42 protein-coding genes and 6 tRNA genes (2 of these 48 cut by a window edge) are annotated in these 57,671 nt (G+C 45.8%); 46 read left to right on the plus strand and 2 right to left on the minus strand.

From position 1 onward, the window contains the following. The 9 genes from K8S19_02315 to lpxI form a co-directional block, all read left to right on the plus strand. On the plus strand, nt 1-1,749 hold the 3' portion of the coding sequence (locus K8S19_02315; GenBank protein MCD4812519.1) for an ATP-dependent Clp protease ATP-binding subunit. Its footprint begins 684 nt before the window's first position; the window shows 1,749 of its 2,433 coding nt (coding positions 685-2,433); its start codon lies off the left edge, out of view; it ends in the stop codon at nt 1,747-1,749. A gap of 5 nt (nt 1,750-1,754) precedes the next feature. Continuing rightward, nucleotides 1,755-4,595 (plus strand): hypothetical protein, encoded by a 2,841-nt coding sequence (locus K8S19_02320; GenBank protein ID MCD4812520.1) that lies wholly within the window; start codon nt 1,755-1,757, stop codon nt 4,593-4,595. Then, a complete protein-coding gene (locus K8S19_02325; protein MCD4812521.1) occupies nt 4,478-7,162 on the plus strand; it encodes a translocation/assembly module TamB in 2,685 nt (894 codons plus the stop codon). The genes K8S19_02320 and K8S19_02325 overlap by 118 nt, the downstream gene beginning before the upstream one ends. A gap of 314 nt (nt 7,163-7,476) precedes the next feature. Continuing rightward, on the plus strand, nt 7,477-9,780 hold the full coding sequence (gene bamA, locus K8S19_02330) for an outer membrane protein assembly factor BamA (protein ID MCD4812522.1): 2,304 nt from the start codon (nt 7,477-7,479) through the stop codon (nt 9,778-9,780). A gap of 34 nt (nt 9,781-9,814) precedes the next feature. Continuing rightward, nucleotides 9,815-10,324 (plus strand): OmpH family outer membrane protein, encoded by a 510-nt coding sequence (locus K8S19_02335; GenBank protein MCD4812523.1) that lies wholly within the window; start codon nt 9,815-9,817, stop codon nt 10,322-10,324. Nucleotides 10,325-10,347: 23 nt separating this feature from the next. Next, nucleotides 10,348-11,382, plus strand: a complete 1,035-nt coding sequence (gene lpxD / locus K8S19_02340; protein ID MCD4812524.1) for a UDP-3-O-(3-hydroxymyristoyl)glucosamine N-acyltransferase — start codon at nt 10,348-10,350, stop codon at nt 11,380-11,382. Further along, entirely contained in the window at nt 11,379-12,689 is a 1,311-nt protein-coding gene (locus K8S19_02345) for a bifunctional UDP-3-O-[3-hydroxymyristoyl] N-acetylglucosamine deacetylase/3-hydroxyacyl-ACP dehydratase (protein ID MCD4812525.1), read from the plus strand. Before lpxD ends, K8S19_02345 begins: the two co-directional genes overlap by 4 nt. Before the next feature lie 41 nt (nt 12,690-12,730). Next, nucleotides 12,731-13,504, plus strand: coding sequence for an acyl-ACP--UDP-N-acetylglucosamine O-acyltransferase (gene lpxA / locus K8S19_02350; GenBank protein MCD4812526.1), 774 nt, complete (start codon nt 12,731-12,733; stop codon nt 13,502-13,504). Beyond that, nucleotides 13,488-14,315, plus strand: coding sequence for a UDP-2,3-diacylglucosamine diphosphatase LpxI (lpxI, locus tag K8S19_02355; GenBank protein MCD4812527.1), 828 nt, complete (start codon nt 13,488-13,490; stop codon nt 14,313-14,315). The genes lpxA and lpxI overlap by 17 nt, the downstream gene beginning before the upstream one ends. A gap of 176 nt (nt 14,316-14,491) precedes the next feature. On the opposite strand, the gene K8S19_02360 is transcribed toward lpxI, so the two are convergent. Next, complete coding sequence (locus K8S19_02360) at nt 14,492-15,085, minus strand: hypothetical protein (GenBank protein MCD4812528.1); 594 nt, start codon at nt 15,083-15,085, stop codon at nt 14,492-14,494. Nucleotides 15,086-15,344: 259 nt separating this feature from the next. Between K8S19_02360 and smc the strand changes: the two genes are divergently transcribed. The 21 genes from smc (at nt 15,345) to K8S19_02465 (ending at nt 43,160) form a co-directional block, all read left to right on the plus strand. Next, nucleotides 15,345-18,992, plus strand: coding sequence for a chromosome segregation protein SMC (gene smc / locus K8S19_02365; GenBank protein ID MCD4812529.1), 3,648 nt, complete (start codon nt 15,345-15,347; stop codon nt 18,990-18,992). A gap of 308 nt (nt 18,993-19,300) precedes the next feature. Beyond that, a complete protein-coding gene (locus K8S19_02370) occupies nt 19,301-20,698 on the plus strand; it encodes a PQQ-binding-like beta-propeller repeat protein (protein MCD4812530.1) in 1,398 nt (465 codons plus the stop codon). 15 nt (nt 20,699-20,713) lie between these two features. Next, nucleotides 20,714-21,358, plus strand: a complete 645-nt coding sequence (locus K8S19_02375; GenBank protein MCD4812531.1) for a hypothetical protein — start codon at nt 20,714-20,716, stop codon at nt 21,356-21,358. Further along, nucleotides 21,301-22,152, plus strand: coding sequence for an adenylate/guanylate cyclase domain-containing protein (locus K8S19_02380; protein ID MCD4812532.1), 852 nt, complete (start codon nt 21,301-21,303; stop codon nt 22,150-22,152). The genes K8S19_02375 and K8S19_02380 overlap by 58 nt, the downstream gene beginning before the upstream one ends. 22 nt (nt 22,153-22,174) lie before the next feature. After that, on the plus strand, nt 22,175-22,714 hold the full coding sequence (locus K8S19_02385) for a DnaJ domain-containing protein (GenBank protein MCD4812533.1): 540 nt from the start codon (nt 22,175-22,177) through the stop codon (nt 22,712-22,714). Nucleotides 22,715-22,735: 21 nt separating this feature from the next. After that, nucleotides 22,736-24,442 (plus strand): molecular chaperone DnaK, encoded by a 1,707-nt coding sequence (gene dnaK / locus K8S19_02390; protein ID MCD4812534.1) that lies wholly within the window; start codon nt 22,736-22,738, stop codon nt 24,440-24,442. Between the two features lie 134 nt (nt 24,443-24,576). Then, a complete protein-coding gene (gene tadA / locus K8S19_02395; GenBank protein ID MCD4812535.1) occupies nt 24,577-26,385 on the plus strand; it encodes a Flp pilus assembly complex ATPase component TadA in 1,809 nt (602 codons plus the stop codon). 203 nt (nt 26,386-26,588) lie between these two features. Continuing rightward, nucleotides 26,589-28,307: a single-stranded-DNA-specific exonuclease RecJ gene (recJ, locus tag K8S19_02400; protein ID MCD4812536.1), complete on the plus strand. Its 1,719-nt coding sequence runs from the start codon at nt 26,589-26,591 to the stop codon at nt 28,305-28,307. 23 nt (nt 28,308-28,330) lie between these two features. Continuing rightward, nucleotides 28,331-29,902 (plus strand): citramalate synthase, encoded by a 1,572-nt coding sequence (cimA, locus tag K8S19_02405; GenBank protein ID MCD4812537.1) that lies wholly within the window; start codon nt 28,331-28,333, stop codon nt 29,900-29,902. Then, nucleotides 29,893-30,720, plus strand: coding sequence for a glutamate racemase (gene murI, locus K8S19_02410; GenBank protein MCD4812538.1), 828 nt, complete (start codon nt 29,893-29,895; stop codon nt 30,718-30,720). Before cimA ends, murI begins: the two co-directional genes overlap by 10 nt. 6 nt (nt 30,721-30,726) lie before the next feature. Then, nucleotides 30,727-31,095 carry a 6-carboxytetrahydropterin synthase QueD gene (gene queD / locus K8S19_02415; GenBank protein MCD4812539.1) on the plus strand — a complete coding sequence of 123 codons (369 nt, stop codon included), beginning with the start codon at nt 30,727-30,729 and terminating at the stop codon, nt 31,093-31,095. Further along, complete coding sequence (locus K8S19_02420) at nt 31,088-31,846, plus strand: 7-carboxy-7-deazaguanine synthase QueE (protein MCD4812540.1); 759 nt, start codon at nt 31,088-31,090, stop codon at nt 31,844-31,846. Before queD ends, K8S19_02420 begins: the two co-directional genes overlap by 8 nt. A 13-nt stretch (nt 31,847-31,859) precedes the next feature. Then, entirely contained in the window at nt 31,860-32,882 is a 1,023-nt protein-coding gene (locus K8S19_02425) for a 2-hydroxyacyl-CoA dehydratase family protein (GenBank protein MCD4812541.1), read from the plus strand. Further along, on the plus strand, nt 32,863-33,627 hold the full coding sequence (locus tag K8S19_02430; GenBank protein MCD4812542.1) for an acyl-CoA dehydratase activase: 765 nt from the start codon (nt 32,863-32,865) through the stop codon (nt 33,625-33,627). Before K8S19_02425 ends, K8S19_02430 begins: the two co-directional genes overlap by 20 nt. Further along, a complete protein-coding gene (gene rph / locus K8S19_02435) occupies nt 33,627-34,340 on the plus strand; it encodes a ribonuclease PH (GenBank protein ID MCD4812543.1) in 714 nt (237 codons plus the stop codon). Before K8S19_02430 ends, rph begins: the two co-directional genes overlap by 1 nt. Next, nucleotides 34,337-34,948, plus strand: a complete 612-nt coding sequence (gene rdgB, locus K8S19_02440) for an RdgB/HAM1 family non-canonical purine NTP pyrophosphatase (GenBank protein ID MCD4812544.1) — start codon at nt 34,337-34,339, stop codon at nt 34,946-34,948. The genes rph and rdgB overlap by 4 nt, the downstream gene beginning before the upstream one ends. Before the next feature lie 145 nt (nt 34,949-35,093). Further along, nucleotides 35,094-35,169: transfer RNA gene (locus K8S19_02445), tRNA-Pro, on the plus strand. A gap of 407 nt (nt 35,170-35,576) precedes the next feature. After that, nucleotides 35,577-35,653 (plus strand) — tRNA-Arg (locus K8S19_02450). Between the two features lie 299 nt (nt 35,654-35,952). Beyond that, the gene (locus tag K8S19_02455; GenBank protein MCD4812545.1) at nt 35,953-36,231 is read left to right on the plus strand and encodes a DUF2442 domain-containing protein; all 279 of its coding nucleotides are present in this window, start codon (nt 35,953-35,955) and stop codon (nt 36,229-36,231) included. A 173-nt stretch (nt 36,232-36,404) separates the two neighbouring features. After that, nucleotides 36,405-38,363, plus strand: a complete 1,959-nt coding sequence (gene treS, locus K8S19_02460; protein MCD4812546.1) for a maltose alpha-D-glucosyltransferase — start codon at nt 36,405-36,407, stop codon at nt 38,361-38,363. Nucleotides 38,364-38,831: 468 nt separating this feature from the next. Further along, a complete protein-coding gene (locus K8S19_02465) occupies nt 38,832-43,160 on the plus strand; it encodes an acyl-CoA dehydratase activase (protein MCD4812547.1) in 4,329 nt (1,442 codons plus the stop codon). Between the two features lie 14 nt (nt 43,161-43,174). Here K8S19_02465 and K8S19_02470 read toward each other — a convergent pair whose 3' ends face one another. Continuing rightward, entirely contained in the window at nt 43,175-44,902 is a 1,728-nt protein-coding gene (locus K8S19_02470; GenBank protein ID MCD4812548.1) for a tetratricopeptide repeat protein, read from the minus strand. A gap of 201 nt (nt 44,903-45,103) precedes the next feature. Between K8S19_02470 and K8S19_02475 the strand changes: the two genes are divergently transcribed. From K8S19_02475 to clpX, 16 genes are all read left to right on the plus strand, one after another. Continuing rightward, on the plus strand, nt 45,104-46,207 hold the full coding sequence (locus K8S19_02475; GenBank protein MCD4812549.1) for an NAD(P)/FAD-dependent oxidoreductase: 1,104 nt from the start codon (nt 45,104-45,106) through the stop codon (nt 46,205-46,207). Between the two features lie 21 nt (nt 46,208-46,228). Next, nucleotides 46,229-47,269 carry an SDR family oxidoreductase gene (locus K8S19_02480; GenBank protein MCD4812550.1) on the plus strand — a complete coding sequence of 347 codons (1,041 nt, stop codon included), beginning with the start codon at nt 46,229-46,231 and terminating at the stop codon, nt 47,267-47,269. Further along, on the plus strand, nt 47,263-47,814 hold the full coding sequence (gene rfbC, locus K8S19_02485; protein MCD4812551.1) for a dTDP-4-dehydrorhamnose 3,5-epimerase: 552 nt from the start codon (nt 47,263-47,265) through the stop codon (nt 47,812-47,814). The genes K8S19_02480 and rfbC overlap by 7 nt, the downstream gene beginning before the upstream one ends. 6 nt (nt 47,815-47,820) lie before the next feature. Continuing rightward, the gene (locus K8S19_02490) at nt 47,821-48,720 is read left to right on the plus strand and encodes an NAD(P)-dependent oxidoreductase (GenBank protein MCD4812552.1); all 900 of its coding nucleotides are present in this window, start codon (nt 47,821-47,823) and stop codon (nt 48,718-48,720) included. Beyond that, nucleotides 48,717-50,057, plus strand: a complete 1,341-nt coding sequence (gene rfbH / locus K8S19_02495) for a lipopolysaccharide biosynthesis protein RfbH (protein MCD4812553.1) — start codon at nt 48,717-48,719, stop codon at nt 50,055-50,057. The genes K8S19_02490 and rfbH overlap by 4 nt, the downstream gene beginning before the upstream one ends. Next, nucleotides 50,042-50,899 carry an alpha/beta hydrolase gene (locus tag K8S19_02500; protein ID MCD4812554.1) on the plus strand — a complete coding sequence of 286 codons (858 nt, stop codon included), beginning with the start codon at nt 50,042-50,044 and terminating at the stop codon, nt 50,897-50,899. Before rfbH ends, K8S19_02500 begins: the two co-directional genes overlap by 16 nt. Before the next feature lie 15 nt (nt 50,900-50,914). Next, the gene (locus K8S19_02505) at nt 50,915-51,283 is read left to right on the plus strand and encodes a hypothetical protein (protein MCD4812555.1); all 369 of its coding nucleotides are present in this window, start codon (nt 50,915-50,917) and stop codon (nt 51,281-51,283) included. Between the two features lie 229 nt (nt 51,284-51,512). Then, nucleotides 51,513-52,100 (plus strand): signal peptidase I, encoded by a 588-nt coding sequence (gene lepB, locus K8S19_02510; GenBank protein MCD4812556.1) that lies wholly within the window; start codon nt 51,513-51,515, stop codon nt 52,098-52,100. Nucleotides 52,101-52,380: 280 nt separating this feature from the next. Beyond that, nucleotides 52,381-53,895, plus strand: coding sequence for a hypothetical protein (locus tag K8S19_02515; protein MCD4812557.1), 1,515 nt, complete (start codon nt 52,381-52,383; stop codon nt 53,893-53,895). 316 nt (nt 53,896-54,211) lie between these two features. Continuing rightward, nucleotides 54,212-54,288, plus strand: a tRNA-His gene (locus K8S19_02520). Nucleotides 54,289-54,547: 259 nt separating this feature from the next. Beyond that, nucleotides 54,548-54,623, plus strand: a tRNA-Arg gene (locus K8S19_02525). A 196-nt stretch (nt 54,624-54,819) separates the two neighbouring features. Continuing rightward, a tRNA-Lys gene (locus K8S19_02530) sits at nt 54,820-54,895 on the plus strand. Nucleotides 54,896-55,014: 119 nt separating this feature from the next. Further along, nucleotides 55,015-55,097 (plus strand) — tRNA-Leu (locus K8S19_02535). Nucleotides 55,098-55,102: 5 nt separating this feature from the next. Next, the gene (gene tig, locus K8S19_02540; GenBank protein ID MCD4812558.1) at nt 55,103-56,386 is read left to right on the plus strand and encodes a trigger factor; all 1,284 of its coding nucleotides are present in this window, start codon (nt 55,103-55,105) and stop codon (nt 56,384-56,386) included. Nucleotides 56,387-56,407: 21 nt separating this feature from the next. Continuing rightward, complete coding sequence (locus K8S19_02545; protein MCD4812559.1) at nt 56,408-56,992, plus strand: ATP-dependent Clp protease proteolytic subunit; 585 nt, start codon at nt 56,408-56,410, stop codon at nt 56,990-56,992. Between the two features lie 18 nt (nt 56,993-57,010). Continuing rightward, nucleotides 57,011-57,671: the 5' portion of an ATP-dependent Clp protease ATP-binding subunit ClpX gene (clpX, locus tag K8S19_02550; GenBank protein ID MCD4812560.1), read on the plus strand. It continues 602 nt past the right edge of the window; 661 of the gene's 1,263 nt are visible here — the first part of the coding sequence; the start codon lies at nt 57,011-57,013; its stop codon lies beyond the right edge, outside the window.

Genomic DNA, 57,671 nt, shown 5'->3' on the forward strand with positions numbered 1-57,671 from the left:
GTTCCGGAATTGTTGTTGGGCAAGCGGATCGTCACACTTGATCTGGCGGCTGTCGTTGCGGGCACGAAATATCGCGGGGAGTTTGAAGAACGGTTAAAAACCGTTATGCAGGAAATCAAAACCGCCGCATTCAGCATCGTTCTGTTCATTGATGAGCTGCACACGTTGGTTGGTGCCGGCGCGGCTGAAGGCGCGATTGATGCATCCAACATGCTCAAACCTGCGCTGGCCAGAGGTGAGGTCCAGTGTATTGGTGCGACAACCATGGATGAATACAGAAAATATATTGAGAAAGACGGCGCTTTGGAGCGGCGGTTTCAGTCAATTAAGGTAAATGCTCCCAGTGTGGATGAAGCGATTCAAATTTTAAAAGGTCTTCGTGATCGCTATGAAGCACATCACCGTGTGCATTATACGGATGATGCCCTGGTCGCGGCAGTGAGGCTTTCGGAACGGTATATCTCCGGACGTCTGTTGCCGGACAAAGCCATTGATGTGATGGATGAAGCGGGCGCGCGGGCGCGGTTGTCTGCTGCGATTCTGCCGCCGGACCTCAAACAGACCGAGGATGAGATTGAGGAGATTAATCAGGAAAAAGAGGCGGCCATCAAGACCCAGGAGTTTGAACGGGCAGCCAGCCTGCGCGATAAAATTAAGGCATTGCGTCAGAAAAAAGAAGAAAAAAAACGTATTTGGGAGCAGTCGCGTAATCAAAATGTTGTGAATGTGACTGAAGAGGATTTGGCAATTATTGTCAGTAAATGGACCGGTGTGCCGGTCTTTAAATTAGAGGAAAAGGAATCGGCCAAGCTGCTGCGCATGGAGGATGAAATTCATAAACGGATTATTGGACAGGAGGAAGCGATTAGCGCGATTTCCCGGTCCGTACGCCGCTCGCGAGCCGGGGTGGCGGATCCGCGGCGGCCGATTGGCTCGTTTATTTTTCTTGGTCCGACCGGTGTGGGTAAAACGGAAATGGCCCGGGCATTGGCGGAATTTCTTTTTGAAGATGAAAATACCCTGATTCGGATTGATATGTCGGAGTATATGGAAAAATTCGCAGTTTCACGCTTGGTGGGCGCGCCTCCCGGGTATATTGGACATGACGAAGGCGGTCAGTTGACGGAGAAGGTTAGACGGAATCCCTATTCAGTGATTTTATTTGATGAGGTGGAAAAAGCCCATCCGGATGTTTTTAATATTCTTTTACAGGTACTGGAAGACGGAAGGCTGACGGATAACAACGGCCGGATTATCGACTTTAAAAATACCGTGGTCATCATGACCAGTAATATTGGAGCGCGTTTAATTGATAAGGGCGGCGCGAGTCTGGGCTTCCAACCGGCATCTGAAGACGGCAATCATGTTGGCATGAAAGATAAGGTGATGGCAGAGGTGCGCAAGGTGTTTAATCCCGAATTTTTAAACCGGGTGGATGAAGTCATTGTGTTTCATAGCCTGGACAAGAAACATTTAGAGAAGATCATTGATTTGCTCATGGGGTATGTCAATAGCAGGCTCAAAGAAAAAAACGTCAGACTTGAGGTAACGCCGGAAATCAAAGATTTTTTGATTGAACGCGGCTATAATCCGCAAATGGGCGCCAGACCATTGAAACGCGCCATTCAACGGCTGGTAGAGGATCCGCTGGCGGAGTTGATTTTAAAGGGTTCTGTTCAGGATGGGTCCGTTGTTTATCCGACGCCGGTCAACGACACGATCAAGTTTGAGGTGAAAGTTGAGGCTTAATTCGATTGCGGTCAGTTGGGAAGAAAAAACAGATTAAGAAAAAACAACACCATGCGCACCTTCAGCTGCCGGCGGGGCGTGTTCAAAAAGCGCGTCATCCTTTATTGACCCTGGCGATCCTATTTGGCGGATTTTTTGTTTTGGTGAGTGGTTTATGGATTGTATCTTCCAGTGGTGTTGTGGCCAACCGCTTTAAACCTCAGTTGGAGACGGAACTTTCCAAAGCGCTGCAACGCCAAGTGACGATCGGCCGGATCGAAGGCGGTTTGTTTGACCGCGTGGTGTTGCGGGATATGCTGCTTTCCACCCGCAGGACTAATCCCGAGTCGCTGGATATCACCATCCGGCGCGTGGTCGTGCAATATTCTTTGTGGGACATCCTTATCCGTAAAAAATCATTGGCAGAGAGCTTACATCACATTCAGCTTATTCATCCCCTAATACGTATTGAAAAATCACCGGATGGCAAATGGCGCGGGCCGCAATTGTCCGGGAAAGCCTTCGGTCGAATGACGGCCGGGCCTGCCGCACCGGCTCAGATGCTGCCTAAAATTAAGCTGACACTGGTTTCGGGCGAAATCAAAATATCGGATGGGATTCATACCGCCAGTATCAAAAAACTTAAAGGCTTGTTGAATTTAAAGGACCCGGCGGCGGCGCGCCTTTTTCTTTCCGGCAGGACTGATCGTTGGCGCCGGCAGAATATCAGGATTTCCGGGATCATGGATTTGACAACCAACTCGGTTAAGATTAGATTGAATGCCGGCCGGGTGGAGCTTGCACCGCTTGACAGTGTTGTCAAACTCTCCGACTATTTCCACATTCAAAAAGGACAGGCGGACCTGGAATTGAAGATTCATTCACGGGAACCCACACCGGATGACCTCATCGCAGGGTTTGGCATTGCAGGCAAAATGGTGCTTTATGATGCGACCTTGCAATCTGAGTTAATTGATGATCCGGTGCAGAATATATTTGGTGTGGCGAATCTACAGGACAACAACATCACCTTAAAGAATATGCAGGCGATTTTAGCGGATATTGCCTGGCAGGCACGCGGGGTGGTGAAAAATATCAAGACACCTTATTTGAATATTCGTGTACAAAGTGATGCCTTGGAATTGTCGGAATTGGCTGCACGGCTTCCCAACCTTTCTTCATTAGGGCCGGTTGGTGCAGGCAAGGCTGCGATTCTTATCAAAGGTAAGGCGCCTGATTTGACGGTGACAGCCAATTTTAGTATGCTGAAAGGGAAAATTGGAAGACTGCAGATCCGGAAATTTGAGGTGATCACACGCTACCGTGATCGGGAATTGCGGCTGATGCTGGCACGCGGTATTTTTGCCCGGGGATGGGTTGAGGGACGAGGCCGGATATTATTTCCGAGAAACAAAGCGGGTGTGCCGCATTTGAGCTTTCGCGGTGATGCCAAAGATTTGAATTTAGCGGATATCGCGGATTTGTTTCACGTAGAGGCAATTGACGGGAAAGTCAGCGGCATGCTCACGGTCGAGGGTTCTTTGGAAAAGCCGACACTCTATGGAAAAATTACATCCCCCAAGGTGAGAGTTTCCGGGATGCAGTTTGATGCCATCCAAGGTCAATTGGAGTACAACCATGATGCCATCCGGCTTAATTTTAATACAGATTGGGGTGTTCTGCGGTCGGCGAAATTTGATATTGAAGCGAAACGCGAGAAAAAAGGCTGGTTACTCACCCGGTTTTTGGTGAGCCGGGGAAAGCGGGAACTGCTTCGGGCCGGCGGCACTTGGAATCGTTTGGGTCAGGATGTGCTGCATGGAAGCCTTTTCACGAAGAATTTACCCATTCAATTGATTCCTATGCTGCCGCCGGAGGCCAAGCATTTAAACGGGGTGCTTCATTTTTCAGGTAAAATCAGCGGAACAAGTGAATTGCCGCTTTTGCAGGGAACGTTTAATACCGATAAACTGATAACCTACCCCGGCGGGAAGGTAAGTGCCTGCGGGGATATTCATTTATCTTCAAAAAAAATGGAACTCAATAACGTCTGGCTGGACCAAAAGCGGATTGGCTTGAAAGGCAGGTTGGTGTATGGGGAAGAACCCTACCTGCAAAGCGAGATGAAAATGACCCGGCTGCCATTGAAGCATTTCATGATATTAAGTGGCGTGAAAAATGTCGCTTCAATCAGCGGATTGATTGAGGGTGTTGTTGAGGCTGTCGGTCCGGTGAGGGAATTAAAATGTAAAGGAGATCTCCGGTTTCATAAACCCCGCTGGGGGGATGTGAAAGGCAAGACCGGGGCGTTGAAATTTTCGACCAATGGGAAACGTATTTGGGTAAAAGAAATGGAATTGGTGCAAACGTCCGGGAAGTTTAAGGGTGTTTTGGAGACGGAGTTGAGCAAGACAGAAGGGTCTTTTCAAATACTCACGTGGATGGAATCTTTTGAAATCAATAAACGGAATTATACCGGGGACCTGAAGATAAAAGGGACCACCACCGGGTCGGTATCTGATTCCCGTTATGCTGCACAGTTGAATCTGGATAACATTGAGGTCGATCAGCATCGTTTTCCTCCGGCAACCGGTCAGATGGCATTTCAGGGGAATCGCTTGACACTGAAGGAATTGAAATGGGGGACGGATCTTTCTTTCTCCGGCGAGGCGGTTTTCGGAAAAAAACTTTTTGCCAAACTACAGCTGCAGACGCAGTCCGGGAATGGGTCGCACCTGGAACGGGGGCTTTGTCGGAAAAAATTTCCGGTGCACTCGCGATTCAGGTTGACCATAATAATATTGATGCCAATTTGCGCGTACATTCCGGGAAAGATGAGATGCAAGGGGAGTTTGAAGCGCGTCTGAATGGAAGGCGGTTGTCGCGATTTCTGGGGCGGCTGCAAATTCAGGATATCCATACACCCTTGTTGTTTGATTTGTTTATGCTGGCCAAACCGGATCATTCTCCGCAAGGAAGAGTTTCGGGGCGTGTTCTTTTTGATGGCGAGCAGGGACAATTGGATCGACTCGAGGGTGATTTGCAATTTTCTGATTTTAAATTTGGGGAGTGGCATTTTATTACACTTAAAACCGCCTGGGAGAAACGTGGTCCGCAATGGAAACTTAAACTGCTTGAAGGCACACAAGCCAGAGGCCGTCTGCAGGCTGAACAAGGCGGCATGCAGGCCAATCCGGATGGGTCCTTTGCAATTTCCCTTGATTTGCTGACGGATAATTTCAGTTTTTTTTCCAGGAAGTATCACGGGCATTTTGCGGTAGACGGAAGTTTGGATTTGCAACCTGCGCCTGATCTCCAGTTGGCGGTGGTGAGTTCTGATTTCCAACTCGATCGATACCCCTTTGGCGATTTTCACGCATCGGTCCGGTTTTGGGATGATAAAATCAGGATTCGTACGCCGCCGGATATTCCTGTCCAGATTGCCGGGGATCTTGGTTTGTCGCCGGACGGGGCAGTCATTTTTAACCGTCTCTCGATTTATGACCGGCACCAAGTATACATAGAATCATCCGGCCGGATTGACGGTACGCGGACTTCTGATCTTCGTATCAAGGTGAAGAACGTTAAGGCGGATTTGCTGACCCGCTGTTTGGGGTGGCCCCAACCCTGGACCGGTATTGCGAACGGGACCTTCCATTATACAGATGCTGAAGGAATTCCGAATTTTGATATACAGGTTAAAGTTGAGAACGGCAGTGTGCTTGATTTGCCGTTTGATGTTTTTCATGGAAACATTGTGATTGATCATCATTGGCTTTATTTCAGGGGACGCGAAGGCCATGCGGTTTTAAACCGGCACGGCTGTTACCAGCTGAATCTTAGTGGTAAGCTTCCGGTGCCGCAAAATGCCGAGGCAACGAAACGTCTTCAGGGCGCTGAAATGGATATACGGGTGCGGATGCCGGAAGGCGATTTGTCTTATATAACGTTTATTCCGTATTTTTCCAGGGCAACCGGTAAGAGCATGTTGGATTTGAATATCAAAGGGACGATGGACTATCCTGCCATCTTCGGCAGAGCTACAATTGACGGGGGCACTTTGTGTCCGCGGGTGTATACCCCTAAAATTGAAAAACTCAATGCAGATATTGTCTTTGAAGATAACCGGGTTTATATTAATCAACTTGAGGGCATGATCGGCGGTAGTAAACTGGAAATTACTGCAGGCCCCAAGGCGGATTGGGCGAGTGTTTTTCGGAGATTGCAGCCGCATGAACTGAATTTAAAACTGGATACCCGCGCTGGGGCAATCAAAACCGGAAATACCGATGATTATGAATTCATGGATGCCAAGGTGAAGATGGATGCGACCCTGGGGGGGACCTATGAAGCGCTGGTTTTAGGCGGTGTTTTTGAAGTGGCAGACGGACAATTTACTTTTCCGCCGCGGATGCTCACGGAGTTTGCCAAAAAAATGAAGACCGTCAATGTGAGTTACGATAATTTTAAAACCATCACGAAAAACAATTTATGGTTTTATAATGATGTGGTAAGGGCTTTGTTGAAACAAAATCAGACCGTTGTTTTCAACGGCGGCAAACATAATTTTTCCGCTGAAGGGCAAATTTCAGTGGTGCGTGGTTCTTTTACCTACCTGGACACGGATTTTAATCTTAATGCCAATGAAGAAACAGTTGTGGATTTTCAAAAACAGGCGAAACCGCAACTCAGGGGTCTGGCGGAAACAACCATTCGCAATGTGGGTATTAAAGATGAGGGACGGTCGCGTGATGCAACCATCTATCTCCAGGCGCGTGGAACGGTTGGAGAACTTAAAATAAGTTTGTATTCCGATCCTGAAATGACACAAGCGCAAATTGTATCCTTGCTGACATTGGGTGAGGACTATTCCAGCTGGTCGCAGGAAGAAATTGATCAGAAGGTCCAGAATGCCGGTGCACGTGTCTTGGGGAGACTGGCGGGAAATTTAATTGGAAGAGAAATTGAGAAAAGTATAAAAAAGATTACCCCGCTGGATGTTATTGATATACGGCTGGGCGGGGTGGAGAAACTCGCGGACTCAATTATGACAGGGAGCGGCAATTCCGGCAGTGCACAAGCCGGTGAACAGGATGATATTACGGGAACGAGTCTTTTAGACGAGACAGAGATTGGTATGGGAAAGTATTTGACCAACGATCTTTTTCTTAATTACCGGGGAACATTGAGGGATAGAGGAACTGAAGGCGGCGGGCTCTCGTGGGAATCATCCGTGGGTCTGGAATACAATCTCGATTCTTCCAAAAAAATAAAAATTTATAAGAACTTTGATGAAGATTCCAACCAAGAACTTTTTTGGGGTATTGAAGGCCGCTTGAAATTTGAGGGGTGGTCGCCGGACAAAGCAACAAAAGAAATAGAAGCGGCCGCTGAACTTGAATTGACCGTAACACCGGATTTGAAAAAAAAATGAACTAAATTTTTTCATCAGTGTCCTATTTGCATGCCAAGGGGAACGAATCACAGCACACGATCACGATACCTTGGCTACCTCACGTTTGGGATTGACACCGGGGCAGGGTTGTGATGCCTGCCCCCAATTCTTTCGCAATTTAAATATGGGTATATCGCGGGAATCGCTTGACGCAGCATGGCAGTTCTGATAGAATCGGTCAAATTTTTAGAGAAATGGAGGATTTTTAGCCTGTGTTTTCAAGGCTTTTTAAAGTAATTTCACTTTTAGCGGCTCTCTTTTATTGCCTATCTCATACCTCTTTTGCGGTCCAGTTGAAGAACAAAGTGATCAGCGACGTGCAGGTAACCGGCAGCACGACGATTGCAGGTGATGAGATTGTTTCCTGGTTGGCTGTTAAACCCGGTGAGGAATTTCAGGATGTGCGTTTGGTTTTGGACCGGGATTTAAAAAATATCTGGAAGACCGGAAAATTTGAGGATGTCAGTTTCGCCGTGGTTCCGCTGTCGGATGGAACCGTGCGTCTTTTGATTTCAGTCGAAGAAAAACCGGTGGTAAAAGAAATTCTTTTTACCGGGAACAAAGCGTTTGACAAAAAAAAACTATTGGAAAAAATGGAACTCAAAATCGGTGCCAGATATGATGCGTTCACCGCAGAAGCTGCTTCCGAAAAAATTGCTGATTTTTATAAAGAAAAAGAATATTATAAGGTGTCTGTTATACCGTCGGCGGAAGTTAAAACCGGCGATGCAGAGATAACGTTTGCAATTGTCGAAGGGATGAAGGTTAAGATCACCGAGATCGTGGTAACCGGCAACAAAGCCTTTGCCGAGGGTAAAATAAAGGGCTTTATGGAAACCAAAGAAGCGGGATGGTTTGTGGGCGGGATTTATAAAGAAGAAACTTTTATTGAAGATATGAAAAAAGTGCTTTTGCATTACGCCAAAGAAGGTTATTTAAAAGCCCGTGTTTTTGGGTTCGGTCTCAATGATATAGAATTAAATCGTAAAACCATTGTGAACAAAGCTTTGTTTGTGAATGAGACGGAAAAGGAAATGACGATCACGCTGGAAGTGGAAGAGGGGCTGCAGTATCAGGTGAAAAACATTACGGTGAAGGGCAATATTATTTATTCAAGTGAAGACCTTTTTGAACGTATGGCACTTAAACCCGATGCCATTCTTGATTTGATTACATTTGAACAGGATATGCATATGATTCGTATGGCATATTCGGAAAAAGGATATATCTTTGCGGATATTTCACCGGAAATGGAGTACAACGATGATGCCGGCACCGTAGAAATTGAAATTATTATCCGTGAAGGCACGATTGCCCGGGTTGAACGTGTTGATATTCGCGGCAATACCATGACCAAGGACAAAGTGATACGCCGTGAATTAACGGTGAAACCGGGGGAACCGTTCGATTCCAGGAAAATACAGCGGTCCCGGGAAAAAATTTCAAATCTTGGTTTTTTTCAGGACGTCAAGGTAACCACGGAACCGGGCAGCACCCCTGCCGAGCAGGTGTTGGTCTTCGATGTGGCAGAGCGGCATACAGGCACCATCAGTCTTGGCGCTGGGTATTCATCCGTAGATTACTTAATGGGATATTTACAGTTGACCCAGGCCAATTTATTTGGTAACGGTCAGTCGGTGAGTTTGCAGTGGGAATTGGGAAGCTTGCGCCAGAGTTGGCAAATGTCTTTTACAGAGCCATGGTTGTTTGATTCGCCGGTCTCTTTTGGCGTGGATGTCTGGAATATCAACAAGCAGAGGGGATATTCCGGCCAAGATTACAATCTACTTTCACAAGGTGGCGATATCCGGTTGGGACGCCGTTTTACTGAACATTGGAAGGGGTATTTAACGTATAAATTGGAGAGCAATGAATATACGGACCTTGACTCTTCGTTGGATGGAATTTATGAAGAAGGCCGCAGCGATACCAGCTCTGTGACACCCACGCTCGTTTATGATACCCGAGATAATATTTTTGATCCCACCCGCGGGACGTATCAGAAGTTTTCTATTGAATGTGCGGGTGGTTTTTTGGGCGGGGACAATAATTATTTTAAGTACAACTTGGATAGTACCCTTTATATCCCGCTTATTTGGCGGTTGGTGCTGGCCTTGCATGGTGAAGCAGGGTATGCCCGGGCGTTTGACTATGGCATCAGTGCTGTTTCCAATGTTCCGCCGGCAGAGCGTTACCGTGTCGGCGGTACGGATTCGGTGCGGGGTTATGGTGAGGGTGTTTTCGGGTCGAATTTGGAAGGCAACGGCGGCCGTTTTAAGCTTAATACCAATATTGAATTACATTATCCAATTATCGGTCCTTTAAAAGGTGTGGCCTTTTTTGATGCGGGGAATACATGGAGCGGCATTAGCGAAGCGTTTGATGAGGAGATTTTTCCTGATCGTGAAACAATCGGGGCGGTCACTTATTTTTCAAAGAATCCCTCATTATACAAAGGGGTGGGCGTGGGATTTAGGTTGACGGTTCCCGGGACGGTTATTTTAATCCGCTTTGATTTTGGGTATCCTCTGGACAACAATCCCAATGGTGGTCCGCCGTCTTTGCAGTATCACTTTAATATCGGAAATATTTTTTAGACAAGAGGCTTTAAAAAATAAGGGAGGCATGGCAATGAAAAGAAAGCAATTATTACAATGGATCGTGATTCTGGCAGGTGTTTTAACCCTCGGGTTTCATTCGACAGCTTGGGCCAAAGTTGCTGTTGTTGACACGGGAAAAGTGGTGAAAGAATATAAGAAGATGCAAGAAGCCCAGACCCGGCTGGAAAAAGATGTGGAAGATAAAAAAATGGAACTGAAGCGCATGAGCTCCGACTTGGAAAAAGATAAGAACAATCTTGATAAACAAAAAGGTATTGTCTCGGAATCCAAGTATAAAAAATTGCAAGGCAAATTTGAAAAGAAGCAGGATGTCCTGCGTGAAAAATATCGTGAAATGCAGAACTCTTTAATGAACCAACAGAAAACATTGCTGGAAGGTATTGTCAATGATGTGAAGGCAATTGTTGCCAAAATCGCCAAAAAAGAAAAATATGAATTGGTCCTGGATAAGGAAAGTGTTCTGTTCTACGATGGTGATGATATTACCTATAAAGTGTTGGATAAATTGAATTCGAAATAATTGAAATTACGGAGTATGCGTGAATGGCTTTTTCAAAAACGTTAAAAGAACTGGCTGAATTGACCGGTGCGACCTTGAGCGGGCCCGATGCTGAATCCGTGGTGATTTTAAGTGTCGGGCCGCTTGAACAGGCGGGTGCAAATACGCTGAGCTTTTTAGCCAATAAAAAATATCGCAATCAGTTGGAAACCAGCACGGCGGCGGCGGTTGTGATTCCGCCTATGATTGAGTATGACAAACCATGTCTCGTCAGCAAAAACCCCTATTTGGATTTTGTGAAAATTGTGTATCTTTTTGCGCCCCCGATTCCTGTTCCCGAACCGGGCGTGCATGCAATGGCAGTGGTGCATCCCGGGGCCAAGCTGGGGAAGGATGTGGCAATCGGACCTTTTTGTGTGGTAGGTGAAAACACCGAGATTGGTGATCGCACGGTTCTTGTAGCTCAGGTTTATGTCGGCGAACAAGTGAAGATTGGCAATGACTGCTGTCTTTATCCTCAGGTCGTCCTGCGGGAACGCTGTGTGCTGGGTAACCGGGTCATACTGCATCCAGGTGTGGTGATCGGTGCGGATGGTTTTGGATTTGCACCTGATGGCGAGACATATAAAAAGATTCCCCAGATCGGGAATGTTGTGATTGAGGATGACGTAGAAATTGGTGCCAATACCACAGTGGATCGTGCGGCTTTGGGTGAAACCCGGATCAACCATGGGAGCAAAATCGATAATCTTATTATGATCGCTCACAATGTGAAAATCGGGAGCAATACGGTTATTGCCGGACAGGCCGGTATCAGTGGCAGTACCAAGATTGGTAACAATGCCATGGTGGGAGGTCAAGTCGGCACGGCAGGGCACATTCATATTGGGAATAACACGATTTTAGGTGCTCAAGCAGGTATTTCGCGTGATGTTCCGGATGGGGCGTTTGTTTCCGGCTATATGGCCCGCCCCCACAAGGAAGCTATGCGTATTTTAGGGGAGACGGTACGTCTGCCTGGGCTGAGAAAAAAAGTTGAGGATTTAGAAGCGCGTTTGAAACAACTGGAAAAAGAATGAGCAAACCGGTTTTAGTTCAAACGACCTTAGCGAAGCCGGCGAGTCTGGAAGGTATTGGGCTGCATACCGGTGTCACGTCTCAGGTTGTGTTTGAACCGGCGCCTGCAGATACCGGTTATGTGATTGTTCGTACCGATCTTCCGGGAGAACCCCGGCTTTGCCCGGCAGTGGACCTGGTCTCGCAAACCACGCGGGGAACAACCCTAAAAGACGGTGATGTCGAAGTACATACCGTTGAGCATGTCCTGGCGGCACTGGTAGGCTTGGATATTGATAACTGTATTATTAAATTATCCGCCTTTGAACCGCCGGTCATGGATGGGTCTTCGCAGGAATTTTCCGAAGCGATGGTTGCAGCCGGTATTGTGGATATTCCGGAGAGTGAAAAGAAAATTTACCGGGTTACCGAACCACTCGTGATTCAAGACGGCAAGAAAAGTATTGCAGCCTGGCCTTATCCGGGCTTGCGTATCACCTATGAATTGTATTATGATCATCCTTGGCTGCAACCCCAGCGGGTTGATCTTGAAATCAATCCGGAGGTTTTTCGCGCACAATTGGCGCAATGCCGCACATTTTGTTTGGAACAGGAAATTGATTGGTTAAAATCCCAAGGATTGGCCAAAGGCGGGACACGGGAAAACGCCCTGGTGATTGGTGAACACGGACTGGTTAATCCGCCGTTTCGCTGTGAACATGAATTGGCATTTCATAAAGTGTTGGATTTTATTGGGGATCTGGCATTGGCGCGTTGTAGGGTGGAAGGACATTTTGTTGCCAATTTTACCGGCCATGAGATGAATGCCCGTCTGGTGAAAGCACTTTTGAATCAAGCAAAAAGAATAAAGCATTTGGAGAGGGGGAAGGGAACATTGGTTATTGAAGCGCAGGAAATTGAGCAGTTGTTGCCGCACCGTTATCCCATGTTACTGGTTGACCGTGTGATAGATCTTGAGGTCGGCAAACGGGTTGTGGGAATTAAAAATGTAACAATGAATGAACATTTTTTTCAAGGGCATTTTCCCGGGCATCCGATTATGCCGGGGGTACTGATTTTGGAAGCCATGGCACAATGCGGTGGTGTGCTGCTTATGAAAAGCTCCCCGGATTCAGTCGGGAAGGTTGTTTATTTTGTGGGCATTGATAAAGTCCGGTTTCGCAAACCTGTGGTGCCGGGTGATCAACTCCGTTTTGAACTTTCGGTTGACAAAATAAAAGCCAGAATTGCAAAAATGCTGGCAAAGGCTTATGTCGGGGATACGTTGGTTTGTGAGGCGGAATTTATGTCGACCTTAGTCGCCCGCTAGTTGGATTTTCAAAAAACGAAAATTCTTTAAGGAGAGAAAACGTGGCTGTTAAAATCCATTCTGCTGCAATTGTACATCCTGATGCGAAACTTGGGGTTGATGTTGAGATTGGTCCGGGCGCAATTGTGGGAGAAAATGTTGAAATAGGTGATCGTACTCAGATTGGCGCCTATGTGGTGATTGACGGAGGTACAACGGTGGGGATAGAAAATCGTGTCTTCACCGGTGCGATTCTCGGCAGTGAGTGCCAGGATCTGAAATTTAAAGGGGAACGCTCTTTTACCAAAATCGGCGATCGAAATACGATTCGTGAATATGTAACCATAAACCGGGCAACCGCGAAGGATCTTTATACCACCGTTGGAAATGATAATTTGATTATGGCCTATGCCCATGTGGCGCATGACTGTACGGTTGGGAATAACAATGTGCTCGCCAACGGACTGGCCATGGCAGGGCATGTCACCATTATGGATCATGCTAATATTGGCGGATTAAATGCATTGCATCAGTATGTGCGTATTGGTTCCTATTCCATGATTGGCGGTCTTTCCCGCGTTCCTAAAGATGTACCACCCTTCATCATGTGTGCAGACACACCCTTGCGGATTGTCGGAATCAATAAAATTGGTCTGGAAAGAAAAGGGTTTGGCAAAGAACAGGTCAAGGCAATCGAAAAAGCCTACCGGATTTTATATCGCTCCAAGCTGAATACGTCTCAGGCCTTGAAAAAACTGGCTGAAGAGCCCGGTACGCCGGAAGTGGATATGCTCATTCAATTTATAAAAGAATCCGAACGTGGCATCGCGAAATAAACCGGCTGTAATCCCTAAAATCGGGCTTATTGCCGGTTGGGGTGAATTTCCCTTTTTGGTCGCGCAGACCATGCAGCAAAAGGGGAAGCGCGTGGCGGCGGTTGCTTTTCCCGGCGAAACTTTTCCTGAAATAAAAACGTGTGTCGACGAACTGCATTGGATCAGTATTGGGCAATTGGGTGAGATGATTAAGATTTTTAAGACCGCAGGCATTACTCAAGTTGTCATGGCGGGAATGATTCGGCATAAACACCTGTTCGCAAATTTGAAGCTTGACTTAAAGGCGGTTAGTTTGCTGGCGACCATGAAAGATAAACGTGCTGATTCAATTTTGTGCGCAGTCGCAGGCGTCTTGGAAAAAGAAGGAATACGTCTTGTTTCGCCTTTACCGTATTTAAAAGTCAACCTGCCAGGAAAAGGATTGTTGACAAAGCGTAAACTAACTCAAAAAGAGCAGCGTGACATTACGTTTGGATATAAAATTGCCAAGCATGTCGCGCGGGCGGATATCGGTCAGACCGTTGTGGTCAAGGACCAAGCGGTGATTGCCGTGGAAGCCATGGAAGGTACGGACGCCTGTATTCTCAGAAGTGGTGAGTTTACCCGTGGCGGGGCAGTTGTCATCAAAGTGCTTAAACCAACCCAGGATTTGCGTTTTGATACACCGGTGATCGGACCCAATACAATTGAGTCGATGCTGAAGGTTAAAGCCGCTGTGCTGGCATTTGATGCGGATAAAACCCTTTTTCTTCAGAAAGAAAAAACCATTGTTATGGCAAATAAGAAAAAAATTACCCTGATTGGTGTCTAGGAGTTTAAGCAATTAGTTGCTTTTAGGTATTGTTCGTCACCCCGGTGAAAACCGGGGTCCAGAAAAAGTTTTAAAATTCAGATTCCTGGATACCGGCTTCCGCCGGTATGACGGCAAAATATAAATAATCCGACTAAATGCTCAGACTCCTAGGCCGCAATACTAACCGCAAAGTTTTAAAATGCAATTCCCAGATAGATGCCACCTCCAACAATATAAGCCAGCGCCAGTAATTCGGAAGCATCCGGCGCTTGAGCTGTGACATATCCGCCGTTCACAAATAGTCCCAAAACGACCCGCTGGGCAATGATAAATTTGTAGCCGGCCTCGAGATGGGCTGTGCCAATTAGAACATTGGTATCAACCGGAGCTTCATTATGAGCCCGGTCTTCATAAGTTCCGCTAAATCCTATAAAGTCAAAACGCGGGCCGAGATGAAATCCTTTAGGAGCTGCGCCGAAAGGATAAAACCGGCCTGAGATACCTGCACCATAGCCGCTGACCGAATAAATCCAGTCGTAATCATCATCTGAACTGCTTTTTCCCCCCTTGGCCTCCCAGATTGGGATAATGTTGGCACGGATACCCAGGCCGAAATGATTGCCTAAGGCGATTTCGTATTCTGGACCATAATTACCTGTGGCGACTCCTAAAAGATTGACCATTAAATTGTTTTTCAGTTGTGAGGCAGAGGCGGTATGACTGATGACTGAAAAGATGACAAATGCCAGGAAAAAACTTAAAAATAACGTTTTTCTTGAGAACAACATCTAGTATTTCCTCCTTTTTGTGATTTTTAAAGTTGCACACAGTATATGGTATGAGTATGGTTATGCAAATCTAAATTTTGTGTTTTTTGTCGGATAACTGCTTGACAGAACATTTTATCAGATGGTATAGTCACCACAATATATTGTGGTGGACACCTATTTTACTCAAAGTATCGGTACAGTATGGGGTTTACTTAATTTAATTAATTGAAAGACCGGTATTATTTTAGATGTGATTTTGAACGAGGGGGACTGGAACGTGTATTTTAAACGACTGGAGCTGCAGGGTTTTAAATCATTTGTGGATCCCACACGGCTTGATTTTGAATCTGGTATTTCAGCAATCGTTGGACCCAACGGATGTGGGAAATCAAATATTGTCGATTCCATTCGCTGGGTTTTAGGAGAACAAAGCGCCAAATCCCTGCGTGGTGCACGCATGGAGGATGTTATTTTTAATGGTACGGACCAGCGTAAGGCGGTTGGTATGGCCGAGGTTTCCCTCACCATGGACAACCAGGATCGTCAACTGGCGAGTGATCATGATGAAATTACCATTACACGTAGAGCTTTTCGCTCCGGTGAGAGTGAATATCTGATTAACAAAACCGCCTGTCGTTTACGGGACATTCATGACCTTTTTATGGATACAGGTATTGGCACCAACTCCTATTCGATTCTGGAACAGGGAAAAATTGATTTAATTGTATCCTCTAAACCTGCAGACCGGCGGTTTGTATTTGAAGAAGCTGCCGGTATTTCCAAATATAAGTCACGCAAAGATGAATCGTTGCGAAAACTGGAGGCTACTGAACAGAACTTTTTACGTGTTAATGATATTGCCGTGGAAGTAAAGCGGCAGATTAATTCTCTGGAACGGCAGGTGCAAAAAGCGCGGCGGTATCAAACTTTTAAACAGGAGTTGACAACGCTGGAGGTTGCTCAGGGGCGCAAGGAATTAAAAGTGCGGCGTAGGCAGCTTCGGAAGATTGAACAGCAGTGGGAGGAACGGCGGACACGTGCAGATGAATCCGCGCGGGGTAAGCAGACATTTGAAAACGAACTGTTTCATTTAAACAATGATCTCGCAGAAGCGGAAGCGCAGCTGTCACAGGCGCAGGGCTCAGTGCATCAGGTTGCCGAAGAAATTATTAAAACCGAGGATTTTGTTCATTCCTCCGAACTTCGGAAAAATGATCTTGAAATTGGTATTGCACGTTCGGAAGAGGAAGTCAAGGCATTGGATGGAAAAGAAAATCAGTTGCGGGAGCAGAATAAAGATACGCTGGATGCCCGGGAGAAAAAGGAGCAAGAGTTTAGGTCCGGACAAAGCGACTTGGTTACAGAGGAAGATCGCCTCAACACGCTGGAACAGGAACTCAAAGAACGGGCGGCCAAGGTTCAGGATCAGCAGAGCCGCTTGCTTCAACTCGTTGATCAAATGTCAACCCTGCGGAATGCTTTGAAAAATTTGGAACTTCGTATGGGCGAACAAAAACAACAGCTGGGGAAGTATGATTACCAGCTTGACCAGTTGGCGGAACAAAATCGTGAAATGCTTGAGGGGAAAAATACGTTGGAAAATGAGTTTGCCGGTGTTAACCAGTCACTGGAAGCACTGCGGACGGAACGCGACCGCTTAAGCATTGAAAAAGAACGGCTTGAGCAGGTGATGAAAACCTTAGCGGCCATGCTGGAAAATTTTAATAAAACCATTACTCAACTTACCTCACGCCTGACTTGGATCGAGGAATTGAAGAACGGACTTGATGGATATGAAATGGGGGCCAAGACCATTTTGCTTGAACATAATGCCGATCCGGATAAATTTCCCGGCATTATCGGACCTTTGGTCAATTTTATCCGAACGGAACAAAAATATGAGTTTGCCTTCGAAGCCTTGTTTGGGCATCAACTACAATATATTTTGGTGAAAACGGAGTTACAGGGGCGGGAGGCCATTGCTTTTCTGGCGGAGGACAATCGAGGCCGGGCGACATTTATTCCGCTGGAAGCGTATACGGCGGCATCAGAATCGGGGACCGGTGTTGAATCAGTAGTGTCTTGGATGCAGCTGCCCGGCATCTATGGTCCGGCAAAAGAGCTGGTAAGGGTTGATGAGCGGTTCCGCAGGGTTTTTGATTACCTTTTGAAAGATGTTGTGATTGTAGAATCTGCTGAGACAATTAAGCAGGCACGTGCCAATGGTGCAACCTGTACGTTGGTTTCGATAACCGGTGAACTTCAGACCAGCGAAGGCTGGTTAACGGGCGGGAGCCAGGATATCATGGAACGCGGATTGCTTGGCCGCGAACGTGAAATCGAGGAATTGAAAAATGAGCTGGAGCTTTTGGAATCCAATCTGGCCAAAACTCAGGCTGAATCAGACGAAACTGTTTTGAAACTTGAGGAAACTACCGGGAGCCTTGAAGGTGCCAACACTGAATTGCATGAATTGGAAATACGGTATGCCCAGATTGAGAAATCTTTGGAAAGTTTACAGCTGCAATTAGGCGAAGTGGAAAAACAGATGGAATCACTTCAACAGGAAAGAACAACGGTGCAAACGGCACTTGATCAGACCACGGAAGCGCATACGACAACCGCCCGGCAGCTGATGGATCTGGAATTAACGGATCAAAAAACCCAGGAAGAGCTTTCCCAGCATCAGGTGGAAATTGAGGAACGGCGCAAAGAATATGATGAACGTTCCATGCGGGCCGGCGAGTTGCGGGTTCGTGCGGCTTCACTGGAACAGCAAATGAACAGCATGAATGCGGAATTAAGCCGGGTAACAACGGAATTAAACGAGATGGCCAATACCAAGGCCGAGAAAAACAATACCATCCACCGTGACAGGGAACGGTTTTCCGATATTGATTTTCAAATGAAGGAAAAGCAGGCATTGCTGGAAAGGCTCTCGGAAAATAAAACCAGTCAGGAACAAGAACTCGATTCTTTGCGGCAAAAGCGCCAGGAGCTTGTTTCGAGCAAGACCCATAAAGAAAAGCATTCGCGGGAAATTCTGGATGTGTTGGACGTTATTAAACAAGAACTCCATGAACTGGAATTGGAAAAAAGCCAGTTGCGGATGAATTTGAAGTCATTGGAAACATATCTTGAGGAAGAATATAAACTTAATGTGACCATGGAAGAGAGTGATGATCAAGTCGAAGAGGCACCGGCTGAGGAATTCCAAAGTCCGGAAGCGTTGCAATCGCGGGTAAAAGAATTAAAAAATAAGATAGAAGGTATGGGAACCGTCAATTTGGTTGCGATGGAAGAATATGACGAACTCCAGGAGCGGTATGAATTTCTTTCGAAGCAACTCGCTGATTTGAAGGATGCAAAAGAAAATCTTCAAAAACTGATCACCAAGATTAATCATGAAAGTCGTGAACGTTTTTCAGATACTTTTACGCAGGTTCGCGCAAAATTCAAAGATGTTTTTCGTGGTCTGTTTAATGGCGGGGATGCGGATCTGGTGCTGGTGGATGAGACCAATCTGTTGGAAACCGGGATTGAGATTATTGCCCGGCCGCCGGGAAAGCGGCTTCAGAATATTTCATTGCTTTCCGGTGGTGAGAAGGCCTTGACGGCAATTGCATTGTTATTTGCTGTTTTTTTGATTAAGCCGAGTCCTTTTTGTATTTTTGATGAAATGGATGCACCGCTGGATGATACCAATACCGGACGTTTTGGAAAAGTTTTGAAGGAATTTGCCAAGAAATCACAGTTTATTGTGATTACCCATAATAAAATAACCATGGAGATGGCAAGTGTCATGTATGGTGTTACCATGCAGGAATCAGGTGTCTCGCGGCTTATTTCAGTTAAATTTGCAGGGGAACAAGCTCCTCAACCGGTGGTGGCCCCGGTTGCAGAAGAAGAAGCAGCACTGAATTAAAGCAAGCTGGTTGGAACACTTCTTGATTATTATAGGTTTAATTTGTTCGGACAAAATCTAACAAAATAAATAATGCGCGATTGACAATTTATTTTCCTACATGCTAGAATCGTATGAAAAATCAATGGGATAGAGCCAGATACATTCATTAGAAAGAACATTTTTGTTTATTGGTTGTATACCGGCAGTTTATTTTTCCCATCAAATTCCTATTTTATTATGTGTGTCTGGAAAAAAACAGATAGATCAGGATGACCACAGAGAGTGCGTTGTGGAATTTTATTGAAATGTTGGAGGCGACAACAAAGATGATACTGCGCAAAATCCCAGTGCTACCTGCCCTTTTAATTCCGTTTGTTTTATTGATGTTTTCCGGTTGCGGTAAACCATCCAAGGAAAAAGAAATTAAGATCCAGTTTAATGTTTCCGGCAATGCGCAAACCCAGCAAAAGGCTGCGGAACAGCAACGTATTATTGCCGAGCAACAACGCAAATTGGATGAACTGCGCAAAGCGCTTACGCAGGTTCGCCGCAGCGGCGGCACCCGGTCCCGGAAACAGGTGGAGCAAATTGAGCAGCAGATTGCAGCTGTGGAAGAACAGATTTCCACAGTGCCTGTTTCGCAGGCGTCGGGCGCTAAGAAAGCTGTGCCAAAGATTTCGGCAGCCAAAGCAACCGGTTGGGCAATGTTCAGGAAAAATGCCAAAAACCGTCCTGCATCCGGTACGCCGATTTCGCCGCCGCTTGATTTGCAATGGAAATACCGGACTGGCGAACAAATTGATTCTTCACCGGCTTTGGTGGGCGGTGTGGTTTATATCGGTTCCGGTGACGGGAAAGTCTATGCGATCAATGCCAAGGATGGCAGGCAGATTTGGGAAAAAACAACGGGCGGTGGGATTACATCTTCACCCTCGGTTGTGAAAGGTAAGGTCTACATTGGTTCTCAGGACACCTATTTGTATTGTCTCAATGCTAAAAACGGAAAAATGGTCTGGCGCGCACTGACCGGCGGCCCGATTAATTTTTCCAGTCCGGCAGTTATCGGAAGTGTAGTGATTATCGGCAGTATGGATAACTCACTCTATGCCTTCAACGCGGGAAACGGCGTCGCAGTTTGGAAAAAGCAACTTGACGGTCCGGTTGCCGCCAGTCCCAAGATTAAGAACGGCAAGGTTTATATTGGCAGCTTGGGCGGGACGTTCTATTGTTTGGATGCTGCCAGTGGTGATGTTGCTTGGAAATTTAAAGCGGAAAGACAAATTTTTTCAAGTGCAGCCATTGGAGAAAACATGGTTTATTTTGGTTCGGATGACAAAAATATTTATGGCCTCAATCTTGAGTCCGGAGAAGTGGCGTGGAAATGTGCTACCGGCGGATGGGTTTCCTCGAGTCCGTGTATTTCAGGGAAATATTTATTTGTCGGCTCCAAGGACAAAACTGTTTATGCGCTAAACAACGAGACGGGTGGCATTCGTTGGAAGACGAAGTTGAAAGGGACGATTCTTTCTTCGCCGGTTGAATTCAACGGTATTGTTTACATTGGTGCCGGCACCTCGGTTTTTGCCCTGCGTGCCAAAGATGGCAAAGAAAAATGGAAGTATACCGCCGGGGGAGCAATTAATTCTTCGCCGATTATTTCCGAGACCCTGTTGGTAGTGGGATCTTTTGATAAGAGTGTCTACGGATTTACTTATATTCCATAAGGAACTGGTTAAACCATGGCAAATACGAAAACAAAGGTTCAATTTGGATTAACGCACAAAATAACCTTGCTGGTTATTATTGTCGTAACCGTGATTATGGGAATTGTCTCTTATTTTACTATTTTTCAGGAAGAACAACTGAAAATAAAGCAGACTGACAAGCGGATGACGGATACCGCCAATATGATCGCCGCACTCAAGTTGATTGAACCGCTGGCAGGGGAACGGGTGGCATGGCCGATTTTCCGTGAGTTTATTAAAGTTGTGCGGAATCTTGATTCTAATATTTTATATATCTCTATTGTGGATACCGACGGCAAGATCAAGGCGTTTGCGCTTAATCCGGCGACTGCGGCATCCTTAGACACCACATTGGAAGGGATCGATGAGAGTGAAGATTCCCTATTGAAATTAACCCAGCATACGTTTTCGTTTGAAAATACAGCTAAAATATCCGGTGATATTATTGTTGAAAATACCACGATTGCAACGGTTAATCTGCGTTTTTCGCTGCTGGCATTAAATCGGGAACTTATGCTGGCAAAAATACGAAATATCCTGTTGACGTTTGTCATGATGGCATTGGGGTTTGGCGGGGCATTTTGGGTATCGAAAACCGTTACACCAATGCGATGGCCCGAGTGGCCACGGGTGACTTGAGTGTTGCGGCAATTGTTAGAAGTAAAGACGAGATCGGTCTTTTAACCCAAAGTTTTAATCTTATGGTCCAGGATCTCAAAGAAAAAGTCCGGATTAAGGATGCCTTTGATGTGGTGGCGGATGAACTTAAAGAAGTTGAAAAAATAAAGGAATCCTTTGAACTTTATATCAGCAAAGAAGCTCAGGAACGTTTTGTGGATATTTCTGCATTGAAGATTACTGAGCATGCGGGGAACCGTCATCCGGTGACACTATTATTTGCAGATCTGACTCAGGTTGCCCAACAAGCGACGACACAGGATGCAGCCAGTCTTTCCGAAGCGCTGGAAGCCTATTTCCGGAAATTTGTAGCGACGCTTTTTGAATATGAAGGACAGGTTTACAAATTTACTGAAAATATGTTTTTGGTTGCTTTTGGTATTCCGACAGTTCATCAAGATGACGATCGGCGCGCCATATTAACCGCTGTTAGTGTTCAAAAAACCCTGGCGGATATCAACAAAGGACGCATGACCCGGCAGGAGCCTCCGCTTTATGTTTCGTTGGGTGTTGTTTCCGGAGAAGCGGTGGGGTCTTTGTTGACACCCAAAGGATTGGGGCCGACCGAAGTCGTGCGTGATTATCTTGGGTTTACCCAGAAGATGAGCAAGCAACCATTTTCTGTGGTTATGATTGCCGGCGATATTTTCCGGCGGGTTAATAATTTAATTCGCGGAGAAAAAGTTGAAGACCTCCAAATGCCGGATACGGGTGAGACCTTGGAAGTATACCGGATTACAGGCGCTAAGTTTTAGAAATTTCAGGGAGTGTGTTGCTGTGGACCAAAATTATTATGAAATATTGGAAGTTTATCCGGCAGCCGGTGATGATGAAATCGAGACCAATTACAGGATGCTGCTTTATAAATATCATCCTGATCATAATCCCGACCGGGCTGATTGGGCGCATAAAATGACGTCCAAGGTGGTCGAGGCATTTCAATGCCTCATTGATCCCGCGAAAAGAAAATTGCATAATTTTCAAATTTACTGCCCGGTAAAAAAGAAAGTCCCGGAAAAGAAATTTATGTTTTTTCAAGGGAAAAAGAAACAACAGTGGCAGGCTTCCATGGCACAATTCGGCGCAGGGATTGCGTTGTTTGACAGGCAAAAATCCAAAGCGATGGTCAAATTTAGAGAGGCTGTTTTGCAATGGCCGAAATTCCCGGAATCACTTTATAATATCGGGCTCTGCTTTGTCGATATGCGTAAATTTGATGAGGCCCGGACCTATTTTAAAAAAGTAAAGGCCTTGAATCCCAAGGATACCGATATCCAGAAAACGCTACGGCGTCTGGATGACCTGCTAAAAAAGTGAACGGATTGAAAGGCGGCAGTTATGTCCAAGATTATTGGAATTGATTTAGGGACCACGAATTCCTGTGCAGCGATTATGCAGGACAATGAGTTGGTTATTATTCCTAATTCCGAGGGTATGCGGACAACCCCGTCGGTTGTCAGTGTTATGAAAAATGGCGAGATTGTCGTCGGCGAGCCGGCCAAGCGCCAGGAAGTTATTAATCCCGAGAGTACGATTTTTTCGGTGAAACGTTTTATGGGGCTGAAACTGGATGATCCTTCCGTGCAAAAGGATCTTGAATTGATTCCGTACAAACTGGTGGCAGCCTCCAACGGTGATGTGAAAATCGAGATTTACGGCAGGAGTTATTCACCGCCCGAAATATCAGCGATGACGCTTGGGAAAATCAAGCGGGATGCAGAAAGTTTTCTTGGGGAAAAAATTGAAAAAGCTGTGATTACCTGTCCGGCTTATTTTAATGACTCGCAACGACAGGCGACCAAAGATGCGGGTAAGATCGCAGGATTGGAAGTCTTGCGTATCATTAATGAACCCACGGCGGCATCATTGGCATCAGGGTTTGATCGCAAGATAAAACGTAAGGTCGCGATTTATGATTTGGGCGGTGGTACATTTGATATCAGTATTTTGGAATTGGGGAATGGTGTTTTTGAAGTTAAATCAACATCAGGTGATACCCACTTGGGCGGGGATGATTTTGATCAAAAAGTCATTGATTGGCTTATAGAAGAATTTTTAAAGCAGGAAAAAATAGATCTGCGCAGTGATCGTATTGCCTTGCAGCGGCTTAAAGAAGTTGCTGAGAAAGCCAAGTGTGAAGTTTCCGATAAACCGGTGGCTGAAATTACATTGCCGTTTATTGCCTCGGACGAAAGCGGGCCCCGGCATTTAAATGCCAAATTAACGAGGGCCAAGTATGAAGAACTTACCAAGCAGCTGGTGGCAAGCACGATTACGCCCTGTGAACAGGCATTGCATGATGCCGGTTTGAAGCCTGCTAATATTGATGAAGTGGTGATCGTAGGCGGCATGACGCGTATGCCCAAGGTGCGCGAGGCTGTAAAACGACTGTTTAATAAAGATCCGTATCCGGGCGTTAATCCTGACGAAACGGTTGCCGGTGGTGCGGCCATTCAGGCTTCGGTGCTCAAAGGAAATATTCGCGATATTTTATTACTGGATGTAACGCCTTTTTCACTGGGGATTCGTACAGAAGGCGGCATGATGTCTAAAATCATTGAAAAAAATTCAACCATTCCGGTAAGAAAGGGTGAGATTTTTTCTACAGCCAAGGATAATCAAACCTTTGTTAGAATTCAAGTTTACCAGGGTGAAAAACCCATGGCCGCAGACAACAAATTGATCGGTACGTTTGATTTGGTTGGGATTCCTTCTGCGCCGCGGGAAGTGCCGCAGATTGAAGTTTCATTTGATGTCGATGCCAACGGTATTGTCCGCGTCTCGGCAACTGATTTGGGAACCGGAAAAGAACAGGCGATTAAAATCACACCCAATTCGGGTCTCTCGGAATCCGAGATTACGAAGTATGCCAAAGAACAAAGCGAGGCCAAAATGCCTGACCGGCATGATGCGAGCAAGCATAAATCATTTGAGCAGGGGAAACAAGTAGACTACTCGGAAGTGGAATCCGATAAACCGGAAGATGAGGCGGAATTGAAAAAAATAGGGAAAAAGAAAGGGTTGTTCGGACTTTTCGGAGGGTAATTCATTTATTCAGCTGCCTCGAATCATCAAATAAAACGTTTTCAAATTAACCAAAATATTTTAAAATAGGCCTATATTTATATTGTTTTATAACCTGTTACAGTATATCCGTTAATCCCATAAGGAGGGATATCATGGCAACCAGTAAGGGTCACCGCATCGGTGAAATGCTGTTGGATGAGGAAATTATTACAGAAGAACAACTTAAAGAATGCCTTCAGGAACAAAAAGTCACCGGTGAAAAAGTCGGTGAAGTCATGGTGCGCAAAGATTATGTGACACTTGAAGTCCTGATGGCATTTTTAGGGAACCAGATGGGGGTTCCCTATATTTCGCTCTCGGAAATGAAGAATGTACCTCAGGCGCTTTTAAAGTTGATTCCGGAACAGTTGATGCGAACCCAGCATGTTATTCCAGTGAGTAAAAAGGGCAATACCCTGATTCTGGCCATGGTAGATCCCACCAATGTGTTTGTCACAGATGATATTAAGATGACAACCCGCTGTGAGTTGGAATTGCGGCTTTCTTCTGAAAAAGAGATTAAATCGGCATTGGATAATTACTTTGGTTTTAGAGAAGAGGATACCGGCGAGTTGGTGAAGGCCTCGACGTCGGATGATGCATTTGGAGTTGCTCCGGCAGGGATGAATGCGCAACCGGCAAAGGTATCCCCGGCGGCACCAAGTATGTCTTCGATGGCATCTGCTGCGGAGGCGGCTGCGCCGCAAATGGATTCCGGTATGGAACAGGCTTCGGCGATTCCGACTGCGACCGCCACCGGCACCGGTGATACACCGGTTATTAATTTTTTAACCAGTGTTTTGGTAGAAGCTTCAAAAGTAGGTGCTACGGACATTCATTTTGAACCGTATGAAAAAAGTTTTCGGATTCGCTGGCGGATTGACGGTATTTTGCAGGAGGTTCAGTCACCGCCGCGTTCCTTGGCCAACGCCCTGTCATCGCGTTTGAAGGTTATGGCTGAGATGGATACGCAATCTCAGGGACAGGCTCAAGTGGGGAAGTTGAAATTAAAAATCCCCGGCAAAGATGTCTCCATGTCTATTTTGATTGCTCCCACGATGTGGGGTGAAAAAGTTGTCATGCATATCATGAATACGGAAAATGTTATTCTGGAAGTTGATAAACTTGGGATGGATCCGGCGCAATGCGATCTCTATCGTCGTTTGATCCAGCAGCCGCATGGAATGATTCTTATTATTGGACCCAGAGGGAATGGTAAGACCACGACGGCTTATGCAACCTTGAATACGTTAAATCAATCAACAAAAAATGTTTCTGCGGTTGATGAGGCGGTTGACTATTCCCTGCCGGGGGTTAATCAGGTGGTTGTGAATGAAAAACGCGGGGTGACCTACCAGTCGGGTGTCCGCTCAATGTTGGATCAGGATTCGGATGTGCTTTTGGTGGGTGAGCTCAATGACCTGGAAATTGCGCGCATGGTGCTTGATGCAGTCCCCTCCGGGCATATGATTATTTCCACCCTGCATGCAAATGATGCCGTATCAACGCTACAATATATGGTCAACATGGGTATTGAACCGTATTTGGTGGGTGCTGCCATTACGGCGATTGTCAACGAACGCTTGGTTCGGATGGTCTGTCCGCAATGCAAGGAAAGCTATGCGGCTCCGCCTGAAATTGCGAAGTATTTGGGAGCACCGGCCGGTAAAAAAGCTGCGCTGACACGGGGGAAGGGCTGTGAGCATTGTTCGCAAACCGGGTACCGCGGCCGTCAGGCGGTTTTTGAGGTGATTCCAATTAAGGAAGCGGTTCGCGATATGATTATCAATAAAGCACCTGCTGCTGTGATTAAAAAAGCGATTGCCGAGACACCGGGTTTTGTTTCCCTCAAGGCGCAGGTTGCCAAGAAAGTACTCGCCGGTATCACATCCTATGATGAGCTGCTTAGGGTGGCCAGTTAAATAAATTTTTAGAAAACAAAACAGTATAGGGGTGAAGCCGCATCCTTTGGGTATGTCTGTATGGGGATGAACATTCACCCCTATTGTTTTATCAGGTTAACGCGAACACAATAGTCAGCCTGCCCGCCAGGTGAGCTGGTGGGTTTTTAGTGAAAGATTCACCGGGATTTTTTAAGTATGCGGCATTTTGCAAAGGGAACACTGTGAAATCAAAAAAATGGATTTACCCTATACCGGTCGCGGAAGATGCACTTAAGGAATTTACTGAAGAATTAAATGTGCTCCCTGTGACAGCAGCCGTCTTGCATCAAAGGGGATTGCGCGGAGATGCTGCCAAACAATTTATCCGTCCGGCAGGCTTGCGGTTGTGTGATTTTCGTGATTTGCCTGGAACGCAAACAGCCGGATCACGGATCGCACATGCGATTAGAAATGGTGAAAAGATCGCCGTTTTTGGCGATTACGATGTAGACGGCATAACATCTTCAGCACTCATGGGGGAATTTATCCGGAGTCGTGGCGGGGAGTGTAAAATTTTTCTACCCAACCGGCTTGAAGATGGATACGGCTTGAACCGGCGTGCAATTGAACAGGCAGCCGAAAATGGCGTTCGTTTGTTGATCACGGTTGATTGCGGTATTACCGGATATGAAGAAGTCGCGATGGCGCGGCGAATGGATATTGATACCATTATTACCGATCACCATGAACCGCCCGAAAAATTACCTGATGCCAATGTGATTGTGAATCCTAAATTGGACGGACCTGAAGAACTTACGGTATTGGCCGGTGTGGGAGTGACACTTCAGGTGGTGCGGGCCACGGCGCATGCATTGGGTGAAAAAGACCCGGAGCAATTGCGGCGTCACCTGGATTTGGTGGCATTGGGAACGGTTGCGGATGTTGTCCCCTTATTTGGTGAGAATCGTTCTTTGACACGGGCAGGATTGGCTGTGATAAATCGCGGGACGCGATTGGGTTTGCAGGCACTGCTGCGTGTGTCAGGGCTGGAATCGGGTGCAATACGCTCGCAAGACCTTGCTTTTCGTGTTGCACCGCGGATAAACGCGGTTGGTCGTCTTGGGGATGCGCAGGTGGCACTCGACTTATTGATGGCAGAAGATGCCAATGAGGCGGATCGGTTGGCCCGGATACTCAATGAACAAAACACCAAGCGGCAGGGAATTGAAAAACAGGTTCTGCACGAAGCTGAAGCGAAGTTGCAGGCGATGACGGCAGTGCCGGAGGTTATTGTTCTCTCGGATGCCCGCTGGCCGATTGGGGTTGTGGGGTTGGCGGCGTCCCGGTTAAGTGAAAGGTATTACCGTCCCTGTTTTGTGCTTTCGGAACAAAATGGATTTGCCAAGGGATCAGGGCGGAGTATTGCCGGATTTTCACTCTATGCCGCGCTGGATGCCGTGTCTCCGATTTTGGAAAAGTGGGGCGGCCATGAAATGGCGGCCGGTGTAACTCTGGCCAAGGAAAAACTTCCTGAATTTTTCGACAAATTACAGCGCTTGGCATCGGAACAACTCTCGGAGGATGCGAAAGAGCAGGTTTTATATATTGACGCGGTTTTACCCCTGGCGGAGATTGATGACAGATTGTTGAATGAATTTGGGAAATTGGAGCCTTTTGGTTATAAGAACACCCGCCCCTTGCTGGTGCTGGAGAATTGCCGTATTTGTCTTCCGCCGCGTGTGGTGGGAGAACGGCATTTGAAAATGAAAATTACGGATGACCAAAATAATTTTTTGGATGTCATCGGATTTGGATTGGGCGAGAGGGTTCAGGAAATAAATATAAATAATTTTATTGATATTGCCGGCCATGCGTCGGAAAATGTCTGGAATAATACTCGTATACTACAAATTGAGATGAAAGATTTTCAGAAGACTGACACCATTGCGGATCATTCGTGAATCGCATTAAGAGGGGGTATTTAATGTCAAAGATATTTATTTATGATACAACACTGCGTGATGGGTCGCAGGCTGAGGAAATTGAGTTTTCTTTGGAAGATAAGCTGGCCATCGCCCGATTGTTGGATGAGATGGGTGTTGCGTACATTGAAGGCGGCTATCCGGCACCTTCCAATACCAAAGATCTGGCTTTTTACCGGCAGATGCGCAAGCAACCCTTAAAAAATGCTACCTTGGTGGCTTTCGGAAGTACGCGTCGCGCAAAATACAAAGTAGCACAAGATCCGGCGATACAGGTATTGTTGGATACCGGCGCCCCGGCGGTTGCCATTGTGGGGAAAACCTGGGACTTGCATGTTCAGGAAGTTCTCCGGATTTCATCGGAAGAAAATTTGCGCATGATACGTGACAGCGTTGCTTATCTTAAGTTAAAGAAAAAAGAGGTTTTGTTTGATGCGGAGCATTTTTATGATGCCTATTTGGCCAACCCCGATTATGCAATGAAGGTTTTGGAGGCGGCAGCGAGCAATGGTGCCGACTGGTTGGTTTTGTGTGATACCAATGGTGGAACCATGTCGGAAAAACTGGAGACTATTACGACAGAGGTCAGACGGAGTTTCGATACACCCGTTGGCATTCATGCGCATAATGATACGGAATTGGCAGTGGCCAACAGTATGGCGGCAGTGCGTTCGGGCGCGGCCATGGTTCAAGGGACGATGAATGGCTATGGTGAACGCTGCGGAAATGCCAATCTTTGTTCGTTGATTCCGAATTTACAAATAAAAATGAAGAAGCAGTGTATCGCCCATAAAAAGCTCCGGGGATTGAATACGGTTGCCCGTACGGTTGCGGAGATTGCCAATGTGCCGATGCGGGAGAACAGCGCCTATGTTGGTTTGAATGCTTTTGCCCATAAAGGCGGTTTGCATGTTGATGCAGTACGCAAGACACCGGTTTCCTATGAACATGTTCCGCCGGAATCAGTGGGGAATGAACGCAGAATTATCATGTCGGAGCAATCCGGTGTCGCATCCGTTATTTTCAAAGCACAAGCGATGGGGCTTGAATTAAAATCCGGTTCTGATGAAGCGAAAAAAATTATCGAGAGTGTTAAAAAACTGGAGCATTTGGGATATAAATTTGAAGGGGCTGACGGAAGTTTCCGGCTTTTGGCGGAACGGAGCCTCAAAGAGCGACGGTCTTTCTATGATTTGGACGGATTTCGGGTCATTGTGGAAAATTGTAGAGGGGCGCTTGTTTCTGAGGCGACGATCAAGCTGAGTATTAAAGGTAAATTGGTACATACCGCTGCGGAAGGGGATGGACCGGTGAATGCAATGGATAATGCCCTGAGAAAAGCGCTGGAGCCTTTTTATCCCAATCTAAGGAAAATGCATTTGGTGGATTTTAAGGTCAGGGTCCTGGGGTCTAAAACCGGAACTGCGGCAAGGGTCCGGGTATTTATCGAAAGTCAGGATGAAAAATCAGCCTGGGGTACGGTGGGTGTATCAACGAATATTATTGAAGCGTCCTGGGAAGCACTCGTGGATGCCTTTGAATATAAATTGCACAGTGACAGAAAATGGCGATAATCAAACAACCGCAGCATAAATTTTCTATTGGTATTTTTGATTCCGGTGTTGGCGGGCTCACGGTCGTTAAGGCGATTCGAAAAAAACTCCCCAAAGAAGACCTGATTTATTTAGGGGATACCGCACGAACGCCCTATGGCAGCAAAGCCGGTGAAACAGTGGTGCGTTTCACCCGGCAATGTATTCGTTATCTCATGCAACACAAAATTAAAGCACTTGTGGTTGCGTGTAACACGGCATCGGCATATACCTTGCCTATGTTGCGCCGGAATTTTAAAATACCGATTATCGGGGTTATTCAGCCGGGGGCACATGCAGCGGTGGCATCCTGCATACAGGGACCCATCGGCGTCATTGGCACAAAAGCAACTGTAAAATCCAATGCATACACAGAATCGATTCAGCGACTCAATCATAAATGCCGGGTTGTCAGCCAATCCTGTCCTTTATTAGTGCCTTTGGTGGAGGAAGGCTGGTTGGATGGGCCAATACCTAAAAACATCATTAAAACCTATCTTTCCCCCATGCTTCGGAAGGAAATACGCAGTTTGATATTGGGTTGCACACATTATCCGGCTTTGAAACCTGTCCTGCAGAAGGTATGTGGAAAAAGGGTCCGGATTATTGATTCAGCGGAAGAAGTGGCCAAGGCATTGGAAATCATTCTCGATGCAAAAGGTCTTAGAAATATGCGGGAAACGTCAGGCAAACAGAAATACCTGGTGACGGATATCCCGGAGCAGTTTATCCGGGTGGGCAGTACTATTTTGGGTCGTCCCATCAGCAATGTCCAGCGTATTGCCGTACTGGAGGAGTGATAGACAATGTATGATATTGTGATTGAAACGGAAATTTCAGCTGCGCATCAATTGCGTGAGTATTGCGGGAAATGTGAAAATCTCCATGGCCACAATTGGAAAGTTCGGCTGGAAGTAAGCTGTGAGATTTTGGATAAACTTGGCATGGGTATCGACTTCACGGATTTAAAAAAAGTGCTCAATGAAGTATTGGCGCGATATGATCATGCCATGCTCAATGACTTAGAGGCTTTTCAAAAAATTAATCCAACCTCGGAAAATCTTGCAAATGTGATTTATCAGCAGTGTGTTCACGCCATCAAGACCTATCCGGTCAAGATGAAGTCGGTTTCCGTCTGGGAATCAACCAAGGCATTTGTCCGTTACTATGAATAAGCAGGTTGGCTATCTTTTTGAGCTGTTTGTCAGCTATCAAGGGGAAGGGCCGTGGGTAGGAAAAAGACAGTTGTTTATTCGGCTGGCAGGATGCTCACGCAGCTGCGCTTATTGTGATACCCAAAAGTCCTGGAAAGCCCGACCAGCCCACTGGACGCTATACCCGGGAAACGAGCAGGTACTCCGGCGAGCTAATCCTGTGCGTGTTATGGATATTATTCAGGTAATCCGAAAAATTCGAAAAGATAATGGGCAGTTTGATTGCATTGCGATTACCGGCGGGGAACCGCTTGAACAGCGGGATTTTGTCACAGGACTCGCAGTTGGATTGAGAAAAAACTTTAAAAACTTAAAAATATTATTGGAAACAAACGGTTTAGAAAACATTGTCGATAATGAATTGATCACTGCTATTGATTATTTTTCTTTGGATTTTAAAATTAAATCAGCCAGCCGGATAAAAGCAAAGCCTGATATCACCGCTAAAATTTTGAGTCGTTTGAAAGGGAAAAAAGGCTGTATCAAGGTTATTATCAATGAAAAAACCCGTTCGCAGGAATTGATGACGCTGGCCCGGCTTGTGAAAAAACGCCAGCCAAAATGGGAAATAATCATTCAGCCCGCATCCGGGAGTATGAGGAATAAACAGTTAATGTATGAAAAATCTGATAAAATTATCCAGGCAATGCTGCCAATTCATTCTCAGATTAGATTGTTGCCGCAGATGCACCGGTATTTTGGAATGAAGTAGGTTGGAATTCATGATGGATTATTCAAAAAAAGAGCTTATTGGTATTACATCGACCGTGCCGGTTGAGATTATTTATGCGGGTAATTGTACCCCCGTTGATTTAAATAATGCTTTTATCACGGATTTTCATCCGCAAATACTTGTTGATGAGGCTGAACGCATCGGGCTGCCGCGCAATACGTGCACCTGGATCAAAGGGATTTATAGCGTCATACGCAATTCATTCATCCATACCGTGATCGGCGTGGTACAGGGCGATTGTACGCATATGATCAGTATGCTGGAATCTTTGTTGCCGCATGGCGTGGAATTTATACCCTTTTCTTTTCCGTATGAGAAAAGCCGGCAATTGCTTCGTTGGGAAATGCAGAAGATCATGGATTATTTTGGGGTGCAGTGGGATGTGGTTGCTGAGACAAAAAATAAGTTGGATGGAATTCGCGTACTGGCGCATAAAATTGATCGTATGACCTGGGAGGAAAATTTGGTCTCCAGTGCGGATAATTTTTACGCTCTGGTTAATTGCTCGGATTTTTTGGGAGATCCGGAAAATTTTCAAAAAAAACTTGAGACGATTTTACAGAGATCTGTCACGCCGTATTCGCGCAAAGAATTGCGGCTGGGGTTGGTGGGTGTGCCGACGGTGTATACCGATTTTTATGAGTATCTTGAAGCAAGGGATGTGCGCGTTGTTTTTCACGAAGTGGCGCGTCAGTTTGCCATGCCGGATTATGGCAAGGACTTATTGGATCAAAATCTTTCTTATACCTATCCCTATAGTTTTTACGGACGGATACACGATATACAAGAACAGACCCATTTGCGGAATTTGGACGGCTATGTTCATTATGTGCAGTCATTTTGTCATCATCAAGTGGAAGACCTGGGGATGCGCAAACACTTAAATTTGCCTATTCTAACGCTGGAAGGGGACCGGGTCGGTCCGCTGGACGGCCGTGCCAAGACAAGATTGGACACGTTTATTCAAATGCTTTGGCAGAAGAAAGGCCGTCGAGATGAAGCGCTTAGGCATTGATATCGGGTCGCGCAAAGTGAAATTTGCTCTGCAAACAGATAATGCCGAGCCGGAACTTTGGGATATGGCGACACCTGTTTTGTATCACAAATATTTACAGCGTCATGCAAACGACGGGCATACGCTGGATCTTATGCGTCTTGGCTTAGGCGAGGTTGATGTGGTTGCGGCCACGGGTTATGGTCGGAACAACGTGAAGCTTCATGATGTTTTTGTAGTGAGCGAAATGTTGGCCCATGCCGAAGGGGCGTTGCGCACCGGGAAAAATAATTTTCTCATGTTGGATGTCGGTGGTCAGGATACAAAAGCGGTACTGGTCACAGACGGTATGGTGGAAGATTTTTCAGTCAATGACAAATGCGCAGCCGGCAGCGGCCGGTATTTGGAGAATATGGCAAGTGTCATGGGGGTTGAACTGGAAGATCTTTTTAAATATTATACGGAACCGGCTGATCTTTCCACGACCTGCGCCGTGTACGCTGAATCGGAGATTATCGGCAAGCTCGCAGACGGTATTACGATTGAACAGTTGTGTGCCGGTGTTAATCACTCGATGTTTTTAAGAATTCGGCCGATGTTGGAACGGTGGCCGGTCAAAGATCTGGTTTTTGTGGGTGGCGGCGCAAAAAATGCAGCCATCGTCTATTTTTTAGAAGAGGCAGGCTATGAGGTAACAATTCCGGAATACCCGGAATTTAATGGTGCTTTAGGATGCCTGACCATGCTGGATAAGGAGAGAAAATAATGAGATTAGAAGGACGAAAAGCAGATGCGTTGAGAACCATCAAGATCACGCGTCATTACCTTAAGGATGTTGAAGGCGCGGTCCTTATTGAGGCAGGTCATACCAAGGTGATTTGTACTGCCACCGTTCAGGAGGATGTTCCGCCTTTTTTAAGAGGGAAAGGTCAAGGCTGGGTAACCGCAGAATATGGTATGCTGCCGCGATCTTCTTCCAGCCGGATTCAACGTGAGGCCGGTAGAAGTAAAAGCGGCAGAACACAGGAGATACAACGCCTGATTGGCCGGTCTTTACGTGCGGTGGTTGATCTGGAAAAGCTTGGAGAAAGAACCATTATTCTTGATTGTGATGTGATTCAGGCAGACGGGGGCACACGTACCGCCGCGATTACAGGCGCGTATATTGCATTGGCGGATGCGTGTCAGGCAGCCCAGGAAAAGAAGGGACTTGCAGCTTGGCCTTTGAAGGACCATGTTGCCGCTGTCTCAATCGGAGTGGTGGGTCAGGACATCCTGCTGGATCTTAACTATGCGGAAGACAGCACGGCGGAAGTGGATATGAATGTGATTATGACCGGCAGCGGTCATTTGATTGAGGTTCAGGGTACAGCTGAAAAAGATCCGTTTTCAAGAGAGCAAATGAATGGTATGCTGGATATGGCTGCCAAAGGAATTGGGGAGTTGGTTGAAAAACAAAAAGGGGCGCTTTCATTATGAGTGAAAGAAAAAAAATAGTCTTAGTCGTTGCAACGCGTAATCAACATAAGCTTTCGGAGATAAAAAAAATAGTGCGCGGTTCCGGTATTTCCGTCAAGCCGCTTTCAGAGTTTTCCGGATTATCGGAAGTGGTGGAGAATGGGAAAACACTGGAAATTAATGCCATAAAAAAAGCGCAGACAGTCACGCGTGCGCTAAAGCTGCCGGTGTTGGCGGATGATTCCGGGCTGTTTGTTCCGGCGCTGGATGGAGAACCCGGTGTGAAATCCGCCAGGTATGCGGGGCCGTCGTGTGATTATGCTGCGAATAATAAAAAACTATTGAAGCGCATGAAACACCTGGAAGGCAAGGACCGCTGTGCCTATTTTGCAACCACCATGGTTTTGGCCAAACCGGACGGCACCCTGGAAGCCAGGACTGGGAAAATTTGGGGACAGATTCTCGAAACACCGATTGGGAAAAATGGTTTTGGTTATGATCCGGTTTTTCAACCGTGGGGGCAGGAAAAAACGTTTGCCCAAATGTCTGCAGCTCAGAAAAATCTTATCAGCCATCGCGCACTGGCGATGCAGAAAATTTCTCCGGTGATACGCAGAAAAATGCAGTAGTCAGCTGGGTCTGAGAAATACCATCTTCGCGGCAACCGGGAGAAAAAGAGTATTTTCAAATTTTCCATCCATCCGGCTTCAATTGATTTTTCTTGATAAATTTAACTAAAAAGTATAAAACAATAATCCTTTAATTTGGTGATATCGGGGTGTAGCGCAGTGGCTAGCGCACCTGCTTTGGGAGCAGGGGGCCGTCAGTTCAAGTCTGACCACCCCGACCAAATTTTCCGTAGAACGAAAAATTTGGTCGAGAGTAATTGAGCAAATGGAGAAATTGAAAAGCTCAATTACGGTCTGCTGATCCGCTGTTCAGCTGATCTTGGTTGGTTTTTTTTGAGCAGCAGAGCCGCTCCGCTACCGCGTCGCATGTCCCAGTAGCTCAGCTGGAAATTGCATGACCTGATAGGAACCGCCTTCGGCGATTATTGTAAAGCAGGTTAGAGCAACGGATTTCTAATCCGTCGGTCGCAGAGCTTCGCGTCTGGCGCGAAGCAGAGTAATTGAGCAAATGGAGAAATTGAAAAGCTTAATTACGGTCTGCTGATCCGCTGTTCAGCTGATCTTGGTTAATTCTTTCTCGAACAGCAGAGCAGTTGAATAGCAGAGCCGCTCCGCTACCGCGTCGCATGTCCCAGTAGCTCAGCTGGATAGAGCAACGGATTTCTAATCCGTCGGTCGCAGGTTCGAATCCTGCCTGGGATACCAAACTAAGAAAAGGGACAAGTGTTTAGTATTTGTCCCTTTTCTTAGTTTGATTAGCATATTGCAGGATTCGAAGCGAACAGCCGCCGAGCGAATAGCGAGGGAGAGCCCTCCGGGCGTCAGGCTGTGAGGTGAGGCTACGCAACGAGCTCTGCGAGTGTAGTGGCCGAATCCTGCCTGGGATACCAGAAATAGCAAAGCTCCCTTTTTGGAGGGGGCTGGGTTTTACTACTCCACAAGTGTTGCGTTAAATTACCGGAACTACCTAAACATAATAATTGGGATTATTGAGGACAGAAGAGATGAAATCAAACAGAGCTGGAAAGCACATTTCAAAAATTGAAGTACTAAACATTTCGAGAAATGGTTTTTGGATAATGGTTTCTGAAAAGGAGTATTTTTTGCCCTTTAAGTATTTCCCGTGGTTTAAAAATGCCCGAATTTCTGAAATTCTTTCAATTCAAGCTACTTCGCCCAGGCATCTTTATTGGCCGAAATTAGATGTTGATTTGGGAATTGATACGATAGAGCATCCGGAGAAGTATCCTTTGGTGGATTCTGGAATGAAGATGAGTGCTTAAGCTGTATTGCACGACATTAGAAACCATACCTTTACGGAATAAGCCCGGTTGACGCGTAAATCCACCCCTGACCCTTAAAAAATCCATTCGTTGAATTTTCTTGTCCGGTTGGCGTATAATAACCGGCAAGCTACAATGATGAACCACTCTGACACAACGAGGTCATACGTATTATGGAAAATGATCCTTTATGGTATAAAGACGCGATTCTTTATGAGCTGCATGTCAAAGCTTTTTGCGACAGCAATGGTGACGGCATCGGTGATTTTAAAGGGTTGGTGGAAAAACTTGATTACCTTCAGGAATTGGGAATCAACTGTATTTGGCTGCTGCCTTTTTATGAGTCGCCATTGAAGGATGATGGCTACGACATTTCCGACTATCGCTCGATTCTGCCGGAATACGGCACAATGAAAGATTTTAAGCGTTTTGTAAGAGAAGCTCACAAGCGCGATATTCGCGTATTGCTTGAACTGGTCATCAATCATACCTCGGATCAGCATGTGTGGTTTCAGGAAGCCCGGTTGTCCAAAAAATCCAAGAAACGTGATTTTTATGTATGGAACGATGAGCCGCTGAAAAAATACAAGGATGCCAGGATTATTTTTATGGATTCAGAGAATTCCAATTGGGCCTGGGATGCACATTCAAAGCAATATTACTGGCACCGTTTTTTCAGTCATCAGCCTGATCTGAATTATGATAATCCGATTGTTTGCCGCACCATGCTGAATATTCTTTCCTTCTGGCTTAATACCGGGGTGGATGGGTTTCGACTGGATGCGGTACCGTACCTTTTTGAACGGGATGGTACCAATTGTGAGAATCTTCCTGAGACCCACGAGTATTTGAAATCATTGCGGCAACATTTGGATAGAAAATATAAGAATAAAGTTTTATTGGCCGAGGCCAATCAGTGGCCGGAAGATGTGCGTCCCTATTTTGGCGAGGGGGATGAATGTAATATGGCATTTCATTTCCCATTGATGCCCCGGATATTTATGGCATTGCGCAAAGAGGACAGTCAACCGATTGTGGAGATTATGGGTAAGACGCCTGCTATTCCGGAAAACTGTCAGTGGGCGATTTTTTTGCGCAATCATGATGAATTAACCCTGGAAATGGTCACGGACGATGAACGTGATTATATGTATACTGAATACGCCAAGCATCCCAAGGCCAAACTTAATTTGGGGATACGGCACCGGCTGGCTCCGTTGATGAATAAAGGCCGGCGTCAGATTGAACTCTTGCACAGCATTTTATTTACCATGCCCGGCAGCCCGATTATTTATTACGGGGACGAACTCGGCATGGGCGACAATGTCTATCTGGGTGATCGGAACGGCGTACGCACACCTATGCAGTGGACCGGGGATAGGAATGCAGGTTTTTCCAAGGCGGACACGGCGCAGCTTTATGCACCGCCGATTGTCGATCCGGTGTACGGGTATCAGGCAATCAATGTTGAGGCACAGCAAAGAACGCCGACCTCGCTTTTGAATTGGATGAAAATATTTATCAGCACCCGGAAAAGGCATAAAGCGTTTGGTCGGGGCAGTCTTGAGTTTTTAAAACTTAACAATAATAAAGTATTGGCCTATTTTCGGGAATATCAGGATGAGGTTTTGTTAATCCTTAATAATCTTTCCCGGTATTCCCAGCCGGCGGAAATGGACCTGAGTAAGTATAAAGGGTATACACCGGTTTCGTTGATCGGGAATGTCCGTTTTCCGAAAATCGGTGATTTGCCGTATTTTATTACTTTCGGTCCGCACACATTTTATTGGTTCCGTCTGGAAGAACCGGCAATACAAAAGGAAGCGGATGCACCTACGGTGGCGAAGAACGAGTCTGCGCCTGCCGACAAAGCCATTGCGACTGCGACCCAGGCAGTTGAAGCTGCGCAAGAGGTCATTGCCAGCATGAGGAAATCAAAGGGTGGCGTGAGAAAAGAAAGAAGGAAAAAACTGAGGACACCTCAATCAGAACCGGCGGCAGAAGATGTCATAACAAAAGTCGCGGAGGCGGCGACCAAAGTGGTGGAAGCCGCCACCCATGTTGTACAGGCGACACAGGAAACAGCGGTGGTGATCAAAGAAAAGTCAGGGCCGGACAAAGAGCAAAAGTAGGCATAGAAAAAACAATTTTTTTAGGCAGTGGCCATGGCGCCAGCCTTGCCGGATCAGATACGTTTTTTTTGTTTTGGCCGTTTTTTTGCAGCACCGGTTGTACTGGAAATCGTTTAGAAGAATTATTTTACGCCCTAGGCGGATGTCAATTATGGGCAGGCAAAAGCGGAGCTGGTTTGCTTCGCTAAGAGTTCAACAATACCAGTGAAATTGTATATCTTGCATATTCCGCAGTGTTTCTGAAATACTGACAATCTTCCGGCTGGTTCAATGATACAAAAGTTTGCATAATTGAAGTCGACAGGGGCCGGTTTGCGTGGTACTCATATTGGATTGGAAATTCTGCCGGGAGATGGAACGTTAAGCTGTGTTCTGGTTCTATCTGTATTATTTTGTAGGTAGGCCTGCCGGGTGATTTGAATAATTGATTAATTTGTGGATGAGTTTTTAGAAAGAAGGGGAGTTGTTATGAAAAGTTTAGGAATATGTTTGGGTGCTTCTACAGTTAGTGCTGTGGTACTGGAGAAAAATGAGAAAGGCATTACTGTTTTAGATTATAAACGCGCTTCTCATGAGGGTAATCCCAAAGGAACATTGAAAAAACTGCTGGAGAGTAATGTGTGGCAAGTTGACCATGTTGCAGTAACCGGACGAAAATTTCGTCATATTTTGAAAATGCCTTCAATTACAGAACCGGAAGCAGTGGAAGTGGCATTGGGTTATGTTTGGAAGGACAAAAAATTACCTGAAGCGGTCATATCGGCAGGCGGCGAAACCTTTATGGTTTATCTACTGGATACTGAAGGCAAAATCCATAATGTGACGACCGGCAATAAATGCGCATCCGGTACCGGTGAGTTTTTTTTGCAGCAAATTAAACGCATGGATTTAACCATTGAAGACGCTATTGAAAAAGGCAAACAAGGTAAGGCCTATTCAGTGAGCGGGCGGTGTTCGGTTTTTTGTAAAAGTGATTGTACGCATGCGTTGAATAAAGGTGTGCCGATTACAGATATAACCGCAGGTTTGTGTAAAATGATTTCCAGTAAAATTCATGAGCTTCTACTGAAGGAAAAAATAAAAAATATCATGGTGATTGGCGGTACCTCGAAAAATGAAGTGGTGATGGATTATCTGCGTGCAGAAGTCGATACCTTGATAATCCCTGAAGAAGCTGCTTATTTTGAAGCATTGGGAACAGCCCTCTGGGGATTTGATAATAAAGATACTGTTCCGGCTAAATGGGATGAAATATTTGAGGAATTTACAACCAGTTTTAATTTTTTACCTTCCTTCAAATCTTCACAAGACAAAGTGGTTTTTAAAGAAGCATCACGGATTTCTTTAAATGAAGGTGATGAATGTGTTGTTGGATTGGATGTTGGATCAACCACAACTAAGGCGGTGGTTGTGCGGACAAAAGATCATGGGATTGCAGCTTCCATCTATCTGCGCACGAATGGCGATCCTATTCAAGCATCACGCAATTGTTATAAAGCGTTGCTGGAACAAATTGGTGATATCAAAATCAATGTGATTGGATTGGGTACAACAGGTTCCGGCAGACAAATCGCAGGATTACATGCTTTAACCGATGGAATTATTAATGAAATTATTGCTCATGCCAGAGCAGCCTCTTTCTATGATCCGGAAGTGGATACTATTTTTGAAATCGGCGGGCAGGACGCTAAATATACTTATTTAACCAATTCTGTACCATCGGATTATGCCATGAATGAAGCATGCTCTGCAGGAACCGGCTCGTTTTTAGAAGAAGCGGCGTTCGAGTCATTGTCCGTGGATGTCAAAGATATTGGCGATATCGCTATGCAGGCAGAAGAGATACCGAACTTCAGCGACCAGTGTGCTGCATTTATTTCCAGTGACATTAAAACCGCTTTTCAGGAAGGCGTGAGTCGGGAATCGGTGATCGCCGGATTGGTTCATTCCATTTGTTTGAATTATGATAATCGTGTCAAGGGACACCGTCCGGTTGGTAAAAAAGTATTTATGCAGGGTGGTGTCTGCTACAACAAAGCAGTACCCATTGCTATGGCGGCATTAATTGGAAAAAATATTATTGTGCCGCCGGATCCGGGATTAATGGGTGCATTTGGTGTGGCTTTGGAAGTTCAGGCACAGATTGAGCTGGGTTTTTTAGAGAAAGGCTTTTTTGATTTAACGATTCTAAAAGACCGCATAGTTGAATATAAAGATAGTTTTACTTGTGGCGGCGGCCGGGAAAAGTGTGATCGCGCCTGTTCTATTAACCGCATAAAGATAGAAGATCAAATATATCCATTTGGCGGTGCCTGCAATATGTATTATAATTTGCGCCACAAAATTAATGTCAGTTCAAAAAAATTCGATCTGATTGAGTATCGCAATCATCTCTATTTTAATAAGTATGCGCCTGTGCAGGAAAATCTTGCCTCTGATGCCCCTTCTGTAGGTATTAATAAAACCTTTCATCAGCACTCGGTCTTTCCGCTTTTTTATCATTACTTCAATCAACTCGGGGTCAAGATCCATTTGTCCGACAGAGTTTGTGATGAAGGTGTTGATCGTAAAGAAACCTCGTTTTGTTTTCCCTGTGAGCTGGCACTCGGATTATTTCATGATTTATTGGAAAAAAAACCGGATTATATTTTTATGCCTCACTTAGAAGAAATGTATGTAAATGATAAAGAAAATCCGCGGAAAGAATTTCACTGCACATGTATTTTTATTCAAGGGGAAGCGTTTTTCTTGATGGAAGGATTCAAAGACCGCAAGACGGAATTTAAATCCAAGATGATCTCGCCAACACTTAATTTTTCAAAAGGCTTTGAGAGTGAACAGGATGTTTTTGGAAAAATGGCACAGAAGTTTGGCAAAACTTATGAAGAAGGTATTGCGGCATTTAAATTTGGTATTATGCAGCAGAAGGCATTTTGGAAGGAATGCAAAGAGGCATGCAATGAAGTGTTAAAAGAGATAGAAAAAGATAAGGAAAAAATCGGTATTGTAATTATAGGCAGACCGTATAATTCTTTTGCTAAAGAAGCGAACAAAGGCATACCTTATAAGTATGCATCACGTGGTATTTATGTAATTCCCCATGATATGCTTCCCTGGGAAGAAATAGAAGATGATCCTGATATGTTCTGGGAAATGGGACATCGGCTTATGAAGGCGACAAAGTTTGTTAAGCAGCATCCGCAACTATTTGCCACGTATATTATGAATTTTTTATGCGCGATTGATTCCATCTTAATTACCTATTTTAGGGATATCATGGGTGTTAAACCATCGTTGACACTTGAATTGGATGGCCATACCGCTGATGCCGGGATTAATACCCGAATAGAAGCTTTTCTTGATATCATAAGAAATTATAAAAAAATGAGTGCTGATTTGAAGGATATTGATTATTCAGAATATAAACCTTCGCATATGGAAAAAATCGGCAGTGATTTGTATATGATTAATTCGAGAAAAGAAAAATATGCGATTACAGATCCGCGTGTAAAACTTATTCTACCCAATATGGGTGATGCGACCACGCGGTTGCTGGCGGCCGCGTTTGTGAGTTGTGGAATCAATGCAGAACCGCTGCCGGTACCGGATATGCAAGTACTGAAGTACGGCCGTGCCAATACGACGTGTAAAGAGTGTTTGCCTATGTTGCTGTGTATCGGCTCTTTTTTGAAGTATCTTTTACATGCAAGACCTAAAGGGGAAAATATAATTTTATTTGTTCCGGCTGCTGCCGGCTATTGCCGCTTGGGTCAGTATCGTATTTTTATTCGCGATATGTTGAAAAAACTGAATATTCGTGATGTGAGCATTTTATCATTGGAAAACGAGAGTAGTTATGCCGGTCTGGGAGCGAATTTTAAGCTTGCGGCCTGGAAAGCAGTTGTGATGGGTGATGTCCTTAAAGATATCAATAATTCCATACGGGCCATGGCCCAAGATCCGGAAGCTGGACAGAAAATCTATGACGAGGAACTTGACCGCATTGTCGGGATTGTTAAAAATAAAGGCAAGCATTTATATAGGACCTTGAGTAATTCAGCCCGGCGTTTTGCGAAGATTTCGCGTAAGTTTGAATTGTTGGAAGCGAATTTTGTTGCTATTGTAGGCGAAATTTTTGTGCGGCGTGATCGTTTTTCGCGGCAAGGATTGATTGGCCGGTTGGCAAAAGATGGTTTTGTTGTTCGTGTCGCGCACTTGTCGGAATGGATGTACTACATGGATTATATGATTAAACACGGGATGTTTCAGACGAACCATACCTGGCGCGAAAAAATGGAGATGAAAATCAGTAATATGTTTCAACAACATATAGAAAAAAAATTAAAAAGAATATTTATTAAATCCGGATTACTGGAAATCAGTTATGTGGATCTCGATAAAACGATTGCGCATTCCACACATATTTTGCCTCGGGAACTCAAAGGTGAGCCGGGGATGATTATTGGTATGGCACTTGATGAGTCAGCGCATAAATATGCCGGTATTATCAATATTGGCCCTTTTGGGTGTATGCCGGTGAGGTACATTGAATCAACCTTGACACCATCCATGACAATTGGAGGGAAAAAAGAGGGTTTGGAAGAGGCTGGGGTGGAACTTGATTTGTCAGGGTTTAAAGATACGGATGTACTGCCTTTCCTGACTTTGGAAACAGACGGTAATCCATTTCCGCAAATTATTGAAGCGCGCATTGAAACTTTTTGTTTGCAAGCCAAACGGATGGGAGAGAAGATAAAAGAAGAAAAAAAATTCAAGCGGCTGGCACACACACATTGATGGCGGCTGTCTGTTTAAATCATTAGATCATCCAATTCCAGCCGATGGAGGTCTCGGGATGCAGGATGCCAGACAGAGGTGTCCTTGATCGCGTTGATGCGTTTTTGGATCTGGTGTGAGAGGACGGTGTTCTGCTTTTTTTCGTAGAGCAGACCCAACTGCTCAAGTGGGATAAGCAGCATGGCATTGTTTTTGCCATAAACTTTTTCAAAAATTTCCAGAGATTTGGCCAAAGCATTCTCTGCGGCAATGAAATTATTTTGAAAAATATAGAGATCCGTTATTTTGATCAGCTGCCCGGCATAAAGGGCATTGTCCTCACCGATTGCCCGGCGGGTGATTTCCAGGGCTTGTTTGATCTGATAGTCTGCATCATGAAATTTTCCCTGAGAAAAATAAATTTTTCCCAATTGACATGCAGAGGCTGCGGTGGCGGTGTGCGCAGTACCGAAATATTTTTCATTGACAACGTACGCATGCGCGGTCAGATACTCGGCCTGGAGCAGGTGTTTTTGTATGAATTTAAGCGCGCCCAGTTTGAGGAAAACGGAGGAAACCAGTGGGTTTTCAAGCCCCAGCGTTTGTTCGGCGATTTTTTTTGCCTGCTCATAAAATTTTTCAGCTTGATCCAACTTGAGCAGGTCCCTATAAAAATCACCCATACGTTCCAGGAAGAAACAGGTATACATGTTGTAGCCCTTTGAGGATTTCACCGCCAAATTGAGTGCTTCGATATGGAATTTTTCTGCCTGATCATAGCGGCAATAGGCTTGGTTGATGACCCCCAGGTTGCTGTAGATAAGCGCGAGGGTACCTAGGATGACAGGATGTTTTAAGTTTTTGGGATATTTCTCCAGTATTAAAAGACAGTTGTTGGCAATGGGGCGGGCTTGGTCATAGCGGCCCTGATAAATATAATTTGAAACCAGGTTGTTCATCATAAACAGGACAAAGAGATGGTCTTCGCCGAATTGTGATTGATAGAGACGTAATAAATTGTTGGCAAGTGTGAAAGCACTTTTGTGGTCGCCGGTTTTTAATTTGAATTCCAGCAAGTCTGATTGCAACGCTATGGTGAAATGGTTTTCCTGACCCAGTTTCATGCGTGCCAAACGGACGGTGTTTTCAGCCAGCCGGATACCGGGAACAAAACGGCCCTGGAAATAAATGTGTTGGTAATCTTGACGCAGCAGGCCCAGTTCGCGGGAGCGGATATCCGGTGCAAACCAGGACAAAACCCAAGAGGAAATATTAGCGCGTCTGATTTGCGTATCAAAAAGATGGATGTTGAAGAGCGACGGGAGCAGCAGGGTGACTGCCAGCATGGCAACCAGCAGGATGAAAGGTGCAGGCCATTTGACATTGCCGCGTTTTTTCAAGGCGGTGAAGCGGTCGGTTTTTTCCCGGTCTGCAAGGGCGCGCGCTTTATGAAATGCCGATAGATAGACAAGGTTGGCAATCAGTCCGGAGAAAAGCATAAGCTCAATGCTAAAGGTGAAATAGAGGGGATTGGTGGTAAAGAAAAAATCGAAAATGAGATAACCCAACGCCAGAACAAGGCTCCAGCCGTACTGTTTACGATAAGCAAACCAAAGCGGCCCGGCAATGAAGGCGCCCCAGTTCCATACCCCCAATCCGCGGGTGAAATTCCATTTGTATAAAAAATAGCGGCTATTGTGAACTGTGAAAGTTGTGATCTCGGATTCATTCAAGAGGTCTTTTTTAGCGGGAGTTTGTGTCATTTTGTTGCGCTCGCTTTTGCAGGGGTAAAATGATTTCGCTCATCATAACGGAGTTTTAAAAAGGTGTCCATGATAAATCAATCCGGTGGGAGGGTGTTTTGCTCAGTGGGACAGTAACGCTTTTAAAAACACTGTTTATCTTTAAAATTATTTTTGATAGAGTTGTTGGAGTTTTTAACCACGACCAAAGGAAGAATTTTTATGAATTTTCGATACACGGTTATTGGCGCCGGCGTAATCGGTTTGGCCGTTGCCCGATCACTCTTGCAACACTGCCGACCCGGGGAAACTGTTTTGGTGGTGGAAAAAGAAGGCCGCTTTGGATGCGGGATCAGCAGCCGGAACAGTGAAGTGATTCACGCAGGGATTTATTATCCGACCCATAGTCTCAAGCACACACTCTGTATTGCCGGCCGCCGGATGCTGTATGCCTACTGTGACGCGCATAAAGTCCCGCATGCAAAATGTGGCAAATTGATTGTCGCAACCACGCCGGAAGAAGAGACTGTTTTAGAGGATGTTGAAAAACAAGCACTGGCAAATGGTGTTGAGGCAGTGCGCCGCTTAACCCGCTCTCAGGCACTGGAAATGGAACCGGACATAAAAGTTTTTTCAGCGCTTTTCTCTGAAGAAACCGGTATGATAGATACTCACAAGTTTATGCAAAGCATGGCAGCTGAAATAGAGGCGGCCGGGGGGATAATCGCCTATGGCGCTGCGGTGACTGACGTGGAATTGAAAAAAGGGGACTATGTTATTCGTCTGGCGGATGATACGGTATTTCACTCTGGTTATGTTATCAATGCAGCGGGGTTGCAGGCGCTTGAGATAAGTAAAATGATCGGGGTGGAACCGGTAAGGCTGCATCCTTGCAAAGGCAGCTACTTTTATTATACGGGTAAGCATCGTGTAAAACATCTTGTTTATCCGGTGCCGGAAAAAAAGTTAACCGGATTGGGTGTCCATGCCACCCTGGATTTAACGGGGCGTTTGAAATTTGGTCCGGACACGGAATATGTGCATGCCGGCGATGACTATGAAATTGATGAAGGGAAAAAGAAGTCGTTTTTTGAAGCAGCTCAAAAAATAATTCCGTCAGTAAAATACGATCAACTGGTTCCGGATATGGCAGGGATTCGTCCCAAAATCCAAGGGCCGGAAGATCCGGTGGTGAAAGATTTTTATATTTGTGAAGAAAAAACATCTCCCAAATGGATCAATCTTTTAGGGATCGAATCGCCGGGGCTTACCTGCGCTCTGGCCATTGGTGATTATGTTGTGCAGGATATTATTGGGTTGGCATAGTAAGAAAACAGGAGGAAGCTTGTGCATATTTTGGTGACTGGGAATCTGGGATTTATTGGTTCTTTGGCAGTTGAGATGCTCAAAGAACGGGGAGACCATGTGACCGGGTTGGATATCGGGTATTATACCGGATGTGATTTTGCAACGCTCACAGAACCGGATGTTCAGCTGATACGCGATATTCGCAATGTGAAGGTCGAAGATCTCGACGGGATTGACGCTGTTTTTCATTTTGCGGCGCTTTCAAATGATCCGACCGGTGAATTGAATCCCGAGCTTACCCAAGCCATAAACTTTAGAGCTTCGGTTGATCTGGCCGGATTGGCCAAGCGGGCCGGGATTGATCGGTTTGTTTTCTCGTCTTCCTGCAGTCTTTATGGTAAGGCGGAAGGGGATCGCCCGAAAACCGAGGACGATGCCATGAATCCTTTGACCGTTTATGCCAAATCGAAGGTTTGGTCTGAAGAGGCGATTACACAATTGGCTGATGAGAATTTTTGTCCGATTTTTATGCGCAATGCGACCGCCTACGGGATTTCCCCGCGGCTCAGGCTTGACTTGGTGCTGAACAACCTGACTGCGGTTGCCTTTGCCACTCAGGAGGTAAGGATTATGAGTGACGGCACACCCTGGCGGCCTATCATTCATGCCCGGGATATTGTGAATGCGTATTGTGCGGTTTTGGAAGCGCCGCGCGAGGTGGTGTTCAACCGGAAATTTAATGTGGGTGTCAATGCGGAAAATTATCAAGTACGCGCGATTGCTGATATGGTCCAGTCCGTATTGAAAAACTGTAATGTTGTGTTTACCCAAGAACATGGTACGGATACGCGTTCCTACCGGGTTGCATTTGATAAATTTCATCAAGCGGTTCCGGGGTTTGAAGCGCAGTGGACTGCCATGCAGGGGATTGAGGAATTGTGCCGTGCGTTTAAGGAAAAATCTTTTAGTCATGCGGACTTTTTATCGCGCAAATATACCCGCTTGAAACAAATTGAGTATTTAATTCAAAACAGGATTTTTGATGAAAATCTTGCCAGGATGGAGACGGACGCATGTTAGGTTTTCAGAAAACCGATCTTGAGGGTGTGCTGGTGATGGAGGCTAAAATAGTGCAGGATGAGCGCGGTGCGTTCGTGAAAAATTATCAAGCGGAAATGTTCCGCGAACAAGGCATTGATTTTACTATGCAAGAGTGTTTCTATTCCGTTTCCAAAAAAGGTGTCCTGCGGGGAATGCACTTTCAGAGTCCGCCTTGTGATCATGCCAAAATGGTTTTTGTGCCGAGCGGGTCCATCCACGATGTTGTGTTGGATATTCGGGCGGGTTCGCCGACCTATGGTCGTGCAGTTGAAATGATGCTTTCCGGTGAAAACCGGCGCTCGCTTTATATTCCGGCTGGATTTGCCCATGGTTTTTTAGTGGAAAGCGATCAGGCGATTGTGGTGTACCAGGTTTCCACGCAGTATGCGCCTGACCATGATCATGGTATCCGCTGGGATTCTTTTGGATATCCCTGGGAAAATACAGAACCGGTTGTTTCTGAAAGAGACCGCGCATTGCCGGATTGGGAATTATTTCAAACACCATTTCAATATCGAGGTTGATGTTATATGAAAATTGTAATTACGGGTGCAAGCGGATTTGTGGGAAGTCATCTGGTGCGCCGCCTGCGCAAGGACGGCATTGAAGTATCTGCCATTGTACGCGCTTCGACGGATACGGAGTCGCTCCGAGCGCAAGGTGTTGACGTTTTTGTGTATCAAGATGATGGTGTTGCTTTGTATGATTATTATAAAAAACAGGCGTTTGACGGGTGCGTTCATCTGGCTGCTTGCTTTGTGAAACACCACACCACAGACCAGGTCGGGACGTTGATTGACGCCAACCTGAAATTCGGCGCGCACTGTCTTGAAGCAGCTGCCAAAGCCGGGGTCCCCTGGTTTGTTAACACCGGAACATTTTGGCAACACTATGAAAATCACGTTTATTCGCCGGTGAACTTGTATGCCGCGACCAAGCAGGCATTTGAAAGTCTGGCGGGATATTATCTGGAAACAACCACCCTTCAGTTTGTGACGCTCATGCTCAATGATACCTATGGACCGGATGATAAACGGTTTAAGATCATGAATTTATGGGACCGGCACAGCCGAACCCAAGAGGTGCTTGTCATGTCGCCGGGCGAACAATTTATCGATATCGTTTATATTGATGATGTGGTGGAAGCTTATTGCCAAATGATCCGTCTTTTGGACCAGGGGAAAGGCGCGGCATTTAGAGGGAGACAGTTTGCGGTCAGTTCAGGTAATTTTATTACTTTGAAAGATCTGGCCGATTTGTTTTCTGGAATTGTCAAGCGGCCGTTGAAAATTGATTGGGGGAAACGGCCTTATCAGGCGCACGAGATCATGGTTCCCTGGAATCAGGGAGAACCGGTTCCCGGCTGGCATGCCAGGGTCGGGCTGGAAGACGGGATTCGAGAAACGTTTTGCAAGGAAGGCACAACGTGAAACAAACCGAACGCTTAAGAGAAGAGCTTCTTGAAAAAGTTAGATTGTTTTATCAGGCTCAGGCAGCGGAACATACTGCTTTTGTGCCGGGGGAATCTAAAATCAGTTATGCAGCCAGAGTTTTTGATGACAAGGAAATGGTGTCCTTGGTAGATGCCTCGCTGGATTTTTGGCTCACAGCCGGTCGCTTTGCAGAAACGTTTGAAAAACAATTGGCCCGGTTTTTATCCATTGCGCATTGTTCGTTATGCAATTCCGGGTCTTCTGCCAACCTTTTGGCGTTTATGGCCTTGACCTCACCTGAGTTGGGAGAGCGGCGGATTGGCAAAGGGGATGAAGTGATCACCGTGGCGGCAGGATTTCCCACGACCATCACCCCGATTATTCACTATGGTGCTGTTCCGGTTTTTGTGGATGTGAGCCTGCCGACATACAATATTGATGTCAGTCAGTTGGAATCGGCACGTTCTGAGCAGACCAAAGCGGTTATGCTGGCGCACACGCTGGGCAATCCGTTTGATGTGGGTGCGATTAAAGCTTTTTGCGAGCAATACAATCTCTGGCTGATTGAGGATAATTGTGATGCATTAGGGTCGCGTTACGACGGGTGTTATACCGGGGCGTTCGGTGATTTGGGGACATCCTCTTTTTATCCGCCGCATCATATTACCATGGGTGAGGGCGGGGCGGTGTATACTCAAAATAAGCTGCTGCAGCGCTTGGTGAATTCTTTTCGGGATTGGGGGCGGGATTGCTGGTGTCCGCCCGGCCGGGATGATTCTTGTGAAAAACGTTTTACCGGCCAATTTGGGGATCTGCCAAAAGGGTTTGATCACAAATTTGTTTATTCTCATTTTGGATACAATTTGAAAGTGACGGATATGCAGGCGGCGGTAGGCTGCGCCCAATTGGAGAAATTACCGGCATTTATTTTAGCGCGGCGAAATAATTTCAAACAATTGCGTGAAAAATTAAAGCACCTGGAAGGGCCTTTGCTGTTTGCCGAGCCGACACTCAAATCTGATCCTGCCTGGTTCGGGTTTGTGATCACGGTGGCTGAGGATGCCGGGTTTACCCGCAATGACCTTGCCGCGCACTTAGAAGCGAATAAGGTCCAGACGCGTAATTTGTTTGCAGGAAATATTTTAAAGCACCCCTGTTTTGCGCAATTGGAAGCAGGACGCGATTTCCGTATTGCGGGGAATCTGACCCAGACGGACCGTATTATGCATCAGACACTTTGGATTGGGGTTTATCCGGGCATGACCCCGGAAATGATAACGTATATGGTTCAGACCATCTCTGATTTTGTCGGGAAAAGATGTACCGGGTTATAAGGCGGGTCGCTTGCTGCGGCATTTTGCTGGCCGGTATCCTGCTGTGGGGACGCTATGTGCTTGAAGCATCCGAACCGGAAACGATTCGATTGAAAACGCTTGATCAGATTGAAATTCAGGCAGCCTGGTATCATGGCGATACCCTGGGTAAGGGGAACTCACAGCTGTTGGTGATTGCACCGGGGTTTGCCCAACACCCCCGGACCCGCTCAATGCGGCTTTTGGCCCAGGCGTTGGAACCGTATTTTGATGTGGTGGTGATTTCATTTCGCGGCAACCAAGGCAGCCAAGGCAGGTATTCCTTCGGCGCCAAGGAGGTGATTGATCTCCAGGCACTGATTGACTGGGCACGAACCCGGTATACCCGGGTAAGTCTGCTCGGCCTTTCTTTGGGAGCGTATAGTGCTTATCTTTATTGCGCGCTTATGCCGGGAACTGTTTCGGAATTGTTTTTGGTTTCGTGCCCTCCGTCGGTTGAGACGGTTGTGACCAGTGGTGCCGCTTTTTTAAATCCTTTGATTATTCTTTTTCGGGAGACGGCCTATGTGCATGAACCGGAAAATGATGTTTTTTTTAAATGGGACTGGCCGTTTATCCAAAAGAATAATTTGGTGTTGATTGGAGATAAGGTGACGATTCCCAGTCATTTTTTGGTTGGGCAAAAGGATACGCTGGTTTATCCTGCGTTGACAAAAAAAGTTTTTACTGCGACGCAAGGGCCGAAAACCTGGCTGGAAGTCAAAGCAGGACTGCATGCGGAACATATGTTTCATCAGGATCCGGCATTTTTTATCAATTGGATTTTGAACCACCGGCAAGTTGTGGAAGAAAGCAAAAAATAATTATTGAGGTGTCCAATGCGCGCGTGTTTGTCATGGGGGGATGAGAAGGCTTTTTTACGGTTCAATGAGAGCGAGACCTCGCGGAAACTTTATGCCAAATTACCGTTGACGGCCGTTGCCCAGACCTGGGGAGAAGAAGTGTATTTCAACGTGCCGGTCCATACCGAGCTGGAACCGGATGCTTGTCAAGTGGTCGAAGCCGGGACGCTCTGTTTTTGGGTGGAAGGCAGCTCGGTCGCCATTCCTTTTGGCACAACCCCTGCTTCGCGCAACCAGGAATGCCGTCTGGTCACATTGGTTAATATTATTGGTAAAGTAGAGGGCGATCCGTCTCACCTGGGAATGATTCGCGCGGGAGAAAAAATTACATTGTTCGTAGTTTAAATGATGGTCAACGAACCCTGTTGGTATTGCGGTGTCAGATAGAATACTCTTGTCCAAATTAAAAAAATACAGCACTTAGGGCGAATAGAAGACAGTGTGTTTAATAACTTGGACAACAGTGATATTGGGCAGTATACAAAAAAAGGAGTTTGGGATGAGATTTTGGATGGCGGAACACGCGGATGTGCTGTTTTATGGGATGCTGGTTGTGATACTCATGTGGCAGATTATGCTGAGGCTTATCCTTAAAGTGAGAAAAAATAGTCAGTGGTTGGAATATGCAGATTCTTTTCTTATTGCCATCATTCTGGCTTTGGTGATACGAACCCTGGTTGTTCAGACATTTATTATTCCCAGCGGATCAATGGAAAAATCCCTCTTGATCGGGGACCAACTCATTGTAAATAAATTTCTTTATGGTACTCAGGTTCCCTGGAGCCCTAAAATTATTCTGAAAATTCGTGATCCGAAACGAGGCGATATTATTGTTTTTAAATATCCCAAGGACCTTAAAACGCCGTATATTAAACGCTGCATTGGTGTGCCGGGCGATACCATCGCGATTGAAAATAAAACGGTGTTTGTTAATGGGATTGCCTTGCGTGAACCTTATGCGTACTTTGGCGATTCCCGGGTATTATCTTCGGGCCGCGACAATCTTGGGCTGTTTGTCGTGCCGCCTGGTCAGTACTTCATGCTTGGTGATAATCGGGACTTTTCATCGGATTCGCGTTTTTGGGGGTTGTTGCCCAGGCATTTGATCGAAGGGAAGGCCATGGTTATCTATTGGCCGTTTATTCGTTGGCGCTTGATTTAAATAAAATGATCCCGCCGCAAATTGGATTGTTCGCTACCTGAATCTTTTTAATATGTCAACCACGAATATCCCGGGTTTCAAACCGGGGACAGTTTGTTTGAGAAACAAACTGCAGGAGAGTAATAATGATTTTTTACAGATCATATCCAAGTCCCCGCTCTCTTGTCCGGCGAATGCCGGATTAGAGCGGGGAAATTGAACAATCAAGAAACACTAGAAATAAACCGATGAATATATTAGGATAAGCGTTGGTGACAACGTTTGAAAACAAGGGGGCACTATGGGAAAAACAATGCGTTACGATGCAATAGCTTTGATTCTTTGTGGATTGATCATTGCCGGATGTTCCGGGACATCGGGCGGCAATATTGTCAGGGAGGTTACAGAGACCGAGATTGCCCGTTTAAATGATGTTCCGCTGGATACATTGGCAATAGCATCTGATCATCAAACCTACTCCTATATTCTTTCTAAGGACGACAAAGAACAGATTATTGTGGGGGATATTAAGAGCTTGGAGTATGACGAAGTGGGGTGGCTGACGTTTAGTGATGACGGCAAGCGGTTTTTATACGGCGCCTTAAAAGGGAAAAAATGGGCAGTGGTAATTGACGGCAAATCCGGGAGATTTTATGACAGTGTGGCCGCATTGAAATTCAGCCCCGACAGCGGCAAGGCAATTTATATTGGTGAAAGCGGCGGGATGGAATTTTTGGTTGTGAATGGCCGCCCGCAAACACGTTATAAGAAAATACTTCCGCCGGTATTCAGTGCTGATGGTAAACGCATGGCTTATGCCGCGAAAATCGGGGAAAAAAAGGTTCGGATGGTCATTGACGGCAAACCCGGTCCGGTGTATAGCGAGATCGGCGATCCGGTATTCAGTGCAGATGGCAAACATCTGGCCTATCGCGCCAGCATTGGAAAAAAAGAGTTCGTTGTCAAAGACTGGAAAGCACAAAAAACATATGGTTTGGTAGGGGATCCGGTATTTAGTCCGGACAGCCTAAAACTCGCGTATGCGGTTGTGATAGAGGCATTTGAGCATGTCGTGATCAACGGTAAGGAAGGCAAGGCGTTTGATGTGGTGGAGAAAGATTCTTTGGTTTTTAGCCCGGACAGTCAGCGGCTGGCTTGTATTGTTAAAATTAAAAAAGAGTATGCCGTTGCGGTGGATGAAGAGGTCGGGGAGACCTATCAGATGGTATTAAAAGATACATTGATATTTAGTCGGGACGGGAGCCGTGTGGCCTTTGGAATTGAATTGGATAATCCCAAAATCAAACTTCAAAAATTTCAGTATGTGGTGGTTGACAATGAAATGAGTCCTCCGTTTGATGTGATTGTTTCACCGGTCTTTAGTCCGGATGGGAAACACCTGGTTTTTACCGCAGAAAAAGATGAGCGCATGTCCATGGTCGAGGACCGGAAAGTTTCCGGAACCTACGATTTGGTCAAACCGCCGGTGTATAGTCCTGATGCTCAATGGATGATTTACCGGGCCAAGAAAGGGATGAAACTTTTTTCAGTGGTCAATGGTAAAAAACATCCGGCATATGATGATGTATGGTCAACTGTTTTTAGTCCCGCAGGAAAATATTTTGCATATATAGCGACCTCAGGTGATGAACGGTTTGTTGTGCTCAACGGTAACGAGGGAAAAAAATATTACAATGTTCTTAGCGGGACCGTCACCTTTCTTTCTGAAACTGATATTGAATATGCAGTGGTGGAACTGGCTGAAGACAAAACAGCCAAAATTATCAAAGTGGTTGAAAAAATTACGGGGAAATAAAGCAGGACCGGTTAAAGCATCCAGGTGAGTATTGACAGCTTGTGTGTGAAGAGGCGCCGGTGGTGAAAAATCTATTAAAAAACTTATGAATAAAGGTTTTTTCTAAAAAATTAATACTTGTTTTTGATCGGATGTTGTCTCGGGAATCCGATAGTCTCTTTTTGTCCTTAGCAAGTAAGCTTTTTAACCATTTCCCAGGAAAACAATTGACAAACAAGGATCTTTTCGTAAAATATAGCTTCTGATTTTTTTTAAGCGGGAGTTTATGTGCAAGCCATTGGATTTTTATTGGTTTCAAAGCGTATTGTAGTGTATGGTGGACGTAGCTCAGTTGGTTAGAGCGCTAGGTTGTGGTCCTGGAGGCCGCGGGTTCGAGTCCCGTCGTCCACCCCAGATTTTTTCGTAAAGCGCAAAAATCAGAGCAATTGAATTTTGTAGGGAGGAATTTTGTATTCGCCCCTGGCTGGGCGATTACATCCGGCATTTGCCGGACACAAGTGGGATCGCCCCTATGATTGATATTTTTGCGCCGGTAGCTCAGTGGAAATTGTATGACCTGAGCGGAGTTGCCTGTGGCAATTATTGTAAAGCAGGTTAGAGCAACTGCTCATAGCGCCTCGCTACACAGGCGCAGAGTATTGGATTATTTTATGCGCCTGTAGCTCAGTGGATAGAGCAACGGCCTCCGAAGCCGTGTGTCGGACGTTCGATTCGTCTCAGGCGCACCAATTTTTTGCGAAGCGGAAAGCTGTAGGGGCGAATCTTGTATTCGCCCCTTTCCGGGCGATCACAAGGATCGCTAAAGGAAATTTAAAATTCAGAGCAGTAGAACAGTAGAACAGTTGACCGCAGGTTCGCATTTTTTTAATCACCTGCTCAACTGATCGATTGTTCACCTGCTTTGATGCTTGCTCCGCGAGCATTGGGTGCTTAGCTCAGTTGGTAGAGCAGCTGACTCTTAATCAGCTTGTCACAGGTTCGATCCCTGTAGCACCCACCAAGTAATCTTCCCCCGGCGTGTCAGGGGCGGCCGGGGAGGGGACGTATGCCTGGGAGCGGGGAAATTGAATAGGTCCTATAGGTATATAGGGCCTATATTATTTGAAGGAGGGTCAAATTGCGAGGGTGGTGAAATTGGCAGACACGCTAGACTTAGGATCTAGTGCTTCGGCATGTGGGTTCGAGTCCCACCCCTCGCACCATTATTATGATAAAAGTAGATATTAAAGAAAAAAATGAAACCACTCGAATTTTGGATGTGACGGTTCCGCAGGAAACCGTGGATCAACAATTTGCCCAGGCGCTTCATCAGGTTCAGAAAAAAGCTGAGCTTCCGGGATTTCGCAAAGGAAAAGTGCCGCAAGATATCGTTGAAAAAAAATATGCTTATGAGATTCGTGAAACAGTTTTGGATCAATTATTCAATGAATCGTATAAGCAGGCATTGGAGCAGACAAAATGTGTGCCGATCCAGCAGCCCAAGCTTGAAAAAATGGATCTGGAAAAAGGTAAACCGTTGGTCTATCAGGTCATGGTGGATGTTTTGCCGAAAGTGAAGCTGGGCGACTATAAAGGGTTGAAGCTTAAGCAGAAAAAAAATGAAGTTAAATCACAAGAAGTGGATGATGTTGTCAACCGGTTGCGCGAACAAAGTGCTGTTTTAGAACCTGTTGAAGATCGTCCGGTGGCCAGCGGTGATGTCGTCACAATCGATTTTGAAGGGAAAAAAGACGGGGAATTGGTTCCAGGCACCAAGGCGGAAGCGCATACGGTGGAAACCGGCAAGGGACAAACAATTCCTGATTTTGAAAAAAACATCATCGGCATGCAATTGAATGAAACCAAGACGTTTGCAGCTGATTTTCCGGAAGATTACCACGCCAAGGAAATGGCCGGACAGTCGATTGACTTTACAGTGACAGCCAAGGCTATTCAAAGTAAAAAACTTTCAGAGCTCAATGATGATTTTGCCAAGCAAATGGGTAAATTTGACACGTTGGAGGCATTGCGTAAACGGATTGAAGAGGATCTGGTTGCAGAAAAAGAGAAGCAGAATCGTACCCTGTTTACCGATCAAATTATGCAGCAACTCTCGAAGAGTACGCAGGTGAAAGTGCCGGCGGTTTTAATTGAACGTTCTTTGAAGAACCTTTGGAAGGATCATGAAAACCGGTTGGCTCGCCAGAATCAAACAGTTGAGCAAGGTGGAATAACGGAAGAAGATTTTAATAAAAAAAACAGCAGTCAGGTCGAGATTGAACTGAAAGCACGGTTGGCCCTGCGCGAAATCGGGATATTGGAAACAATCGAAGTGACGGATTCCGATGTTGATGGTGAAATAGATCAAATGGCTTTGGGCATGCGTCAGAGCCCGGAAGTTATCCGTAATTGGGTCGAGAAAAACAACAGTTGGGAAGATATCCGGGACAGGTTGCGGGATAAAAAAACCCAGGATTTTATTATCGCCAGCGCGAAGATAAGCATCAGTTAATCGGAACAAGGAGGCAATACAATGGCATTGATTCCTATGGTGGTGGAACAAACACAACGCGGTGAACGGGCCTATGACATTTATTCCCGTCTGCTTAAGGAACGGATTATTTTTTTGGGAACCGGGATAAATGATGATATCAGCAATTTGATTATTGCCCAGCTCTTGTTTTTGGAATCAGAAGAGCAAAAGGAAATTTCCATGTATATCAACAGCCCCGGAGGCGTGGTTTCTTCGGGTCTGGCTATTTATGATACCATTCAGCATATTAAATCACCGGTATCGACACTTTGTGTCGGGCAGGCGGCCTCGATGGGTGCGGTGTTGTTGGCAGCCGGCGCACCGGGAAAGCGGCACGCCCTTCCCAATGCCCGGATTATGATGCATCAGGGATCCGCCGGTTTTCAGGGAACCATGCCGGACATAGACATCCAAGCCAAGGAAATTATGCGTGTGCGTACAGTAATGAATGAAATTTTAGCCAACCACACCGGCCAGACAGTAGAAAAAATTGTTGCGGATACAGAACGGGACTTCTGGCTTTCCGCGGAAGAAGCCAAGAACTATGGCGTGATTGACAAAGTCATGACGGTTAATTCGAAATAAAACAAAGGAGACGGCACAATGGTGCGCTCTCAAACGCCAAATGATATCGCGTGTTCTTTTTGCAACAAGGATGCTAAGAGTGTAAAAAAAATTATCAAGGGTCCGGGTGTTTATATTTGTGATGAATGCATTGTATTCTGTAATGATATTCTTTCGCATGAACACCAGGTCATGCCCGGCCGCAAAGAACAGTATCTGCTAAAACCTGCGGAGATAAAACAGGTTATGGATCAGTACATCATCGGGCAGGAACGCGCCAAACGTGTGCTGGCGGTTGCGGTCCATAATCACTATAAGCGGATACAAATTCAGCAGACTGTTACACAAGATGATGTCGAATTGATGAAAAGCAATATTTTGTTGATTGGTCCGACCGGAACAGGGAAAACCCTTATGGCGCAGACACTGGCGCGGATTTTACAGGTGCCTTTTGCCATTGTGGATGCCACAACATTGACCGAAGCAGGGTATGTCGGTGAAGATGTTGAAAATATTATATTAAAGCTGCTGCAAAATGGAGATTATGATGTTGAACAGACGCAGCGGGGTATTATTTATATTGATGAAATCGATAAAATAGGTCGGAAGAGTGAGAATCCTTCAATTACGCGTGATGTTTCAGGCGAGGGTGTCCAGCAGGCATTGTTGAAAATTATTGAAGGTACGGTGGCCAGTGTGC

The sequence above is a fragment of the bacterium genome (assembly GCA_021108215.1).
Lineage (GTDB): Bacteria > Oederibacteriota > JAAXVQ01 > JAAXVQ01 > JAUVAV01 > JAIORK01.

What these genes read in the sequence shown, in the direction of transcription:
- lepB (MCD4812556.1), top strand. Translation starts at nt 51,513, where the DNA reads ATGCTGAGGCTTATCCTTAAAGTGAGAAAAAATAGTCAGTGGTTGGAA.
- K8S19_02490 (MCD4812552.1), top strand. Translation starts at nt 47,821, where the DNA reads ATGAAAATTGTAATTACGGGTGCAAGCGGATTTGTGGGAAGTCATCTG.
- K8S19_02420 (MCD4812540.1), top strand. Translation starts at nt 31,088, where the DNA reads ATGAATAAGCAGGTTGGCTATCTTTTTGAGCTGTTTGTCAGCTATCAA.
- murI (MCD4812538.1), top strand. Translation starts at nt 29,893, where the DNA reads ATGGCGATAATCAAACAACCGCAGCATAAATTTTCTATTGGTATTTTT.
- K8S19_02545 (MCD4812559.1), top strand. Translation starts at nt 56,408, where the DNA reads ATGGCATTGATTCCTATGGTGGTGGAACAAACACAACGCGGTGAACGG.
- rph (MCD4812543.1), top strand. Translation starts at nt 33,627, where the DNA reads ATGAGATTAGAAGGACGAAAAGCAGATGCGTTGAGAACCATCAAGATC.
- K8S19_02430 (MCD4812542.1), top strand. Translation starts at nt 32,863, where the DNA reads ATGAAGCGCTTAGGCATTGATATCGGGTCGCGCAAAGTGAAATTTGCT.
- K8S19_02360 (MCD4812528.1), bottom strand. Translation starts at nt 15,085, where the DNA reads ATGTTGTTCTCAAGAAAAACGTTATTTTTAAGTTTTTTCCTGGCATTT.
- K8S19_02470 (MCD4812548.1), bottom strand. Translation starts at nt 44,902, where the DNA reads ATGACACAAACTCCCGCTAAAAAAGACCTCTTGAATGAATCCGAGATC.
- K8S19_02475 (MCD4812549.1), top strand. Translation starts at nt 45,104, where the DNA reads ATGAATTTTCGATACACGGTTATTGGCGCCGGCGTAATCGGTTTGGCC.
- rdgB (MCD4812544.1), top strand. Translation starts at nt 34,337, where the DNA reads ATGAGTGAAAGAAAAAAAATAGTCTTAGTCGTTGCAACGCGTAATCAA.
- tig (MCD4812558.1), top strand. Translation starts at nt 55,103, where the DNA reads ATGATAAAAGTAGATATTAAAGAAAAAAATGAAACCACTCGAATTTTG.
- queD (MCD4812539.1), top strand. Translation starts at nt 30,727, where the DNA reads ATGTATGATATTGTGATTGAAACGGAAATTTCAGCTGCGCATCAATTG.
- K8S19_02345 (MCD4812525.1), top strand. Translation starts at nt 11,379, where the DNA reads ATGAGCAAACCGGTTTTAGTTCAAACGACCTTAGCGAAGCCGGCGAGT.
- K8S19_02505 (MCD4812555.1), top strand. Translation starts at nt 50,915, where the DNA reads ATGCGCGCGTGTTTGTCATGGGGGGATGAGAAGGCTTTTTTACGGTTC.
- K8S19_02455 (MCD4812545.1), top strand. Translation starts at nt 35,953, where the DNA reads ATGAAATCAAACAGAGCTGGAAAGCACATTTCAAAAATTGAAGTACTA.
- K8S19_02370 (MCD4812530.1), top strand. Translation starts at nt 19,301, where the DNA reads ATGATACTGCGCAAAATCCCAGTGCTACCTGCCCTTTTAATTCCGTTT.
- K8S19_02515 (MCD4812557.1), top strand. Translation starts at nt 52,381, where the DNA reads ATGGGAAAAACAATGCGTTACGATGCAATAGCTTTGATTCTTTGTGGA.
- tadA (MCD4812535.1), top strand. Translation starts at nt 24,577, where the DNA reads ATGGCAACCAGTAAGGGTCACCGCATCGGTGAAATGCTGTTGGATGAG.
- K8S19_02335 (MCD4812523.1), top strand. Translation starts at nt 9,815, where the DNA reads ATGAAAAGAAAGCAATTATTACAATGGATCGTGATTCTGGCAGGTGTT.
- K8S19_02500 (MCD4812554.1), top strand. Translation starts at nt 50,042, where the DNA reads ATGTACCGGGTTATAAGGCGGGTCGCTTGCTGCGGCATTTTGCTGGCC.
- cimA (MCD4812537.1), top strand. Translation starts at nt 28,331, where the DNA reads ATGTCAAAGATATTTATTTATGATACAACACTGCGTGATGGGTCGCAG.
- lpxD (MCD4812524.1), top strand. Translation starts at nt 10,348, where the DNA reads ATGGCTTTTTCAAAAACGTTAAAAGAACTGGCTGAATTGACCGGTGCG.
- K8S19_02375 (MCD4812531.1), top strand. Translation starts at nt 20,714, where the DNA reads ATGGCAAATACGAAAACAAAGGTTCAATTTGGATTAACGCACAAAATA.
- treS (MCD4812546.1), top strand. Translation starts at nt 36,405, where the DNA reads ATGGAAAATGATCCTTTATGGTATAAAGACGCGATTCTTTATGAGCTG.
- rfbC (MCD4812551.1), top strand. Translation starts at nt 47,263, where the DNA reads ATGTTAGGTTTTCAGAAAACCGATCTTGAGGGTGTGCTGGTGATGGAG.
- K8S19_02465 (MCD4812547.1), top strand. Translation starts at nt 38,832, where the DNA reads ATGAAAAGTTTAGGAATATGTTTGGGTGCTTCTACAGTTAGTGCTGTG.
- dnaK (MCD4812534.1), top strand. Translation starts at nt 22,736, where the DNA reads ATGTCCAAGATTATTGGAATTGATTTAGGGACCACGAATTCCTGTGCA.
- K8S19_02425 (MCD4812541.1), top strand. Translation starts at nt 31,860, where the DNA reads ATGGATTATTCAAAAAAAGAGCTTATTGGTATTACATCGACCGTGCCG.